Source organism: Rhizobium sp. AQ_MP, from assembly GCF_014237835.1.
Taxonomy (GTDB): domain Bacteria; phylum Pseudomonadota; class Alphaproteobacteria; order Rhizobiales; family Rhizobiaceae; genus Allorhizobium.
Map to the genome: position 1 here is coordinate 166,751 of NZ_JACJVI010000004.1, position 55,377 is coordinate 222,127.

59 protein-coding genes and 1 riboswitch (1 of these 60 running past the window's edge) are annotated in these 55,377 nt (G+C 61.7%); of the genes, 20 read left to right on the forward strand and 39 right to left on the reverse strand.

The genetic code is table 11. From position 1 onward, the window contains the following. Nucleotides 1-292: 292 nt before the first annotated feature. Complete coding sequence (locus H6M51_RS08835) at nt 293-2,203, forward strand: PhoX family phosphatase (protein WP_185809514.1); 1,911 nt, start codon at nt 293-295, stop codon at nt 2,201-2,203. A gap of 106 nt (nt 2,204-2,309) precedes the next feature. Here the strand turns inward: H6M51_RS08835 and minE are convergent, their stop codons facing one another. From minE to H6M51_RS08870, 7 genes are all read right to left on the reverse strand, one after another. After that, entirely contained in the window at nt 2,310-2,570 is a 261-nt protein-coding gene (minE, locus tag H6M51_RS08840) for a cell division topological specificity factor MinE (protein ID WP_113379454.1), read from the reverse strand. Then, nucleotides 2,567-3,382: a septum site-determining protein MinD gene (gene minD, locus H6M51_RS08845; protein ID WP_185809515.1), complete on the reverse strand. Its 816-nt coding sequence runs from the start codon at nt 3,380-3,382 to the stop codon at nt 2,567-2,569. Before minD ends, minE begins: the two co-directional genes overlap by 4 nt. Nucleotides 3,383-3,411: 29 nt before the next feature. Beyond that, nucleotides 3,412-4,182: a septum site-determining protein MinC gene (gene minC / locus H6M51_RS08850; RefSeq protein WP_185809516.1), complete on the reverse strand. Its 771-nt coding sequence runs from the start codon at nt 4,180-4,182 to the stop codon at nt 3,412-3,414. A 191-nt stretch (nt 4,183-4,373) separates the two neighbouring features. Beyond that, nucleotides 4,374-4,874, reverse strand: a complete 501-nt coding sequence (locus tag H6M51_RS08855) for a BA14K family protein (protein ID WP_185809517.1) — start codon at nt 4,872-4,874, stop codon at nt 4,374-4,376. 207 nt (nt 4,875-5,081) lie between these two features. Continuing rightward, nucleotides 5,082-5,501 (reverse strand): BA14K family protein, encoded by a 420-nt coding sequence (locus H6M51_RS08860; protein WP_185809518.1) that lies wholly within the window; start codon nt 5,499-5,501, stop codon nt 5,082-5,084. A 225-nt stretch (nt 5,502-5,726) separates the two neighbouring features. Continuing rightward, a complete protein-coding gene (locus tag H6M51_RS08865; protein WP_185809519.1) occupies nt 5,727-6,812 on the reverse strand; it encodes a hybrid-cluster NAD(P)-dependent oxidoreductase in 1,086 nt (361 codons plus the stop codon). Between the two features lie 2 nt (nt 6,813-6,814). Then, entirely contained in the window at nt 6,815-8,059 is a 1,245-nt protein-coding gene (locus H6M51_RS08870; RefSeq protein ID WP_185809520.1) for an aromatic ring-hydroxylating dioxygenase subunit alpha, read from the reverse strand. Nucleotides 8,060-8,159: 100 nt separating this feature from the next. After that, a riboswitch (cobalamin riboswitch) is annotated at nt 8,160-8,363 on the reverse strand. Between the two features lie 304 nt (nt 8,364-8,667). Between H6M51_RS08870 and H6M51_RS08875 the strand changes: the two genes are divergently transcribed. Then, the gene (locus H6M51_RS08875; protein ID WP_185809521.1) at nt 8,668-9,273 is read left to right on the forward strand and encodes a DUF6656 family protein; all 606 of its coding nucleotides are present in this window, start codon (nt 8,668-8,670) and stop codon (nt 9,271-9,273) included. Between the two features lie 13 nt (nt 9,274-9,286). Here the strand turns inward: H6M51_RS08875 and H6M51_RS08880 are convergent, their stop codons facing one another. After that, on the reverse strand, nt 9,287-10,366 hold the full coding sequence (locus tag H6M51_RS08880; RefSeq protein WP_185809522.1) for a GGDEF domain-containing protein: 1,080 nt from the start codon (nt 10,364-10,366) through the stop codon (nt 9,287-9,289). Nucleotides 10,367-10,585: 219 nt separating this feature from the next. On the opposite strand from H6M51_RS08880, the gene H6M51_RS08885 reads away from it, so the two are divergent. The 3 genes from H6M51_RS08885 to H6M51_RS08895 are packed head-to-tail and all read left to right on the forward strand — an operon-like array spanning nt 10,586 to nt 13,402. Beyond that, entirely contained in the window at nt 10,586-11,578 is a 993-nt protein-coding gene (locus tag H6M51_RS08885) for an L-threonylcarbamoyladenylate synthase (protein ID WP_185809523.1), read from the forward strand. After that, nucleotides 11,575-13,011 carry an FAD-binding oxidoreductase gene (locus H6M51_RS08890; protein ID WP_185809524.1) on the forward strand — a complete coding sequence of 479 codons (1,437 nt, stop codon included), beginning with the start codon at nt 11,575-11,577 and terminating at the stop codon, nt 13,009-13,011. Before H6M51_RS08885 ends, H6M51_RS08890 begins: the two co-directional genes overlap by 4 nt. A 4-nt stretch (nt 13,012-13,015) precedes the next feature. Then, nucleotides 13,016-13,402, forward strand: coding sequence for a winged helix-turn-helix domain-containing protein (locus H6M51_RS08895; RefSeq protein ID WP_185809525.1), 387 nt, complete (start codon nt 13,016-13,018; stop codon nt 13,400-13,402). A 4-nt stretch (nt 13,403-13,406) separates the two neighbouring features. On the opposite strand, the gene modC is transcribed toward H6M51_RS08895, so the two are convergent. The 4 genes from modC to H6M51_RS08915 form a co-directional block, all read right to left on the reverse strand. Then, a complete protein-coding gene (gene modC, locus H6M51_RS08900; protein ID WP_185809526.1) occupies nt 13,407-14,492 on the reverse strand; it encodes a molybdenum ABC transporter ATP-binding protein in 1,086 nt (361 codons plus the stop codon). Continuing rightward, complete coding sequence (gene modB, locus H6M51_RS08905) at nt 14,492-15,193, reverse strand: molybdate ABC transporter permease subunit (RefSeq protein ID WP_185809527.1); 702 nt, start codon at nt 15,191-15,193, stop codon at nt 14,492-14,494. Before modB ends, modC begins: the two co-directional genes overlap by 1 nt. A 23-nt stretch (nt 15,194-15,216) precedes the next feature. After that, complete coding sequence (modA, locus tag H6M51_RS08910) at nt 15,217-16,014, reverse strand: molybdate ABC transporter substrate-binding protein (RefSeq protein ID WP_185809528.1); 798 nt, start codon at nt 16,012-16,014, stop codon at nt 15,217-15,219. Between the two features lie 95 nt (nt 16,015-16,109). Then, entirely contained in the window at nt 16,110-18,293 is a 2,184-nt protein-coding gene (locus tag H6M51_RS08915) for a DUF1217 domain-containing protein (protein ID WP_185809529.1), read from the reverse strand. Nucleotides 18,294-18,646: 353 nt separating this feature from the next. Between H6M51_RS08915 and H6M51_RS08920 the strand changes: the two genes are divergently transcribed. After that, nucleotides 18,647-19,213: a DUF6101 family protein gene (locus tag H6M51_RS08920; RefSeq protein ID WP_185809658.1), complete on the forward strand. Its 567-nt coding sequence runs from the start codon at nt 18,647-18,649 to the stop codon at nt 19,211-19,213. Nucleotides 19,214-19,346: 133 nt separating this feature from the next. Here H6M51_RS08920 and ubiA read toward each other — a convergent pair whose 3' ends face one another. Next, nucleotides 19,347-20,300, reverse strand: coding sequence for a 4-hydroxybenzoate octaprenyltransferase (ubiA, locus tag H6M51_RS08925; RefSeq protein WP_185809530.1), 954 nt, complete (start codon nt 20,298-20,300; stop codon nt 19,347-19,349). An 81-nt stretch (nt 20,301-20,381) separates the two neighbouring features. Then, entirely contained in the window at nt 20,382-21,179 is a 798-nt protein-coding gene (locus tag H6M51_RS08930) for a MipA/OmpV family protein (protein WP_185809531.1), read from the reverse strand. 300 nt (nt 21,180-21,479) lie between these two features. Here H6M51_RS08930 and H6M51_RS08935 point away from each other — a divergent pair, with 300 nt between their 5' ends. The 3 genes from H6M51_RS08935 (at nt 21,480) to H6M51_RS08945 (ending at nt 25,100) form a co-directional block, all read left to right on the forward strand. After that, nucleotides 21,480-22,367, forward strand: coding sequence for a branched-chain amino acid aminotransferase (locus H6M51_RS08935; protein WP_185809532.1), 888 nt, complete (start codon nt 21,480-21,482; stop codon nt 22,365-22,367). Nucleotides 22,368-22,452: 85 nt separating this feature from the next. Then, on the forward strand, nt 22,453-24,561 hold the full coding sequence (locus H6M51_RS08940; RefSeq protein ID WP_185809533.1) for a S9 family peptidase: 2,109 nt from the start codon (nt 22,453-22,455) through the stop codon (nt 24,559-24,561). 221 nt (nt 24,562-24,782) lie between these two features. Beyond that, on the forward strand, nt 24,783-25,100 hold the full coding sequence (locus H6M51_RS08945; RefSeq protein WP_185809534.1) for a hypothetical protein: 318 nt from the start codon (nt 24,783-24,785) through the stop codon (nt 25,098-25,100). A gap of 67 nt (nt 25,101-25,167) precedes the next feature. On the opposite strand, the gene H6M51_RS08950 is transcribed toward H6M51_RS08945, so the two are convergent. After that, the gene (locus H6M51_RS08950; RefSeq protein ID WP_185809535.1) at nt 25,168-25,899 is read right to left on the reverse strand and encodes a cation transporter; all 732 of its coding nucleotides are present in this window, start codon (nt 25,897-25,899) and stop codon (nt 25,168-25,170) included. An 83-nt stretch (nt 25,900-25,982) separates the two neighbouring features. Between H6M51_RS08950 and H6M51_RS08955 the strand changes: the two genes are divergently transcribed. Both H6M51_RS08955 and H6M51_RS08960 read left to right on the forward strand, forming a co-directional pair. Next, on the forward strand, nt 25,983-26,396 hold the full coding sequence (locus H6M51_RS08955; RefSeq protein ID WP_185809536.1) for a helix-turn-helix domain-containing protein: 414 nt from the start codon (nt 25,983-25,985) through the stop codon (nt 26,394-26,396). A 10-nt stretch (nt 26,397-26,406) separates the two neighbouring features. Continuing rightward, nucleotides 26,407-26,865, forward strand: coding sequence for a cupin domain-containing protein (locus tag H6M51_RS08960; RefSeq protein WP_185809537.1), 459 nt, complete (start codon nt 26,407-26,409; stop codon nt 26,863-26,865). Nucleotides 26,866-26,873: 8 nt separating this feature from the next. Here H6M51_RS08960 and H6M51_RS08965 read toward each other — a convergent pair whose 3' ends face one another. Together H6M51_RS08965 and H6M51_RS08970 are read right to left on the reverse strand one after the other, a co-directional pair. Next, nucleotides 26,874-27,233: a transcriptional regulator gene (locus H6M51_RS08965; RefSeq protein WP_185809538.1), complete on the reverse strand. Its 360-nt coding sequence runs from the start codon at nt 27,231-27,233 to the stop codon at nt 26,874-26,876. Continuing rightward, complete coding sequence (locus H6M51_RS08970) at nt 27,214-27,513, reverse strand: DUF6516 family protein (RefSeq protein WP_185809539.1); 300 nt, start codon at nt 27,511-27,513, stop codon at nt 27,214-27,216. Before H6M51_RS08970 ends, H6M51_RS08965 begins: the two co-directional genes overlap by 20 nt. A gap of 260 nt (nt 27,514-27,773) precedes the next feature. Here H6M51_RS08970 and H6M51_RS08975 point away from each other — a divergent pair, with 260 nt between their 5' ends. Both H6M51_RS08975 and H6M51_RS08980 read left to right on the forward strand, forming a co-directional pair. After that, nucleotides 27,774-28,265, forward strand: a complete 492-nt coding sequence (locus tag H6M51_RS08975; RefSeq protein WP_185809540.1) for a GNAT family N-acetyltransferase — start codon at nt 27,774-27,776, stop codon at nt 28,263-28,265. A 30-nt stretch (nt 28,266-28,295) separates the two neighbouring features. Beyond that, nucleotides 28,296-28,865: a DJ-1/PfpI family protein gene (locus tag H6M51_RS08980; protein ID WP_185809541.1), complete on the forward strand. Its 570-nt coding sequence runs from the start codon at nt 28,296-28,298 to the stop codon at nt 28,863-28,865. Nucleotides 28,866-28,883: 18 nt separating this feature from the next. On the opposite strand, the gene H6M51_RS08985 is transcribed toward H6M51_RS08980, so the two are convergent. The 6 genes from H6M51_RS08985 to H6M51_RS09010 all read right to left on the reverse strand — a co-directional run bounded on the left by H6M51_RS08985 (nt 28,884) and on the right by H6M51_RS09010 (nt 33,835). Then, nucleotides 28,884-29,108, reverse strand: a complete 225-nt coding sequence (locus H6M51_RS08985; protein ID WP_113460664.1) for a hypothetical protein — start codon at nt 29,106-29,108, stop codon at nt 28,884-28,886. Between the two features lie 76 nt (nt 29,109-29,184). Further along, the gene (locus tag H6M51_RS08990) at nt 29,185-30,102 is read right to left on the reverse strand and encodes a cytochrome c (protein WP_185809542.1); all 918 of its coding nucleotides are present in this window, start codon (nt 30,100-30,102) and stop codon (nt 29,185-29,187) included. Between the two features lie 89 nt (nt 30,103-30,191). Next, complete coding sequence (locus H6M51_RS08995; protein ID WP_185809543.1) at nt 30,192-30,635, reverse strand: cytochrome c; 444 nt, start codon at nt 30,633-30,635, stop codon at nt 30,192-30,194. Between the two features lie 145 nt (nt 30,636-30,780). Next, on the reverse strand, nt 30,781-31,677 hold the full coding sequence (locus tag H6M51_RS09000) for a metallophosphoesterase (RefSeq protein WP_185809544.1): 897 nt from the start codon (nt 31,675-31,677) through the stop codon (nt 30,781-30,783). A 64-nt stretch (nt 31,678-31,741) separates the two neighbouring features. Continuing rightward, nucleotides 31,742-32,812, reverse strand: coding sequence for an AI-2E family transporter (locus H6M51_RS09005; RefSeq protein WP_210314781.1), 1,071 nt, complete (start codon nt 32,810-32,812; stop codon nt 31,742-31,744). 141 nt (nt 32,813-32,953) lie between these two features. After that, the gene (locus H6M51_RS09010) at nt 32,954-33,835 is read right to left on the reverse strand and encodes a VOC family protein (protein ID WP_185809546.1); all 882 of its coding nucleotides are present in this window, start codon (nt 33,833-33,835) and stop codon (nt 32,954-32,956) included. Between the two features lie 210 nt (nt 33,836-34,045). Between H6M51_RS09010 and H6M51_RS09015 the strand changes: the two genes are divergently transcribed. Then, the gene (locus H6M51_RS09015; RefSeq protein WP_162548219.1) at nt 34,046-34,456 is read left to right on the forward strand and encodes a universal stress protein; all 411 of its coding nucleotides are present in this window, start codon (nt 34,046-34,048) and stop codon (nt 34,454-34,456) included. Between the two features lie 25 nt (nt 34,457-34,481). Further along, nucleotides 34,482-34,802 carry a TraR/DksA family transcriptional regulator gene (locus tag H6M51_RS09020; protein WP_162548233.1) on the forward strand — a complete coding sequence of 107 codons (321 nt, stop codon included), beginning with the start codon at nt 34,482-34,484 and terminating at the stop codon, nt 34,800-34,802. Nucleotides 34,803-34,867: 65 nt separating this feature from the next. Here H6M51_RS09020 and H6M51_RS09025 read toward each other — a convergent pair whose 3' ends face one another. From H6M51_RS09025 to H6M51_RS09035, 3 genes are all read right to left on the reverse strand, one after another. Then, nucleotides 34,868-37,186, reverse strand: coding sequence for a Tex family protein (locus tag H6M51_RS09025; RefSeq protein ID WP_185809547.1), 2,319 nt, complete (start codon nt 37,184-37,186; stop codon nt 34,868-34,870). 129 nt (nt 37,187-37,315) lie between these two features. After that, on the reverse strand, nt 37,316-37,714 hold the full coding sequence (locus H6M51_RS09030; protein ID WP_185809548.1) for a type II toxin-antitoxin system HicB family antitoxin: 399 nt from the start codon (nt 37,712-37,714) through the stop codon (nt 37,316-37,318). Between the two features lie 23 nt (nt 37,715-37,737). After that, a complete protein-coding gene (locus H6M51_RS09035) occupies nt 37,738-37,932 on the reverse strand; it encodes a type II toxin-antitoxin system HicA family toxin (protein ID WP_138285298.1) in 195 nt (64 codons plus the stop codon). A gap of 150 nt (nt 37,933-38,082) precedes the next feature. On the opposite strand from H6M51_RS09035, the gene purD reads away from it, so the two are divergent. The 3 genes from purD to H6M51_RS09050 all read left to right on the forward strand — a co-directional run bounded on the left by purD (nt 38,083) and on the right by H6M51_RS09050 (nt 42,017). After that, entirely contained in the window at nt 38,083-39,354 is a 1,272-nt protein-coding gene (purD, locus tag H6M51_RS09040) for a phosphoribosylamine--glycine ligase (RefSeq protein ID WP_185809549.1), read from the forward strand. 125 nt (nt 39,355-39,479) lie between these two features. Then, the gene (locus H6M51_RS09045; RefSeq protein WP_185809550.1) at nt 39,480-39,929 is read left to right on the forward strand and encodes a plant virulence effector HPE1-like domain-containing protein; all 450 of its coding nucleotides are present in this window, start codon (nt 39,480-39,482) and stop codon (nt 39,927-39,929) included. A gap of 267 nt (nt 39,930-40,196) precedes the next feature. Then, nucleotides 40,197-42,017 (forward strand): methyl-accepting chemotaxis protein, encoded by a 1,821-nt coding sequence (locus H6M51_RS09050; protein ID WP_185809551.1) that lies wholly within the window; start codon nt 40,197-40,199, stop codon nt 42,015-42,017. A 59-nt stretch (nt 42,018-42,076) separates the two neighbouring features. On the opposite strand, the gene H6M51_RS09055 is transcribed toward H6M51_RS09050, so the two are convergent. The 10 genes from H6M51_RS09055 to H6M51_RS09100 form a co-directional block, all read right to left on the reverse strand. Continuing rightward, a complete protein-coding gene (locus tag H6M51_RS09055; RefSeq protein ID WP_185809659.1) occupies nt 42,077-42,580 on the reverse strand; it encodes a DUF523 domain-containing protein in 504 nt (167 codons plus the stop codon). Beyond that, complete coding sequence (locus tag H6M51_RS09060; protein ID WP_185809552.1) at nt 42,577-42,876, reverse strand: type II toxin-antitoxin system RelE/ParE family toxin; 300 nt, start codon at nt 42,874-42,876, stop codon at nt 42,577-42,579. Before H6M51_RS09060 ends, H6M51_RS09055 begins: the two co-directional genes overlap by 4 nt. Further along, a complete protein-coding gene (locus H6M51_RS09065) occupies nt 42,869-43,120 on the reverse strand; it encodes a type II toxin-antitoxin system ParD family antitoxin (RefSeq protein ID WP_185809553.1) in 252 nt (83 codons plus the stop codon). Before H6M51_RS09065 ends, H6M51_RS09060 begins: the two co-directional genes overlap by 8 nt. A gap of 67 nt (nt 43,121-43,187) precedes the next feature. Next, complete coding sequence (locus tag H6M51_RS09070) at nt 43,188-43,502, reverse strand: DNA-binding protein (protein ID WP_185809554.1); 315 nt, start codon at nt 43,500-43,502, stop codon at nt 43,188-43,190. Nucleotide 43,503: 1 nt separating this feature from the next. Further along, nucleotides 43,504-43,824 (reverse strand): type II toxin-antitoxin system RelE/ParE family toxin, encoded by a 321-nt coding sequence (locus H6M51_RS09075; RefSeq protein ID WP_185809660.1) that lies wholly within the window; start codon nt 43,822-43,824, stop codon nt 43,504-43,506. A gap of 70 nt (nt 43,825-43,894) precedes the next feature. Beyond that, a complete protein-coding gene (glyS, locus tag H6M51_RS09080) occupies nt 43,895-46,048 on the reverse strand; it encodes a glycine--tRNA ligase subunit beta (protein WP_185809555.1) in 2,154 nt (717 codons plus the stop codon). Between the two features lie 96 nt (nt 46,049-46,144). Next, complete coding sequence (locus H6M51_RS09085; RefSeq protein ID WP_185809556.1) at nt 46,145-46,450, reverse strand: HigA family addiction module antitoxin; 306 nt, start codon at nt 46,448-46,450, stop codon at nt 46,145-46,147. A 64-nt stretch (nt 46,451-46,514) separates the two neighbouring features. Beyond that, nucleotides 46,515-48,449, reverse strand: coding sequence for a DUF2207 domain-containing protein (locus H6M51_RS09090; RefSeq protein ID WP_407073568.1), 1,935 nt, complete (start codon nt 48,447-48,449; stop codon nt 46,515-46,517). Then, nucleotides 48,446-49,711 (reverse strand): 3-phosphoshikimate 1-carboxyvinyltransferase, encoded by a 1,266-nt coding sequence (locus H6M51_RS09095; RefSeq protein WP_185809557.1) that lies wholly within the window; start codon nt 49,709-49,711, stop codon nt 48,446-48,448. Before H6M51_RS09095 ends, H6M51_RS09090 begins: the two co-directional genes overlap by 4 nt. 36 nt (nt 49,712-49,747) lie before the next feature. Next, on the reverse strand, nt 49,748-50,299 hold the full coding sequence (locus H6M51_RS09100) for a LemA family protein (RefSeq protein WP_185809558.1): 552 nt from the start codon (nt 50,297-50,299) through the stop codon (nt 49,748-49,750). A gap of 184 nt (nt 50,300-50,483) precedes the next feature. Between H6M51_RS09100 and H6M51_RS09105 the strand changes: the two genes are divergently transcribed. Beyond that, complete coding sequence (locus H6M51_RS09105; RefSeq protein WP_185809559.1) at nt 50,484-52,496, forward strand: PAS-domain containing protein; 2,013 nt, start codon at nt 50,484-50,486, stop codon at nt 52,494-52,496. Nucleotides 52,497-52,523: 27 nt separating this feature from the next. Next, nucleotides 52,524-52,925, forward strand: coding sequence for a response regulator (locus H6M51_RS09110; RefSeq protein WP_162548207.1), 402 nt, complete (start codon nt 52,524-52,526; stop codon nt 52,923-52,925). A 9-nt stretch (nt 52,926-52,934) separates the two neighbouring features. Here H6M51_RS09110 and H6M51_RS09115 read toward each other — a convergent pair whose 3' ends face one another. From H6M51_RS09115 to H6M51_RS09125, 3 genes are all read right to left on the reverse strand, one after another. Beyond that, nucleotides 52,935-53,651 carry a DUF3800 domain-containing protein gene (locus H6M51_RS09115; protein WP_185809560.1) on the reverse strand — a complete coding sequence of 239 codons (717 nt, stop codon included), beginning with the start codon at nt 53,649-53,651 and terminating at the stop codon, nt 52,935-52,937. 115 nt (nt 53,652-53,766) lie between these two features. Next, nucleotides 53,767-54,699 carry a glycine--tRNA ligase subunit alpha gene (locus H6M51_RS09120; RefSeq protein ID WP_162548231.1) on the reverse strand — a complete coding sequence of 311 codons (933 nt, stop codon included), beginning with the start codon at nt 54,697-54,699 and terminating at the stop codon, nt 53,767-53,769. Nucleotides 54,700-54,839: 140 nt separating this feature from the next. Further along, on the reverse strand, nt 54,840-55,377 hold the final stretch of the coding sequence (locus H6M51_RS09125) for a sensor histidine kinase (RefSeq protein ID WP_185809561.1). It continues 602 nt past the right edge of the window; only the last 538 of its 1,140 coding nucleotides appear in the window; the start codon falls outside the window, past its right edge; it ends in the stop codon at nt 54,840-54,842.

A 55,377-nucleotide genomic window follows, 5' to 3' on the forward strand; every position in this document is an offset into this window, starting at 1 on the left:
CATGCGTCATGCCGTCCCGTCCACCGGCCTAAATCAGCGAAGAGACCCGGAGGGAAACGGCGATCCGAACAAAGATGTGTGAGCGCCGGCGATCCCATCCCATGGTCATCCGAGGCGGCCCCGGTCAAAGGCAAGGCGGGACAAGGGCTTAAAACGCCGCGCGGCCGAATGACGATTGGGAGGTTCTAATGCAGCCTTTTCACATCTGCCGGGCTGCCCGGATTTCGTCATATGACTGTTACCCGGGCTGACTAGTCGGGGGATGAACTTCAACCCAAAGGAGGCTCCCGCCATGACCGAGACCAATACCAATCACCTGTCCTGGGACGAATGGGATGAGCTGCACAATCCGCCGCCGGCCGTGACCGATTTCGACCGTGTCGTTGAACGCGCGGTGTCGCGCCGTGGTTTCCTCGGCGGCATCCTCGCCATGGGTTCGGCTGCTGCCGCCATGGGTACGCTCGGCAATCTGATGAGCTCCACCTCGGCCCAGGCCCAGGAAGCGGGCTCGCGCTTTGCCTTCAAGCCGATCCCGATCGCGACCGACAACACGGTGCATGTTCCGGAAGGCTATAGCTGGAAGCCGCTCGCCAAATGGGGCCAGCCGCTGTTCTCCACGGCCTCCGACATCGACCCGATGAAGGGCGTATCGCTCGAAAACTCCGACAAGGTCTTCGGTGAAAACACCGACGGCATGGAGCTCTTCGTGATCGGCGACGCCCAGGTCATCGCGGTCAACCACGAATACGTCAACAACGAAACCAACCTGCCGCATGCGCCGGAAGGCATGCCGCAGTCGCTCGATGATGTGAAGATCCTGCAGAACATGCAGGGCGTGACCGTCATGGAAGTGGCGGAAGGCGCCGATGGCTGGCAGATCGTTGTCGACAGCCCGTTCAACCGTCGTATCCACCACAACACACCGATGAAGCTCTCCGGCCCGGCCGCCGGCTCCGAACTGGTCAAGACGGCTGCAGATCCCGCCGGTGTCGACTGTCTCGGGACCTTCAACAATTGCGGCGCGGGCAAGACGCCGTGGGGCACCTATCTCACCTGCGAAGAGAACTTCAACGGCTACTTCGGCACCACCACTGCCGACTTCAAGATGCCTGACGACTACAAGCGCTACGGCATCGTGGCCGAGACCCGCTACGGCTACGAGAAGTTCGACGAGCGCTTCGATGTATCGAAGAACCCGAACGAGCCGCGTCGCGCCGGCTATGTCGTCGAGATCGATCCGTCGGATGCTTCTTCCACCCCGATCAAGCGCACCGCGCTTGGCCGCATCAAGCATGAAAACGCTGCGGTCGTCATCGCACGCGATGGTCGCGTGGTCGTCTATATGGGCGACGACGAGCGTGGCGAGTTCCTCTACAAGTATGTCTCCAACGGCATCTATGTGCCGGGCGGCGACACCTCCAAGCTGCTCGACGAAGGCACGCTCTATGTTGCCAAGTTCTCAGACGACGGCAATGGCGAGTGGCTGGCGCTCACCGAAGAGACGACCGGCATGAAGATCGACGAGATCTGCGTCTTCACCCGTCAGGCCGCCTCCAAGGTCGGCGCCACCACCATGGACCGTCCGGAGTGGGTTGCCACCAATCCGGTTGCCATCGAAGCCTATTGCGCGCTCACCAACAACTCGAACCGCGCCGTCATGAAGGACGGCAAGATGCGGACGAATGCCGGTGGCGACGTCATGGATGTCAATGCCGTCAACCCGCGTGCCGGCAACGAATACGGCCAGATCGTGCGCTGGTATCCGGCAAACGACGACCATGCCGACGGCAAGTTCACCTGGGACCTGTTCGTCATGGCCGGCAACCCGACCGTGCACAAGGATGCCTATGCCGGCTCGTCGAACATCAACGAAGGCAACATGTTCAACTCGCCCGACGGCATGATGTTCGATTCGACCGGCCTGCTCTGGATCCAGACCGATGGTGAAGATTCGAACGAAGGCGACTTCGTCGGCCAGGGCAACAACCAGATGCTGGCGGGCGATCCCGTCACCGGGCGCATCGAGCGCTTCCTGACGGCACCGAAGGGTTCGGAAGTGACCGGCCAGACCTGGTCGGCCGACAAGCGCACGCATTTCGTCGGCATCCAGCATCCCTCCGCCCCCTTCCCGGACGGCGAAGGCAAGCTGCCGCGTTCGACCATCGTTGCGATCAAGAAAGACGATAATTCTATGATCGGCTGATCGACGGGAGGCTGGGCGGCATATACCGCCCTGCCCTCTCCACCAACAGAAAAGGCCGCCGACCGGGATACCGGCGGCGGCCTTTGTCATTTCGGATGATGTCGGGTCAGGCGGCGAGGCGCTGGGCGTTGCGCGGGATCTCGACATCGATCTCCAGGATCGACACGTCCTCATCGCGGTCCATCTTGATCTGCACCTTGTCGCGGTCGAATTCGACATGCTTGGCGATCACGGCGAGGATTTCCTCGCGCAACACGGCCACCAGATCGCTTTCGAGCGAGGCCCGCTCATGGGCGAGCAGGACCTGCAGTCGCTCGCGCGCCATCGGGGCGGAACGCTGCTTGCGGAACAGGGAGAAAATGCTCATGCGGCCCTCCGCGCGAAGATCTTGTCGAGGAAGCCGCGCTTCTCGCCCGGAATGGTGATCGGAACATTCTCGCCAGCCAGGCGGCGGGCGGCGTCGAAATAGGCCATGGCGGGGGCGCTGCGGGCGTCAGCGAGCGTGACCGGTGCGCCGATGTTGGAGGCGCGCAGCACGTCCATGCTCTCCGGGATGATGCCGACCAGCGGGATCGAGAGGATCTCGAGCACGTCATCGACCTTCAGCATGTCGCCACGCTGGGCGCGGTTGGCGTCGTAGCGGGTCAAGAGAAGGTACTTTTCCATGCGCTCGCCGCGCTCGGCCTTCAGCGTCTTGGAATCGAGGAGACCGATGATGCGGTCCGAGTCGCGCACCGAGGACACTTCCGGATTTGTGACGACGACGGCCATGTCGGCATGGCGCATGGCAAGGGTCGCACCACGCTCGATGCCTGCGGGGCTGTCGCAGATGATCCAGTCGAAATACTTCTTCAGCTCGGTGATGACCTGCTCGACGCCTTCGGCGGTCAGGTTGTCCTTGTCGCGGGTCTGCGAGGCGGGCAGCAGGAAGAGCGTTTCCAGCCGCTTGTCGCGGATGAGCGCCTGCGGCAGCTTGGCGTCGCCCTGGATGACATTGACGAGATCGTAGACGACGCGGCGCTCGGCGCCCATCACCAGATCGAGATTGCGAAGGCCCACGTCGAAATCGACGACGACGACCTTTTCGTTGCGCTGCGCGAGCGCGGCGCCCAGAGCGGCTGTCGACGTGGTCTTGCCGACCCCGCCCTTGCCTGATGTCACAACAATCACCTTGCCCATGTTGTTCTCCTGTCTATCCCCGCTCAAGTTCACGTCATTCTTTCTGTCATGATCGCATCCCCCTCCAGCCACAGCTGGACGGGATGCCCCTTCAATTCTGGATCCATGTCGTCGGTCATCGCGTAGACGCCGTCGATGGCAACCAGCTCGGATTCGAACTTACGACAGAAGATCCTTGCGTCGGCATTGCCAACGCATCCGGCGAGCGCTCTGCCGCGCAGCGCGCCGTAGATATGGACGGAGCCGCCGGCGATCACTTCGGCGCCCGACTGGACCGAACCGATGACCGTCACATCACCCTGGGTGTAGATGACCGACTGGCCCGAGCGGACGGTTTCGCGCACGATCAGCGAGGGTGCGGCGACCGGGCTCTGCTGCACGACCACCTGCGGTGCCGCCTGTTCGGCAGGCTCAGCTTCGGCCTTTGCGCGGGGCTTTGACGCCGAGGCATCCGGCGCCTCTTCGCGGGGAACCTCGTAGTCGGCGGCCGGCTTGCCGCCCTTCAGCATCGGCGGCATGCCGGGCTCGACGAGGGAAGGACGACCACCCTCGATGCCCATGATCGACACGTTGCGGGACGCCAGTTCGGCAATCAAAGCCTTGAGCTGCGGGCGATCGATCTCGATCTCGGAGACGTCGAGGACCACGGGGCGACCGAGGAAGAAACCGGCCGAACGGGCTGCGAGATCGTCAAGCCGGACGAGCCAGTCGTCGAACGGCGGATCCGGCGTCAGGACGACGGCCAGGAAGGATCTTCCCTTGATGCGGATGGAGCGGGGTTCGGTTAGCACTTTGGTCATCTACGTAAACAAATCGTTGATGAGAGAAGTACCGCCGATTTGGTTAACAAATGGTTAACGCGGGGGATTTGCCGTTAGGAAACAGGCGGATCGCGACCATGAAAAAGCCGCCCGCGGCGGGGAACCGGGGCGGCTTGATGTTAACCCTTTTCGGCTCCACGCGGAAGCCGGATCACAGGGTGCGCTGCCGATCAATAATACGGCGACAGGCACTGTTGGCGGGGGCCGTTATACGGTTGGAAGGTGTTGGAGTACCTGTCATAGGACCGGTAGCGCGCGTGGCACCAGTCATAGTGGCGCGGGTTGAGGCCGGCTGCACGCGGCACCACCGGGGCCGGACGCGGCTGGGCAATCGCACCGCCGATGATAGCGCCTGCCGCAAAGGCTGCGAGCGGATACCAGTAACCATCGTGGTAACGATAGCCTGCGCGACGTTCGCGATAGCCACGATGACCGTTCCAGTAACGGGCGCGTTCATACCGGTCGTAGCGATCATAGCGATCGTAACGGTCGTAGCGACGCTCACGATAGATGCGGATCTGCCCGTCGACATACTGAACCTTGGTGGCATCGGTCGTGGTGGTGGCGGGCGCGACCGGGCGGATGACCTGTGCCTGGGCGGGGACCATGCCGGTGACCGCGAGGATCGATGCGAGAGCGGCGACAGCGGCGGTCTTCAATGCACTCTTCATGATGTTTCTCCCTGCATGTTTCTTTAGGTCATCAGGAGCGGGTGATTGCCCGGTCCTCGACCTTGCAAGAAAGGTTAACGGGGCCAGCCTGAACTCAAAATTAACGTCACGTTCATGGCTCGCGCTCCGCGCGTAACGGTTCCGTGACCGCTCCGGCGCGCAAGTGTCCGTCAACGCGGAAACACCGATCTTGTTCCGGAACCCGCCTCAGTAGTAAGGCGAATAGCACTGCTGACGCGGCCCGTGATAAGGCTGAAATGTATTGCTGCGCCAGTGGTAGGAGCGGTAGCGTTCTGCACACCAACTGTAGTGTCTCGGATGAATGCCGCCTACGTCATGCACGACATGTCGACGCGGGATAGGGCGGTCGACGATCACGCCGGCCCGCATCGAGCGTGGCGAGAACCAAAGACCATTGTGATACACGTAACCGGGACGATGCAGACGATAGCCGTGAGCCCGATGGCCATGATGGCGTGAATACACGGTCACTCGTTCGTAGTGCCTGTAGCTGGTGTGGCGTTCATAGATGCGGACTTCGATGCTGCCGGCATTCGCCGTGGTTCCGGTCATCATGATACCGGATATGGCAAGGCATGCAGCGGCGAGAGCAGAAACAAGCTTCATGCGTGATCCCCCTTCGGCAGAGCCAACCCTCGGCCGCACAGCCCTCATGGCTGATGCTCTGGCCTTGCCGCAGTACGGCCGGATAGCTCCATTCGGGGATGCTAATCGGGCCTGCATGCGCCGACAAGTGGCATGGATATCTCGGGAGGTGCGGCAAACGAAACGAGGGCGATTCCGACGCGGGATCGCCCTCTCTTCACGTGTAATTGATGGCCTTGCCGCGACTTATGCCTCGATTTCGATGTCGCCCTTCGGACGCGAACAGCAGGCGAGGATGTAGCCCTCCTCGATCTCGTCCTCGAGAATGCCGCCATTGTGGTCCATCTCGACGTCGCCGGAGAGCTTCATGACCTTGCAGGTGCCGCAGAGGCCGGACTCGCAGGCAGCGCCGATGCGCACACCGGCTGCACGGGCCGCCTGAAGAACCGTGTGACCCGGGGCGCAGAGACCGTCCTTGCCGGACATCGCGAAGGTGACCTTGGTCGCCTGCTCGCCATCGGCGTGATCGGCGACCACGACGAGCGGCTCGGGCTTGACCGGCTGGAAGGCTTCCTCGTGATACTGCTTCATGTCGAAGCCAGCACCTTCGAGCGCTTCGCGCACGGTCGCCATGAACGGCGCCGGGCCGCAGCAGAAGACGGTGCGCTCGAGGAAGTCGGGAGCCAGAAGCGCGATCTTTGCCTTGTCGATGCGCCCCTTCAGGCCCGACCAGAGCTGACCGCGCGAGACCTGCTCGACGATGAAGCCGAGTGTCAGATGCGGCATCTCGCGGGCCTTGGCCTCAAGTTCCCAGCGGAAGATGATGTCGTCGGGCGAGCGCGCGCAGTTCAGGAAGGTGATGTCGCTGTCTGGGGCCCGGTCGCTCATGTCGCGGGTCATCGACATCATCGGCGTGATGCCTGAGCCGGCGGAAATGAAGAGGTACTTCTTGCCCGGATACTTGGCATAGGAGAAATCGCCGAGCGGGCCAAAAGCCTTCAGCGCCATGCCAGGCTTCAGGTTGTCGAACATCCAGCGGGTGCCGATACTGTCCTTCTGCGCCTTGACCGTCACGGCGACCGTGTAGGGCCGCGAGGGGCTCGATGAGAGCGTATAGGTGCGCATGACCGGCTCAGGCCCGACGGGGATCTCGAGCGTGACGAACTGCCCGGGCATGTAGCGGAACCACAGGTTCGGCTTGTTGGGCCTGAAGGTGAAGGTCATCACGTCGGCGGCTTCCGGCGTGACGGCGACGCATTCCAAGAGATGCTCCCGGTCGGACCAGGGGCGCATCTCGTCGACATGGCGATACTGGGTGACAGCAATATTCATGATCAAGCCACCGCAGACAGGCGAGCCTTGTCGCCCTGCAGGCGGCTCACCATGAAGTTGGAATACCATTCGACGAACTGCATGACGCCACCTTCGTGATCGACGGAATAGGGACCGGGCTCATAGGCCGGCGAGCGGATGCCGAAGGCGTTTTCCTCGACGATTGAGCGGTCCTGATCGTTGGTCATGTTCCAGACATGGGTCAACTCTTCGAGGTCGTAGTCGACGCCCTCAACGGCATCCTTGTTGACCAACCAGGTGGTGGTGACTGCGGTCTCTTCGGCGGAAAGCGGCAGGACGCGGAAGGAGATCGCGTGGTCGCCGAGGATGTGGTTCCAGGTCGTCGGGTAGTGGAAGAGCAGCATGGTGCCGATATGGCTGATCGGAACGTCGGCGGAGAGCGGCTTCCTGACGGCGCGCTTGCCGGACATGGTGTAGCTCTCGGCATCCTGGATCAGCGGCATGCGGGCGGTGCGGAACTGGCCGGACGGGTCCATCTTGAACTCGGACGGCAGGCCGGCGGCTTCACAGCGGGCCCAATGCTCCGCAATGAACGGGTCATCCTTGGCGCCCTGGACGCCGGTTGCCGTCGGGGCTTCCGGATAGGTGCGGCAAAGCTCCGGATGGTTGCCGGCGCAGTGGTAGCATTCGCGGTTGTTTTCCCAGACGAGCTTCCAGTTGCCCTTCTCGATGATCGTGTTCTTGTGGGCGACCTTGGCTTCCCACAGGCGATGCGGCGCAAGGTAGGGCTCGATCGAAGCGCGCATCGGGGCAAAGTCGGGCGCTTCGTTGGCGAGGCAGACGAAGATATAGCCGCCAACGCTCTCGCAATGCACGGTCTTCAGGCCGAACTCGGCCCTGTCGAAATTCTCGCCCATCTGGCGGGCGAAGACCAGCGAGCCGTCGAGATCGTAGGTCCACTGGTGATAAGGGCAGACGAGCTTGGCGGAGGCACCCTTGTCCTGGGTGCAGACACGGTGGCCGCGATGGCGACAGGTGTTGTGGAAGGCACGGATCACCTGATCCTTGCCGCGCACGATGACGACCGGATAGTCGCCGATCTGGGCGGTGAAATAGTTGCCGGCGCGCGGGATCTCGCAGTCATGGCCGATGAACAGCCAGTCGCGATACCAGATCTGCTCCATGTCGAGCTTGAAGTAGTCCTGGTCGATATAGAAGGGCTGCTCCAGGGAGAAACCTTCGCGGCGGTTCTTCAGCTGCCGCAAGACCGTATTGTGCAAGTCCATCTCGTCCTCGTTCTTCCAAATCCAGGCGAGAGAAGAGCGCAGCCGAAGGACACCCCGGGAGCGGGTGCACATGGCTTTGTCCGGTCGCCCGCCGCAACCTCAAATGTCCGTATGCCAAGGCTGGTTTCCGGGCTCAGGAGTGGTCCATTCGCGGACCGCGCCGGCGCCTTCCCAGGGTCGCCCCCAGTGGCTTTTTGCCGAAACGCATTCTCCACCACCGTTGCGGGGGCAGCGCCGGATTTTGACCGGCTTCCCGATTTCCCGCCCTCCCTAGAGGAGCGGCACCTCGAGCTTGGGTTTCATCTAATCACAGGGCGGCGTTTGGCGCTGCACTGCGGAACGACACGGGCGAAATCGTTTGCGACATCGCACAAGCGACACCTTGAAACGAGCCATTTACGAATTTCCCATTGTTTTCCGATGGCTGCGGCAAAGCTCAAGATGTCGCACGCAAAAACATGGCGCAAACGAGCGACCGAAATCAATTGTCTGGATTTGCGCCGCCGCAAGCCTCGCGAAATGTCACGGGTGCAGAATATCATCAAATCATGATTAACCATGCTGCGCTAAGCTCAAGCAATCAGTCCGGGTACCGTCAGAGCGTCAAGATGCAGAAACTGAGATACTACGCGGCTCCCAAAGCGGAAGCGAAGGCGCCGCCCCCATCAAAGGCCGCCCATTCCGAGTTCCTCAGAACCGGTCGGATCTCGCGCAACCGCGAGGACTGGCTGCCCGATGAGCGGCGTTATCTCACTTATGAGGAAGTGGCTGCCCGCACGGGTCGCAGGCTCGAAAGGGCCGCGGAGACCACGCATGAGCGGATCAACGGGTTTCATCAGTCGATCAGGTTTCCAAAGCTGATCTTTCACCGCACTCTGAACAACAGCCCGCATCTCGGCTATTGCCACGTCACGGCGGCGCGGACCAATTTCGCGCAATATGCCGATGTGAAATGGGCCTTCTACATCGCCAACTTCTTTGCCGAGTTGGGTGGAGAACAAGTGTTCTTCGAGCAGATCAAGCAGAACTACGGTCGGATGTATTTTGCCGTGGCGATCAAGCCGGAGGCTGAGGCAAAATCGATGACCATCGACCGGTCGATCCGCGACAATGGCCTGCTGTTCAGGACCGTCGATCCGAAGGAGGCGCTGCGCAACGTGCTGATGCTCGGCGCACGGGACGCCGAGCTTCGCAAGATCATCGCCAAGCTTTGAGAGGACGCGGCGCTCAGGCGCCGAAGCCACCGACCGGCTTCTTCTTGTAGAGGAGCCAATCCTTCGAGACGTAATCGTTGGCGCCATAGATCGTGACGGTGTCGCCACCGGCTGCCTTCGAGGTGGCGAGCGCCTTCTCGGCGAAATTGGTGAAGTCGAAGGCGTTCGGGGCCTGCTCGGAGAAGCAGATGCCGAAGGACATCCCCAACTGCCCAACCCGTGCGCCAGTCGAAGAACCGACGAAATTGGTGGCCTTGAGCTTTGCGCGAACGAGTTCGACCACGCGGCTCACCTCTTCCTGGTCGGAGGTGTAGAGAAGCAGGCCGAAGCGACCGGCATCGAAGCGGCAGGCGAGATCGCCGCCACCCGAGACGGCCTCGAGCACCTTGGCGACCTGCATCAGGAAACGCTCGGCAACCGCCGGGCCCATCTGTTCCTGGATGCGGGCGTAGTCGTCAATCTCGCCGATCGCGACACCGCAAAGCACCGGCATTTCCGGGTTGGCATAGATCTTGGCCACGGCCTTGTTGAAGGCACGGCGGGATGCAAGGCGGGTGACCGGGTCGACGAATTTCGCAGCTTCGGCTTCCTCGGCCTCCCGCTGGAGATCGGCCAGGGCTGCGGTCTTGTCGACAACCGCGCGCACGACATTGCTGTTCTGGTGAGCGCGCTTCTCAGTCGCTGCCTTCAGCATCTTGATCGACTGACCGAGCGGTGTGCCCTCAAGATCGGCTTCCGTCAGGATTGTCTTGGAGGCATGGCCAATGACGCGGCCGTAATCGGTGAGGGAAATCTTCTCCTCGTTGAGGAGCGAGATGAAGTTGCTCATCTCGGCACGGACCTGTCCGTTCTGGCGGCTCAGCAGACCGTCTTCGTGGTGATGGGGCAGATATTTGCGGCCAAGTTCGTCGAGCGCTTCCTGGGTCTTTGCCTTGCCAAGTGCAATGAATTCCCGCACCAGTTCGGGATTGCTGCCGGAATAGGCCTCGTAGACCAGCTCGTAATTGCGCGGCAGGCCGTCAATGCCCATCTGATGCATGGCGGTCGCGACGCGAAGCGCAATGCTGGCGGCCGGATTCTTCACTTGCTGCATCTGTCCATTTCCCCGAATGAGGCTTTCCGTCTCTTGTTCCCGACGATAGCCGAACAGTTCTTTCTTTCAGTTACGTCGGTAGATAAAATTCGAACGATTTCGCCTCCCCCTGTAAAAATTAGGGTGGAAACTGCCCCTGGCTGCGCTGAAAAAAGAGGTTTGCCGCCTTCCTCCGCACGCGATAAGGACGATCGACGGCAGACTGGAAGGCTCTCGAAAATGGCGCGGATCATCCCGATCGCTCACGACACGGACAAAACGGAGGCCATTGCGGCGGCAACCGAGGTGCTGCTGCGCCACCTTCCGGTGGCGATCCCGACCGAGACCGTCTACGGGCTCGCAGCCGACGCGACCCATCCGGCTGCTATTACCTCGATTTACGAGACCAAGGGCCGTCCGCGTTTCAACCCGCTGATCTGCCATATGGCGGATCTCGCCATGGCCGAAGGCTATGCCGTGTTCGACCCGATCTCACGGCAACTGGCCGAGGCCTTCTGGCCGGGGCCTCTCACTCTCGTTCTGCCGCTCAAGGAAAATTCCGGCATTCATCCGCTTGCGACCGCGGGACTTGATACCGTCGGAATACGCGTTCCCGTCGGCTTCACAGCGGAGCTTATCCGCAGTCTCGGCAGACCGCTTGCGGCTCCAAGCGCCAATTCCTCAGGGCGGATCAGCCCGACGACGGCAGAGCATGTGGAGGCCGATCTCGGCCAGAGGATCGAGGTGATCGTCGATGGCGGCCCCTGCCCTGTCGGCGTGGAATCGACGATCGTGAAGGTGGAAGACGGCGAGATCCGGTTGTTGCGACCCGGCGGCGTCGCCGTCGAGGCGATCGAATCCGTCACTGGCAAGCCGGTCATTCGTCCCAAGGTGTCGGGTACAGCAGCGATCGAAGCGCCGGGCATGCTCGCTTCGCATTATGCGCCGAATGCTGCCGTGCGGCTGAATGCGACAGAGGTGTCCACTCGGGAAGCCTTGATCGCCTTTGGTCCCGACGACATATCGGGCGCGGCGGCCGCGCATGCCGTTTTCAATCTGAGCCCCAAGTCGGACCTCACTGAAGCGGCCAGCAATCTGTTCGACTACCTGAAGCGCGCGGATGCAAGCGGGGCTGCGGGCATTGCCGTGGCGCGGATCCCGGACGAGGGCCTGGGTGAGGCGATCAATGACCGGCTGATGCGGGCAGCAGCACCCCGTGGCACGAAGGAATGACAGTGATGAATGTGACCATGAGCCTTGCGGACCGTCTGCGCGCCTTCGTCGATATCGTCGGCGAGGCCAATGCGCTGACCTCGACCGCTGATATCAAACCCTATCTGACGGAGAACCGCGGCCTCTATCACGGCGCCTCGCCGCTGGTGTTGAAGCCGGGTTCGACGGCGGAGGTCTCTGCCATCCTGAAGCTCGCCTCGGAGACCGGTACGGCAATCGTGCCGGTCAGCGGTCGCACCGGGCTTGTCGGCGGCCAGGTGCCGCGTGAGGAAAGCCAGGACGTGCTGCTCTCGCTCGAACGCATGAACAAAATCCGGGAGGTCGATCCCGTCGCCGACGTGATCGTTGCCGATGGCGGGGCCATCCTCGCCGATGTGCAGAAGGCGGCGGAGGCACATGACCGGCTCTTTCCGCTGTCGCTCGGCTCGGAAGGCTCCTGCCGGATCGGCGGCAATCTCGCCACCAATGCCGGCGGCACGGCCGTGCTCGCCTATGGCAATATGCGTCAGCTCTGCCTTGGGCTCGAAGTGGTGCTGCCGACCGGAGAGATCTGGGACGGGCTGCGGCGTCTCAAGAAGGACAATAGCGGCTATGATCTGCGCGACCTTTTCATCGGCGCGGAGGGAACGCTTGGCGTGATTACCGGGGCGGTTTTGAAGATGGTTCCGCGTCCGCGCGGAAAGCAGGTCGCCTATGTCGGGCTCTCCTCGCCGGCAGCCGCGCTTCAGCTGTTCGAAAAGGCCTCGCAACGCTGCGGCTCGGCGCTCACAGGCTTCGAGCTGATGCCGCGGATCGGCATCGAATTCACGACCAAGCATATCCCGGGCGTGCGTGATCCGCTGGCGTCGGTGCATCCCTGGTATGCGCTGGTCGATATCTCGACCTCGGATTCGGCCGAGACGGCTGATACGATGATGCAGGAGCTGCTGGCGGAGGCCTTCGAGGCCGGGCTCGTTTCGGATGCGGCAATCGCTGCCTCGCTCGCCCAGCAGGATGCCTTCTGGCATCTGCGCGAGAGCATGTCCGAAGCGCAGAAGCCTGAGGGCGGATCGATCAAGCATGACGTCTCGGTGCCGGTCTCGCGCATCCCGGCCTTCCTTTCGGAGGCAGACGCTGCCGTGCATGCGCTGATGCCGGATGCACGGATCTGCGCCTTCGGCCATCTCGGCGACGGCAATATCCACTACAACATCAGCCAGCCTGTGGGTGCCGATAAGGCGGCGTTCATCGCCCGCTGGCGCGAGGTCAATGCCGTCGTGCATGCGGTCGTACACCGGCACACGGGTTCGATATCGGCCGAGCATGGCGTCGGCCAGCTGAAGCGCGACGAACTGGCCGCGAGCCGTCCGGCGATCGAGACCGAGCTGATGCGGCGGATCAAGCAGGCCTTCGACCCCGCCGGGATCATGAACCCCGGCAAGGTGATCGGCTGATCCGATGACCGACGCCCCTCGCCTCTCGCTCCGGATCGATCTTTCCAACGGTGCGCGGCTGGGTCCGGGCAAGGCGCAACTGCTGGCACTGATCGAGGAACATGGATCGATCCGGGCAGCGGGCGCCGCGATGGGCATGTCCTACAGACGGGCCTGGCTTTTGGCCGACGAGATCAACCGGATGTTCAAGGAGCCGTCGATCTTCACCCGTCACGGGGGGAAAAGCGGCGGTGGCGCGGGTCTGACGCCGTTCGGCGAGACGCTGCTCGAGGCGTGCCGGCGGATGGATGCGGAGAGCCGCAAGGCTCTCTCGACGGATCTCGACTGGCTTCAGAGCATGCAGGCTGCGGATTTTGTGGCCGAAGGGCGGAAGGCCGACGACGAAGGCTGACGGCTCAGCCTTTGGCCTGGCGAAACAGACCTTCCGAAGCGATCGACACCGTCTTGAAGAGCAGGTGCACCGGTTTGCCGGGGGAAAGCGCCAACTGGCGCAGCGATCGTCGGGTGACTTCGGCGACAAGCGTCTGGCCCTGGCAGTCGACGGTGACGGTCGCGCTGGCGCCCGTGCCCTCCCCGATCTCGACGACTTGACCGGAGAGGCGATTGAGCGCCGAGAGGCCGGCTCCTGCCTCCGTCGCGATGACGATATCGGAGACGGGCACGAAAACGCGGACGCGGGTGCCTGTTGGCAAATGGGTTTGTCGCAGCAGGATCGGGCCGGCTTGCGACAGGGCTTCCGTCAGGCCGTCGTCTTCGTGGTGGGCGGTGATCTCTGCCTCGATGAAATTGCCGGCCGGCAGGTCGCCGGATGCACGGGCTACGGTCGCCAGGGCTTCGTCGGGACGACCGACGGCGCGGGCTTTCCCATGGTCGAAGGTGACCACCGCATTGGCGAGGCGCGCGACCTCCTCGACGGAATGGCTGACATAGAGGATCGGCACGCCGAACTCGTCGCGGATACGCTCGATATAGGGCAGGATCTGCGCCTTCAGCGCAGCGTCGAGGGCCGAAAGCGGTTCGTCCATCAAAAGCAGCTTCGGGCTTGCCATCAGGGCACGGCCGAGCGCGACGCGCTGCTTTTCGCCGCCGGAGAGATGGGAGGGCCGGCGGGCGAGCAGATCGGTGATGCCCAGCAGCGAGGAGATGCGCGTCAGATCTTCGCGGCGCTCGGCTCTCGGCAGCAGGCGTTCGCCGTAGCGGAGGTTTTGCAGCACAGTCAGGTGCGGGAAGAGGCGGCCCTCCTGAAAGACGTAACCGATGCGGCGGCGATGCGGCGGCAGGAAGGTCGAGGCGTCACTCCAGGTCTCGCCGTTGAAGGCAATGCGCCCTTCCTCAGGCCGGATCAGACCGGCAACCGCGTTGATCAGCGTCGTCTTGCCGGAGCCCGAGGCGCCGAAGAGGGCGGTCAGCCCCTCGCCGAGCGTGAGATCGGCTTGAAGCGTGAAGTCACCCTGACGATGGCGGATGGCGAGTTCCAGCATCAGGCAGCTCCCATGCGAGCCGCGATACGGCGCGACAGGAATTCGGAAGCGATCAGGGCGCCGAGCGAGAGGACGATGGAAATCAGCGTCAGGCGCATGGCGGCGACATCTCCGCCGGGCACCTGGGTATAGGTGTAGATCGCCGAGGCGAGCGTCTGGGTTTCGCCCGGGATGTTGGAGACGAAGGTAATCGTCGCGCCGAACTCGCCCATCGACTTGGCGAAGGCGAGGATCGCGCCGGCGGCAATGCCGGGCAGGATGAGCGGCAGGGTGACGGTGAAGAAGACGTAAGGCGGTGGGGCGCCGAGTGTGGCCGCGGCCGCCTCCAGCTTTCGATCCACGGCATCGAGCGACAGGCGGATGGAGCGGACGAGCAGTGGAAAGCCCATGACGGCTGCGGCAAGCGCGGCACCCGTCCAGCGGAAGGAGAAGACAAGGCCGAAGGTCTCGTCCAGGAAAGCGCCGACCGTGCCCCGCCTGCCGAAGGTGATCAAAAGCAGGTAGCCGGTGACGACAGGCGGCAGGATCAGCGGCAGGTGGACAAGGCCGTTCAGAAGCGACTTGCCCCAGAATTCCTTGCGCGAGAGCAGCCAGGCGACCAGCAGTCCCAACGGCAGCGAGAAGGCCACGGCTACAGCCGCGACCTTCAGGCTCAAGAGCATCGCGGTCCATTCTTCGGCCGTCAGGGTCAAAACGGGCATCCCGGATGCAAATTGGGGCAGGTTCAGTTGGTCTTGGCCAGCACGGTAAAGCCGGCGGCGGTGAAGATGGCATGGGCATCGGCACCCTGCAAGTAAGCCAGGAATTCCGCCGCGCGCGGGTTCTTGCCGTCCGTGGTCAGGGCGACGGGATAGACGATGGCGGGATGGCTCGCCTCCGGAAACGTATCGACGACCTTGACCGAGGGATCAACCCTGGCATCGGTCTCGTAGACAATGCCGAGCGGTGCCTCGCCACGGGAGACGAGCAGCAGGGCGGCGCGGACATTTTCCGCCTGTGCGACCTTGTCCTTGACGCTTTCCCAGACGCCGAGGTTTGTCAGCGCCGCCTTGCCATATGTGCCGGCCGGGACCGCATCGACATTCGCCATGGCGAGGCGCTCATCGCCAAGCAGGGTTGCCAGCGGGAAGTTTGGCGCGATGGCCGTCGTAACGGCCGAGTCCTTCGGAGCGACCAGCACAATCCGGTTGCCGAGCAGATTGACGCGGGTGTCCGTCTTCACCTTGCCGGCCTTGTCCAGATGATCCATCCACTTGAGATCCGCCGAGATGAAGACATCGGCCGGGGCGCCCTCCTCGATCTGTTTGGCAAGCGCCGAACTGCCGGCAAAGGAGAAGGTGACGTCCGCGCCGCCTGCGGCCTTCCAGGCGGCGGCAATCTTCTCGGCGCTCTCCTTCAGGCTGGCGGCGGCGAAAACGGTCACCGGCTCTTCGGCACGGGCGGCGGAGGAAAACGAACCACCGACTGTGAGCGCCACGAGTGCGGCAAGAGCAAGGGTGGCATTTCTCAAGGTGCGGTCCATGTTTCTCTCCCCTTCGATATATCCCGATGGATATATCGATAGCCAAAAACAAACCCGCCGACAAGATGCCGGCGGGTTGGTCGACGTCCTCTCGATCAGGCCTTGAGCTGCGAGAGGCTGAACAGCAGGTCGGCGGAGATGCCGCCGCGACCACCGCTCAGAATGGTGGACGCCGGGGAACTGGCAACACTGTTCTGTGTGTCGTACATGGCGGTGTAACGCTGCAGGAGGCGCTCCAATTTCTTTGGATCGCGCAAATCGGCAAGATTGAGTTTTTCCTTAATGATGCGCGCCTGCTGGTCGACATTCATCTTGGAGAAATCGTCAGTGAAGCCGAAGGTCGTTCGGAAGACGGCCATCAGAGCATCGTCGGCGATCATGCCGAAGGCATCGGTGATGGTGGGTGCCGTGCGCTGGAAGTAGAGCGCCAGGCGGACGGCCTGGTTGCTCGCGCCTTCTGACTCTTCGAGCGTCTGGCGGAGGTATTTGTTGACGGTTTCAATGGTTTCGCCGCGCTGCTGGATCGTGCCCATAGTCTGGCGGGTCAGGTTTCCCTTGGCATCGAAATTGAAGGAAGCGACAAGCTCGGCCCAACGACTGTCGGCCTGCTGATTGACGAAGCTCTTGCGGTCGGAGAGATCCGATGCGAAGGCCTTCTTGAGGAAATCGTCATTCACGGTCTTCGGATCAAGGCCATAGGCGCTGATGACGACGTCGAGAACCTTGCGGTCGGCCAGGAGTTCCTTGACCGTGGTGATCGACTGGATGCGCTGCTGATAGACCTCCGCCTTCTTGGTGGCGGCTTCCTGGGCGGCCTTCTTCTCGTTGGCACCAAGGAAGCGAACCTCGTTGATGACGAACTGCTTGGCGATCATCGTCGCCGTCAGCGTGTTGTGCGGGGCAAGCGGCACGGCGGCATTGCCTTTGCTGTCGAAGTTGAAGAGCTTCGACATTTCGATCAGACGGCTGTCCTTCGACTTGTTTGCAAAGCTGTTGGGATCGGTGAAATCGCTGGTCAGAGCGCGCTTCAAGTCACGGTCCGAGAATTCGTTTGCCTCAAAGCCAAAAGTACGCTGGAGCACGAGCCGCGTCGTGACGTCGGACAGGAGGTCATCGACTTTCTTGACCTCGTTCATCCGCGTCTTGAAGAGATTGATCAGATTGGTCTTCTGCTCCTGGTCCGCATCGTCATAGTAGGTCGCAAAGCCGGAATTCGTGGAGGCGAGCTGGGTGGATCCCTGCGCGGTCATGCCGGACTTAACGGAGCCGTCACTGGCGAAGTTGAACTGGCCAGCAAGCGCTACCCATGCGTTGCCACCATTTGTGGCAGCATAGCTGGACGGATCGGAGGTATCGCTGGTGACGATCTGCTTGAAGGTGCTCGCGGCCATGAAGCCCAGCTGGTAAGCGGTCTTCACATATTTGAACAGCCGCTCGTCACTGGTCAGCTGGTCGACGCTGGTGATCGACCCGATCTTGGACTCGTAATAGGCGCGCTCGCGCTGGCGATAAAAATCGGTGGCGTAGGTCTGCTCTTCCTCGACATACAGCGAGACCGTCGCCTCCTTCTGCGCGGCCGTCTGGGCGGTGGCACCGGACAGCGTCCCATCTGCATTGAAGTCGAAGGCTTGAGCAAGCTTCAGGAAACTCGCGGCACCGGCAGAGCCATTGGCCACAAGTTGATTGACATAGCTGTTCGGATCCGCGGTGTCGCTGGTCAAGACCTTCGTGAGATGATCCTTGGTGTAACGGTTGCCATCGATGCCGTAGGCGTCGGACAGGAAACTCATCAGGCGGCTGTTGTTCACCAGATCATTGACATTGGTCACCTTGTCGATGACCGCCTCGTAGTAGAACGCTTCCGTCTGAAGGGATTCGTTCTTTCCCGCGAGCGAGGTTGCATATTGTTTCAGCAGTTTGTCCTGCTGCGCATCGGTTTGCAGGTCGGCCTTCCCGGCCGTAAACTGGAACGAGGCGGCGAATTTGCGATAGCGCTCGTCACTCAACCGGTTGGCAAAGCTCTTTTCGTCCGAAAGATCGCTCTCCAGCACCTTCTTCATGAAGGCCTTCGCATAGGTGAACTCTTCCAGACCATGCGCCTTCATGGCGTATGAATAGAGCTGGTAGTTGTTGAGAAACTCGTCGACCGTTTTGACCTTGCCGATGTTCTCTTTGAAATAGGCCGTCTGGCGCGTGACGATGGGATCCGAGGCCGCGCGATTGAGGCTGGCCTTGATGTCACGATTGACAAGATTGTAGCTCAAATAGGTCGAGACCATGAGAAATTCCTGAAAAACGGATCGCGCGCGAATCACACTATGATGCACAATCCTTGCCTTAAGCTTTATGAAATCGTGAAGAAGCCGAAGGTCTAAACGCAGCCCCGGACTGCTCAGGGCCCCTCTTGAAGCGCTTCACGTATCAGGCCGGAACAGAAGCATCACGGTTTTCACTTTTTCGAAACCGTGACCGGTACGACAAAACTAACCATTTGACCGCGCAAGGTTTTCTTTACCGCATCTTTTAAGCTGTCTCCAACAGGCCGCTGCCTATGTTGCCCTCACAGAGGACGAAAAGTCCCAAACAGACGAGCACATGACGCGCTCTCGGGTAAAACAAGGGTAGCATGAAGATGACGAACACGGTTTTGAAGCCAGCCTGGGCCGGCGCCACTCTGCGTCTGGATCCCTCGCGGTTCCCCCAGCAGGTTACGTATGCTTTGCGCGGCGCTCTGGGCGACGTCACAATCACGATTGACGAGCGCGGCGCCGTTCTGCGCAAGATCCTTCCCGGCAGCGGCCTGCCGCTTTCCTTCGCGCTTCCGACCCGCGCCTTCAAGGGTGTTGCCGCCCGTGCCATCGATCATGGCGACGGCGAGGTTACCGTTACGCTTGAACTGCATCACGAAGATCCGGATCTGTGCATTCCGCTGCTCGTCGCACATGATCTTTGCGACATCGCCGCCGACTGGCGCGGCTGGGCCGATGCCTTCCGCATTCCGATGCTGATGGTCGAAGCCGACGGCGTTGCCCGCCCGCTCGAGGAGCATCTCGGCGAGGTCCGTACCCGCGAGACGCAGCCGCGTCGCCGCCACTCCTATTTCGCCGAGCGTCGCCCCCGTTTCCTCGTGCGCCGCACGACAGGCAAGCTCGGTGTAACCATGAAGATTTCCGGAAAGGAAATCATCGCACGCAACTGATTTCGTCCCAGGACTGAACATGCAGAAGGCCCGGAAGTCGACTTCCGGGCCTTTTGTTTTTGGGGGATATCGGCCGGCAACGTCTCGAAATGAAACGAAATCGGCGCCCGGTTTAGGTTGACCTAAGCGAAGTTCAGGCGAAGGGAATAGCAGCGACCAGGCCCAGGAAGATGATCAGGCCGACACGATTGTTCGACTTGAACAACTTCAGGCATTGGGCGCCGTCATCGATATCGAGAACCTTTATCTGCCAGGCGAAGAGGCCGGCTGCCATCAACAGACCGATCACGGCCGGGAAGGCGGCACCGCCTGCAAGGAAGGCCGACAGCAGGAGGACGAGCGTCAGTCCGTACAGTCCCGTCAGCCAGATCTTGGTGTCCTGACCGAAAAGGCGGGCGGTAGAGCGGACGCCGACAAGAGCATCGTCCTCGCGGTCCTGATGGGCATAGATCGTGTCATAGCCGATCGTCCATGCGACAGCGCCGATGTAGAGCAGGACCGCTGCGAGCGAAAGATTGCCATGCAGTCCTGCCCAGCCCATCAGGCCGCCCCAGGAAAATGCGAGGCCCAGGAAGAATTGCGGCCAGTCGGTGAAGCGTTTGGCAAAGGGATAGATCGCGACAACCGCGAGCGAGAGGATGCCGAGCACGATCGAGAAGGTGTTGAAGCAGAGAAGGACAGCAAGCCCGACCAGCGACTGGATGACCATGAAGATCTTGGCGTCGCGGCGGCTGATGCGACCTGACGGCAGGGGTCGCGAGCGGGTTCGGGCGACCTGATTGTCGATGTCGTGGTCGACGAGATCATTGTAGGTGCAGCCGGCGCCGCGCATAGCGACCGAGCCGATGAAGAAAAGCACGAGGTGGAAGACGAACAGGCCAACGCTCAGACGGTCTTCTGCGGCCAGCGCATTGGCCCCGAGCGCCGAAGACCAGAAGCAAGGCCACATCAAGAGTTGCCAACCGATGGGCCGGTCCCAGCGGGCAAGCTGGGCATGGGGCCAAAGCCATCGCGGCAGGATGCGATAGACGAAGTTGTCGGAGGGCGCGTCAATGACGCGATCGATGTTCGGCTCGGTGGTGCTCATGGGCAAACTGATAGAGCATGGGCGGTTGCAAGAAAACCGCCCGCCGTCGTTCGCCCGTTAAAATCGGCTGCGGCCTTTTCGTCAGTCGAAGCTGACGCCGAACCTGTAGCTCGCGGAGACACCGACCAGCAGCTGGTTTTCGCTGCCTTTCTGGCGGACCAGGCTTGAATCGGCTGCGGGACCCGCCAGCCGCTTGTATTCGGTGAAGGCGCTCATGGTGATCTTTTCGGTGGCGTTCCAGGTGATCGCACCGCCTGCACCATAGGAGGTGACGCCGCCGTCCGGACTATACTGGCTGAGGCCCGATGCGGCGGATTCGGCTGCGTCGACGCCGTAATAGGTCGTGGTATAGCCGCTGGTGGCAAAGGTCATCCGGGGACCGGCCGAGACCCTGAGGTCAGGGGCGATGTCGGCAAAGGCATCGACCGCGACATCGGCAACGAGGCCGTCATGGGCGCGGATGCCCTGACGGACTTCACCTCGGGCGCGCATCCAGTCGGTGACATAGACATCGGCGAAGCCGCCGAGCTCTGCCCCCCACTTCACCTCGGACAGACCGCGCAGCGCATCATCCGTCCCGGCATCCCGTGGACGCACGAACTTGCCGACGACGCCGGCGCGGAGCACGTCGGTGTCGTAGATCGCGACGGACGGATTGTCATTGCGGGAGGAGAAGCGCGGCGCGCCCCCACGACCAACGGAGATGATCGGCTGGAAGAACAGCTTGCGGTCCTTGGACCCTTCGAAGGTGGGTGCCGAAATCCCCGAGCCGCCCAGTGTGATGTACCAGTTGCCGGAAAAGAAGCCGTCGGCAAGCGCTGGCGAAGACCAAAGCGCCGACGATGCGGCAATAACAGCAGCAATACGCAGCCCGTTCATGAAGACCCCCAAGAAAACGCAGAACGAAAGACCCGAAGGCCGTGACTTCATCTTCGCTCAATATTTCAGGAATCGGTTACGGGACCTTTAACCACGTCACCATTGCCGTCGCCCCGCATCGCGGCCCATCAGCGACGCTGATCGATCCATCAGTCAAGCTTCTGGAATCACGGCGAAATCAGACAATCCTGGCGACACGTCGGCTATCGGGAGCAGATTTGTGTTTCGGGCGCGTGTTTCGCCTTGACCTTGCCCTCGTCGGCGACTTTCCTGCGGTGCAACGAGAACAGGAGACCCGCCATGGCTGTCGATACATCCGCCCGCACCCCCACCTTCACCTATGTCGACGGCGAGTGGTTTTCCGGCAATCCGCCGCTAATCGGACCGGTGTCGCATGCGATGTGGCTGGGCTCGACGGTGTTTGACGGCGCCCGCTGGTTCGACGGCATAGCGCCGGATCTCGACCTGCATTGCCAGCGCGTCAATCGCTCGGCCGAGAACATGGGCATGAAGGCGGTCATCGCGGCCGAAGAAATCGAACGCCTCGCCTGGGAGGGAATCGCCAAGTTCGACGGCAAGACGGCGATCTACATCAAGCCGATGTATTGGGCCGAACATGGCCAGATGGGCTCGGTCGTCGCGGCCGATCCGGAATCGACCCGGTTTGCGCTTTGCCTGTTCGAGGCGCCGATGCACACCGCCAAGCCCTCGTCGCTGACGCTCTCTCCCTTCCGCCGCCCGACGCCGGAATGTGCGATGACGGATGCCAAAACCGGTAGCCTTTACCCGAACTCCGGCCGCATGATCATCGATGCGCGCAAGCGCGGCTTCGACAATGCCCTGGTGCGCGACATGAACGGCAATGTGGTGGAGACCGCCTCCTCCAACGTCTTCATGGTCAAGGACGGGATCGTCTACACACCGGCTGCCAACCGCACCTTCCTTGCCGGGATCACGCGGGCCCGCGTCATGGGGCTGCTGCGCGAGGCGGGCTTCGAGGTGCGCGAGGCGACGCTATCAGTCGAAGACTTCATGAATGCCGACGAGATCTTCCAGACCGGCAATTATTCCAAGGTGGTCCCGGTGACGCGGCTCGATGACGCGCAGTTCCAGGAAGGTCCGGTAACGCGCAAGGCGCTGGAGCTTTACATGGACTGGGCAAAGTCGACCGCTGGTACCGACGGCTGATCTCCGGCCGGCGGCGCTTGATCGCGCAGCACCCTGTCTCTATCTCTCGGTCAGACCGCTGTTCCATTTCCCGGAAGGAAATCCCTTGTCCGTCTTCAAGAACCTGCCCTCCCCGCCCGCTGCCGCCAAGAAGCGCGTCACGGATACCCGCCACGGGATCACCCGCACGGATGATTATGCCTGGCTGCGCGCCGACAACTGGCAGGCGATGTTCAAGGATACCTCCATCCTCGATCCGGAAATCCGCTCCTATCTGGAGGCAGAAAACGCCTATATGGAAGCGGCGATGGCCGACACGAAAGAACTGCAGGGCCAGCTCTTTGCCGAGATGAAGGGCCGTATCAAGGAAGACGATTCGTCGATCCCGATGAAGGACGGTCCGTTTGCTTACGGGTCTGCCTTCGTTACCGGCGGCGAGCAGCCGCGCTATTTCCGCATTCCGCGCGACGGCAATCCGAAGGACGAGGCGATCCGCGACCTGCTGCTCGACGGCGACAAGGAGGCAACGGGCAAGGACTATTTCCGCCTGTCCGGCATCGACCACACGACTGACCACGCCTTCGGCATCTGGGGTTACGACGACAAGGGCTCGGAATACTACACGCTGCGGATCCGCGATCTCGCCACCAAGCAGGATCTCGATGACATCCTGGAAAATACCGCCGGTGGCGGGGTCTGGGCGCCCGACGGCAAGAGCTTCTTCTATACGCTGCAGGACGAGAACCACCGTCCGTCCAAGGTCTTCCACCATATCGTCGGCCAGCCGCAGGCCTCCGACCGGCTCGTCTACGAGGAGAAGGACCCCGGCTTCTTCATGGGCGTCGGCGGCTCGCTGCTCGACGATTTCATCTTCATCGACATCCACGACCACGAGACCTCGGAATATCGCCTGCTCTCGACCAAGGACCTGATGGCGGAGCCTGTGCTCGTCGCCGAACGCGAGGAAGGGGTCGAGTATTCGATGACGGAGGGCGGCGACGTCTTCTACATCCTGACCAATGCGGACGGCGCGAAAGACTTCAAGATTGTCGAGGCACCGGTGACGGCTCCTGGTAAGGAGAACTGGAAAGAGGTGGTGCCGCACGAGCCGGGCCGGCTGATCCTCAACCACATGGCCTTCGCTCGCCATCTCGTCTGGCTGGAGCGTCGCGAGGGCCTGCCGGTGATCATGATCCGTGACCGCAAGTCGGGCGAAGAGCATTCGATCGCCTTTGCCGAGGAAGCCTATTCGCTGGGGCTGCAGGGGGCTGCGGAATACGACACCGATGTCATCCGCTTCTCCTATTCGTCGATGACGACGCCCTCGCAGTTGTTCGACTACAACATGGCGACGCGCGAGCGTACGCTTCTGAAGACCCAGGAAGTGCCGTCGGGCCACAACCCCGGGGACTACGTTACCCGCCGGGTGTTTGCCGAGGCGCATGACGGCGAGAAGGTGCCGGTCACCCTGCTCTATCGCAAGGATACGAAGCTCGACGGTTCGGCGCCCTGCCTGCTCTATGGCTACGGCGCCTATGGCATCACCATTCCCGCCGGCTTCAACACCAATTGCCTGTCGCTCGCCGATCGCGGCTTCGTCTATGCGATTGCCCATATCCGCGGCGGCAAGGACAAGGGCTTCTCCTGGTATGAAGACGGCAAGATGGAAAAGAAGGTCAACACCTTCAAGGACTTCATCTCGGCCGCCGACCACCTGGTGAAGCAAGGCTTCACCGCTTACGACCGGATCATCGCCGAAGGCGGGTCTGCTGGCGGCATGCTGATGGGGGCGGTCGCCAACATGGCGCCGGAAAAATTCGCCGGCATCATCGCCGCCGTGCCCTTTGTCGATGTGCTGAACACCATGCTCGACGACACCCTGCCGCTCACCCCGCCGGAATGGCCCGAATGGGGCAATCCGATCGAGTCGGAAGAGGAATATCGCTGGATCGCTGCCTATAGCCCCTACGACAATGTCGAGAAAAAGCCTTACCCGCCGATCATCGCGCTTTCGGGCCTGACCGATCCGCGCGTGACCTATTGGGAGCCGACCAAGTGGATCGCGCGGCTACGCGCCACCGCGCCGGAGGCCGGTCCCTTCCTGCTCAAAACCAACATGGCCGCCGGCCATGGCGGCAAGTCGGGACGTTTCCAGCGGCTGGAAGAGATCGCGTTCGAATATGCCTATGCGATCAAGGTGGCGGGTAAGATGTGAGGCGGTGACCCCAGTCACATTCCGCAAGCATTGATGGGTGTGTTTTGGGCATTGCTTCGGCAATGCCTGAAATTGTCTTCGCTAAAATTCGCGATTCGTCGCGCCTACTTTCAGACGTTTCGTTTCGCAAGGCCCAATCGTCATAATGCGCCGCAGCACGCAAGCTTCGCGCAAGGTTGAATGGTTAACAAAAGGTTAATTCTTCAACCGGGGTGTCCGCCATGAGGATTGAAAGCGGCCTGAGCAGCTACTCGTATCAAAGCCGGCACGTGCCGAACACGGTCGGCACGGAGGATGCTGCACCCGAAACGGCAAACACCAATACGCCCCGCGCCAGCGGTGCCAGCACGTTTTCGAGCACGCTTCTCTCCAACCAGCTGGCCTCGGCTCTGTGGACCGTCGAAGGCTCGCGCAAGGCGATCGTTGATATCGGCAACAGCCAGAACCGGGATCGCCAGCCTGCGGATTCGCGGGTTCAGATGGTGGAAGCGGCCTATCGCGAATACGAAATCCCTCCTTCGCCCTATCAGGAATTCTGATCCGACGATGCGGTCAAGAAGGCCGGCCGGCATGAAGCCTGGCCGGCCTTCTTGCATCTGGAATCCTTCAGGAGTGTCGATGCGCGTGATCAGCACCGTGTCCGTGCTGAGCGTGACCATGGTCATGCCCCGCTTCGCAGGAAGCCTTTTCCGCCCCACAGCAGGACGATGACAAGGTGATCGCCTCGCCCGCCCTCCACTCGCTGTAACTCTGGCTGAGGATCTGGAAGGAAGAATTCAGAAAAAGGCCCGCCATGATGCCGGCGACGATCAGGTCGGGCCAGGCGGTGGCCGTCCCCCAGACGCCCAGTGCCGCGATCATGACGATGACATTGCCGATCGCATCATTACGCGAGCAGAGCCAGACCGAGCGGACATTGGCATCGCCATCCTTGTAGGACATCAGAAGCAGAACGCTGGCGATATTGGCGGCGAGCGCGAGGAAGCCAACGGACCCCATAACAGGCGCCTCGGGTACCCCACCCTGAAAGACCCGCCAAATGGTAGAGCCAAAAACCCAGAGCCCCATCAGGAAGAGGCTTCCCCCCTTGGCAGCGGCCGCCAAGCTGCGGGTTTTGAGCGATGCTCCGATCACGGCGAGCGAAATGCCATAGGTCACGGCATCGGCGAAGAAATCCAGGGCATCGGCCTGCAGCGCCTGGGAACGGGCCATCTGTCCGGCGGTCATCTCGACGGCGAACATGGCGGCATTGATGGCAATCACCATCCAGAGCCGGCGTTTGTAGGTTTCGGACATGCCGTCGAAAGGGGCATGGTCATGGCCGCAGGCTGCACTCATTTCTCATTTCCTTCAGGTCTTGATGTGGTCACGCATCGACCTTAGGATCTCTAGTAACTAGAGGTTCAAGAGGTTTTTTTTCCATGTTTTCGATCGGAGATCTGTCGCGGCGCGCCGGGGTGAAGGTGCCGACCATCCGCTACTACGAGCAGATGGGGCTGATCTCGGCACCTGACCGCACCGAGGGCAACCAGCGCCGCTACGAGAAGACCGATCTCGAGCGGCTGACCTTCATCCGCCATGCGCGGGATCTCGGCTTTCCGATCGAGGCGATCCGGGAGCTCCTGACGCTCAGCCGCCACCCGGAAGAACCCTGTGAGAGGGCCGACCAGATTGCCCGGGAACAGCTGGAGGAGGTGCGCGAGAAGATCGTACGGCTGAAAAAGCTGGAGGCGGAACTCGCCCGCATCGTCTCGCATGCCGATTGTCATACGGTGGGCGATTGTTATGTGATCCGGGCGCTCTCCGATCACGGTCTTTGCGAACACGAGCATTGAGGAGCGCACCATGCCTGTCATCCGTCCGCAAGATGCGCCACTCGAAGAGGGCAAGGGCGAAGGATTGAATGACGAACTCGGACCCTATTCCGCTCGGCTGCTGTCCGATGCCGGTGGACTGACGCAATTCGGCGCCTTTCTCGAAACGCTGCCGCCGGGCTCCTTTTCCTCGCACAAACACTGGCATGAGCAGGAGGACGAGTTCGTATATGTGCTCTCGGGAAGGGTGATGCTGAACGAGGGTGATGCCCTGACCGAGATGCGGCCTGGCGCTGCAGCCACCTTCAAGGCGGGTGTCGCGGTCGGCCATCGGCTGGAGAACCGCTCGGACGAGCCGGCGACCTATCTGGTGGTGGGCACGCGATCGCCTGACGATGTGGTCCATTACGCAGACAAGGATCTGCTGCTGACCAAGGTGGGGTTCGAGAAGCGGCTGACGACGAAGACGGGGGTTAAGGTCGAGCGGTGAGCCGGCGCTTAGGCCGCCGACTCGATTTCGAACTCGAAGTGTATCCTGTCGTAGGGAAAAACCACGCCGTCATCTACCCTATCGATAACACCGCTCTTCAAGAGGGTGTCAAGATCGGCATGAACCGCCTTGAAGTCGCGACCGGCACGCCGCGCAACCTCCCGCATGGTCAACGGCCCCTGTCCTGTCATCAACTTAACGATCTCAAGCCTCTTGGGGGTCAAAATCCCATGCATCGCTTCCCAAGAGGGGAAACTCAGGCTGAACTCGCCGCGGGGAGCCGCCTGACCGGTAGCAGCCTTCATGGCATCGGCGAGCGCCTCCATCGTCTGCTCCAGACTTTCGATCTTAACCTTGAGCGTTGTCATCCAGCCATCCTTTCACGTCTGCAAGAAAATCCGCGGTCAACTGGTCGATGCCAATGAACGCGTAAGGAGCTTCAATGGCTCCGACATGCCGGTGATCGCCCTTCCCGGCCTCATTGTCATAACGCAGCACACATACGCCTTCTGAAACGAGGGCGAGGCTATATTTGAACTCATGAAGGCTACCCCGCACGGCAACCGGAACATGCCATATCAGTATCTCGACGAACACACCGTCGCACACAAAGCTGCGCATCCTCCGGATCAACGTCGCCTTCGCCATCCATCACCTCACGGCCGGTGATGGACATTACTCCATCAGCGGCTGTCCGAAAAGATCGCCGTTGACAATCGATCCAATCTGGCGCATCACAGCCGCCATGATCGACATTCGCGCAAACATCGCCTGCACGTATTTTTGGGCCTACCGGTAACCGGCGGCCCGACAAGATCACATTGTCAACAGGCCGCCGTCAGGCGGCCTTGTTGTTTTCCGGACGACTTTCCCCCTGACGGCACGAAACGAGACCAAGGGAAAGTGACATGACCGAAGATACAGATCTCACCCTGCCCCGCCCGCCGATCGTGGCGATCCGCCATGCCAAGCCGCGCGACCTGCCGCAGCTCAACGAGATGATTGCAGCTCTCTCGATGCATCTCGGTGACGCCTCGGCCATGACGCCGGAAGCGCTGGAGCGGGATCTTTTCGGCCCCATGCCATGGATTCAGGCCCTTGTTGCCGACAGTGGTGAAGACGGCCTGATCGGCTACGCCATCCTGGTGCCGCTCTACAAGGCGCAAGAAGGCAAGCGTGGCATGGAATTGCATCACCTCTTCGTCCGTGACGGCCAGCGCGGCAACGGCATCGGCCAGCATCTCGTCGACCGCGCCAAACAGATCGCGCGTGCATCGGGCTGCGACTTCCTCTCGGTTTCGGCTGCCACCGGCAATTTCGCCGCCCATCGCTTCTACGAGAACATGGACTTCGTTCCCCGACCGGTCACCGGCATGCGCTACCTGCAGACGCTGAGCTGATCCCAGCCTTCAAGCACGAGGAGACATCGGATGACCCGTATCGCGATTGCGCTTCAGAACGACTATGCCGACTGGGAGCCAGCCCTCCTGATGGCGGCCACCCGCTATTGGCTGGACTGCGAGGTTGTGACGGCGAGCCCGTATGGCAAACCGGTAACATCCATGGGCGGCCTGAAGGTGACGCCCGACATCGGCTTCGACGCGATTGATGCGGAGCGGTTCGACGCACTGATCATTCCCGGCGGCTATGCCTGGGAAAAAGGCGTGGCGTTCGACTTCACCGCGCTGGCGACGGCGTTTCGCGACGGAGGCAAGGTGCTTGGCGGGATCTGCGCGGCGGCGAGCGCTCTCGCTGCGACAGGCGTGCTGGATGGCGTGGCGCATACCGGAAACTCGCTCGCCTCGCACATGAAGTATCCCGGCTATCGCGGGGAGGCCCATTACGTGGACCAGCCCCAGGCCATTCGCGATACAAAGATCGTTACCGCAGCCGGCTCCGCGCCGGATACCTTTACGATCGAAGTGCTCAAGGCGCTTGATCTCTACGGGCCCGAAGCCGAGGAAGAACTCGCGATCTTCGCCGCCGAGCACCGGCGATAGGATGGAAATCTGAAAGCGTCAGTGCCTGACAGGCGGATTTTCCGACCATTTCTGCAGGGTCGTCTTGATCAAAATGAGTGCCGCCTGCTGGGCGTGGTCGCGTTCCCGCGGATCGACAATGGCAGAGAGGCGCTTTTCGAAAGCACGGACCGTTTCGTCCACCCAGCGATGCAGGGCCGGATCGGGATAGTTGTCGAGCAAGGACCGGAGCGCATTCTCCATTCGCCGGCGTTCGATGCTCATGTCCCCTCCGAAGTCATTTCGACGATGGGAAGATGACAGGCAAGGCTTGCGCGATGCTGAACAGGCCAGTGCGGTGTTACTGAACGGCGGGGATGGCCTTGAGATAGGCGGCGATCGCCTCACGATCGGCGGCTGTCAGTTCCGCCATGTTCTTCTGCACCTCGACCATGGAGCCACCGACGCTGTCGTAATCTGGCGTGAAACCAGTTGCGAGATAGGTGACGATGTCGCCTTCGCTCCAGGAGCCCATGCTCTTGGAGCCCGGCGTGATGTTGGGGATTGTCCCCTCGCCTTCCGGATTGGGTCCGCCGGCAAGCCACTGGCCGGCAAGGAAGCCGCCAAAGGCGTTGCGAGGCGTATGGCATTCGCCGCAGTGACCGGGACCCTCGACGAGATACTGCCCGCGCTTGACCATGTCGGAGGCATCTGCGAGCTCGACCCTCGGCGCGTCGTTGACGAACAGAAATTTCCAGCCGCCGAGCAGCACCCGCTGACTGAAGGGGAAACCGAGCTCATGCGACGGAGCCACGGCGTCGCTGGCCGGCAGGGTCTTCATGAAGCCATAGAGATCGTTGATGTCTTTAGGCGTCATCCGCGCATAGGAGCCATAGGGGAAGGACGGGTAAAGATGTTCGCCCTCACGTCCGACGCCGCGGGTCATGGCATCGCCGAACTCGGCCAGCGTCCAGGCACCGATACCCGCTTCGGGATGGGATGAAATGTTGGGAGCGTGGAACGTACCGAAATCGCTCTTGAGCGGTGCTCCACCGGACAGGACTAGACGCGCATCGCCCGTGGCACCTGCCGGCGCATGGCAGCTGGCACAGCCTCCGGCGAAGAAGACTTCCCGGCCATGGGTCAAATCGGGTTCGCCGAGATTGGCCCAAACCGAAGGGTCCTGGCGGGTCGGTGCGGTGATGAACAGGAAGGCGCCGAAACCGGCTGCTCCGAGCGCGACGAGGCCACCCAGCCCCTTGACCCAAGTCGATGCCATTTCCGGCCTCCGTTGATATTCTGTTTCCAACTTGAGGAAACGGAGTGGCGGGCGCGGCGGATCAGCCGATCTGCGCCCGCCGGGAAGCCTTAATTCTTCAGGCGGTAGGTCTGGTGACAGTCACCACAGGTGCTGCCAATGGCCTGCATGGCTGCGCCGACGCCAGCCTGGTCGGCCGGAAGGGCTGCGAGTTGCGCTTCGGCAGCGGCGGTAAGTTTGGCGGACTTTGCCTTGAAGTCGTCCATGTTCTGCCAGATCGCCGGTGCGGCCTCGCTGTCCATGCCTGTTTCGCTGCCGGCAGGGAAGTGATCCGGGAAGGTCTTGCTGACTTCAACCAGCGTGGTGAGTGCGGCCTTTACGGCTTCCGCGTCATAGGGTTTTTCACCCTTGGCAATGCCGCCGAGCGTGCCCATGGCACCACCGACCTTCTTCATCTCCTCCTGACGGACCACCTGCGGTTCGCCCGCAGCGATGGCTGCGGACACGCCAAGACAGATCGCCGCCGCAGCGGACAGAACGACTTTCAACTTCATCAGCTTTTCTCCAGAGTTCGGCCGGGCGCACCGGCGATCAGTTGCGGGCAATGCATGTTTGCAGGCTTGAGACAGACGATTGAAGTCACAAAGGAGTGATAAGTCCTACCCCAATCAACTTTCGGATATCTATGACGAATTCACGTCAGGCATCTGTCAGCGAATTGTCAGGGAAGCCGGCCGTTCGCTGCTTTTGCGGCGATAGATCAAGCCACCGATCGGGTTCGCGACCATGTCCGGCGATCTCGATCCGATCCTCGAACAGCGTGAGGACCGCGAAGGCATTGTCATGCTCCGTATCGACCATGCCGCAGAAGTTGACGAAATGCACACCATCCCGTTCGGCGTGTCCACCCGCATGATGATGGCCGCAAAGATAGGCTATGGCTGAAGACGACGAGACGACTGAGGTCGCCAGTTCTTCTGCACCCCACAACATGTGATCGGAGGAAGGATAGATCGGATAATGACCGAGAAGGATCACCTGCTCACCGGCGGATTCGGCTGCGGACAGACGCTCGGTGATCCAGGCTGCCTGGGCGGCGGAAATGCCGGCGTTCCACTCATAAGCGTTTTGCGCCCCGCTCGCTTTCAGTGCCTGCAGTCGCATCTCGGCTTCCTGCCGCCTTGGGTCTTCCGGCGCCGTGGAGAATAGCGAGATCTCGGTGCCGTCGGTGACGAGGAGGCGCAGGCCGTCGAAAACCAGTTCGTGATAGGGCGACGGCATCGAGAGCAATTTGTGGACCTGCGTCAAACGGTCTGGCTCGACCAGGAAGTCGTGATTGCCCGGCAGCAGGATGCGCGGCGCGTGGAGGGTGCCGAGGATATCGAGTGCAGCGGCGAAGTTTTCCCATCCCCGATCAATCAGATCACCCAGCACCACGACTGCATCGAGAGGCTGGCCGTTGAAGTGCTCCACTGCCTGGTGGAGCTTGTCGCGGGAGCGACAAAAATGCCGGTCCATCGTCAGGTCCGGTTCGAGATCTGCGTATTGGGGATCGGCAATGATGCCGAGCCGCAAGCGTGGGCGAGTCTGAGTCATGAATTCACCGCTTCCAATCTGGGCGGTGCATAGGGCCAGGCGATGACGGATGGATGACAGCCGCTCAGTCGGGCAGATTGGGCTGTATCCGGGTCTGCGGCATGATCCCCGCGTAAAGCGTCAGGCAGATCAGTGTCAGCGGCACGGCGAGCATGGCGCCGACGGCACCCCAGAGCCAGGTCCAGAAAACAATGGCGCCGAACAGCATGAAGGCATTCATCTGCAGCCGCTTGCCCATCACGGCTGGGATCAGCAGGTTTTCCAGCAGCCCGTTGAGCATGAAAAAGACGAAGGCGGGCATCAGCCCGAACAGCAGGCTTTCATGGGCCAGCAGGCCGCCAATGGCCATCGAAAGGGTCACCATGGCAATACCGAGAAACGGGATGAAGCTCAGGAGAAATGTCGCAACACCCCAGAGCAATGGTGTCCCAAGACCGCCGATCCAGGCAACCAGAGCCGCGACAACGCCGAAGAGGCCATAGACGATGACCGCCGTGGCGAAATAGTAGCCCAGCGCTTCCTCCACCTCGTTGAACAGGCGGATAGCCTTCAGCCGACGGGCGCGGTCGGAAAAGGCGCGGATCAGTTCCCGACGCAATGCCAGTCGGCAGGACAGGAAAAGCAGCAAGCCGGCGATGAAGATGAAAAGCTGGAGCAGGGCCGGCGTAACACCGGACGCGATGGTCGAGAGAATGGTACCGGAATTCTGCATCATCGCCTCCATGGAATCGGGGCCACGCGAAAGGATTGCCAGCGGGCGTTCCATCCACGCAATGCCTTCGAGATATTTGATTGCCCGGTTGACCATGTCGGGACCGCTTTCAATCAGCATGTTGACCGGAGTCCAGATGATGCTGATCAGCAGGAGAAGCAGGACGAGGAAGAGGCTCGAAAGGACAATGGCTGTCACCGTCGGGGGCATGCCGAGCTTGCCGAGACGATCCGCGGCGATACCCAGGATAAGCCCGACCACGATCGCCATGGTCAATGGGATCAGGATGAAGGAGGCCAGGTGCAGCGCAATCAGCGCGAAAATCACGAAAAGACCGATCACCGACCATGACACGACATAGTCGAGACCGGTCTTCTTGAAGCGCACCTTGCGGGAGGCGCTATGGCGGTGGCTGACTTGCATGTTCACCGGAGCAACTCCGATGCCACAGATGTTTGGACTTTCGCTGCTGACATGGCCTTGATCCCCGTGCGACATCTTTCAACGTACGGGAACAATTTCCGTTCCACAGGGGAACGGGGAGTCCAGCATCTCGGCTTCGCCTCAGGCCTGCGGCGCGACGAGCGTCAGGCCGATGCCCCAGGGATCGGCGAGGCTGAAGCCCCGGACAGTCCGGTCGACCTTGATCTCCAGACCCTCCAGCGTGGCCAGCACGCGATCAAGAGCCGCCTGATCGGTGAAGGCGAGTTCGTAGTCCTGCAGTCCGGTCATGGCCGCAGTGCGCGCCGGAGCATTTCTGCTGTTCCAGACATTCGCGGCCACGTGATGATGGTAGCTGCCGGAGGCGTAGAAGCTTGCGCCCGGATAGCTCGCCATCTTCTTCAGGCCGAGCACGCCTTCATAGAAGCGGTCGGCTTCCGGCACATTGCCGACCTGAAGGTGGATGTGGCCAAGCGCTGCGTCCGGCGACATGCCAGCCCAAGGCGTCTTTGCCGCGCTGTCATAGAGGGCCTGGAGATCGAGACGCCGGGTGTCCATTTCGACCGTGCCATCGGGATGGTAGGTCCATTCCTGAGGCTTGCGGTCGCGATACACCTCGATGCCATTGCCTTCGGGGTCGGACAGATAGATGGCTTCGCTCACCAGATGATCGCTTGCGCCGTCGAACTGCAGGCCGAGATGGGCCGCATGGGCCAGCCAATGGGCAAGCTCGGCGCGATCCGGCATCAGGAAGGCGTTGTGAAAAAGCCCGGCGGCGTTCCGCGGTGCGGGAGCCGCGGAATTGTTTGTCGTGAGTGTCAGCAGGACACGGTTGCCAGCGCCGAGTTCGACGCCGCTTGCGCTGGTCTCAAGCCGCTTCAGCCCCAGCGCTCGCTCGTAGAAGCCCGCCATCGTGTCGAGATCGCGGACGACCAGATGCGCTCGGCCGACATGCACCGGGCGGCTGAGGGCAAAGGAGGCGGTTTCGTCTTGGGCGGTTGTCATCGTGGTTCTCCTGCTGCCTTCGGCTGGGCTCCGACCAGAAATGGCGCAAAACCTTTGTTCACATAAGACGGAATTTTCTCGAAAGATCGTTCAATGAAAGTTGACGACATCACGCCTCAAAGTTGATCCTGATCAATGCGAGGTAGCATCGCCGGACGCATTCTGCCGCCATGAAGAGGAAACACCCGGCGGGTGACAAAGGAGAGCAAGATGTACAAGAAGATCATCGTCCCGGTTGATCCAGCTGCCACTGCAATTGGTGAGAAGATCCTGACCAAGGCCAAGTCGCTGCTCGATGCGGGTGGTGAAATCGTGCTGTTGACCATCATCGAGGACATCCCCGGCTATCTGGCCATCGACGTACCGGTTGATCTGATCGAAGGCGCGATCACCGACGCCAAGGCCAAGCTCGTGACACTCAAGGAAAAGACGGGTGCCAGCGCGCATATCGAAATCCGCTCCGGTGCGCCGGCTCGAGAAATCCTCGCGGCAGCCGAAGAGCATAAGGCGGACCTGATCATCGTCGGGTCGCATGTGCCCGACTTCTCCAACTATTTCATCGGCGCGACGGCCGACCGGGTCGTACGCCATTCGAAGATCTCCGTTCTGGTCGACAGGTGAGACGATGGACAATCCCGCACAAGCCATGGACACGGCGCATTTCGAGCGCATTCTCCTCGCCCGCAAGGACGAGATCGAGCGGCGGCTGAAGAAGATCGACACGGATCTCGGCACGCTGAAAAGCGCCGACAGCGCCGAGCGCGCCACCGAGGCGGAGAACGACGAAGTGCTGGAGGAATTCGGCCAGGTCGGCGAAGAGGAACTCAGGGCGATCGATGCGGCGCTGGACCGGATCGCCAAGGGGCGTTATGGTCAGTGCACCAAATGCGGCGAGCCGATCTCCATGGAACGGCTGAAGGCGGTGCCGCACACACCATTCTGCAAGGATTGCGCAACCTCGCATTGAGAGGCGCCTTTTGAGGGGCGATGGGCAGGCCGGAGTGATGAGCTCCGGCCTGTTTCTTTTTGGTTTCACTTCTTGCGCATGGCCTCGGCGAGCGCGGCACCCAGGCCGCCCATGGAGGACTGCTCGGTTTTCGGCGGGCGTGCGTTGGCGTTCTTCATCGCATTGGCATTACCGCGCGCATCGCCGCGCATCGAGGGCTGTTGTGCCTCGCCGCCGTCCTTGCGCATCGTCAGCGCGATGCGCTTGCGCTTGACGTCGACCTCGACGACGCGGACCTTCACCACATCGCCAGCCTTCACCACCTCATGCGGATCCTTGACGAAACGATCGGCAAGCTGGGAAACGTGGACCAGGCCATCCTGATGCACACCGATATCCACGAAGGCACCGAAGGCGGCGACATTGGTGACGGTGCCTTCGAGCGTCATTCCGACCTTGAGGTCGGTGATTTCCTCGACGCCTTCGGCAAAGGTCGCGGTCTTGAAGGACGGGCGCGGGTCGCGGCCGGGCTTTTCGAGTTCGGCAAGGATGTCCTTGACGGTCGGCAGGCCGAACTGTTCGTCGATGAAGCGCTTGGGGTCGAGGCTCTTCAGCGTCGCGCTATCGCCCATCAGCGAGCGCAGGTCGCGGCCGCAGGCGGCGACGATCTTCTTCGCTACGCCATAGGCTTCCGGGTGGACGGAGGAGGCATCGAGCGGCTCCTTGCCGTTCGGGATACGCAGGAAGCCGGCGCATTGCTCAAAGGTGCGGGCGCCGAGGCGCGGGACTTTGAGGAGATCCTTGCGGCTTTCGAAGGCGCCGGTCGCGTCGCGATGGGCAACGATGGCTTCCGCCGTCGTCTTGCCGAGACCGGAAACGCGCGCGAGCAGCGGGGCGGATGCCGTGTTGAGATCGACGCCGACGGCGTTCACCGCATCTTCGACGACGGCATCGAGCGAGCGGCCGAGTTTGCCCTGGTCGACATCGTGCTGGTATTGGCCGACGCCGATCGACTTCGGCTCGATCTTGACGAGTTCGGCCAGCGGATCCTGCAGGCGCCGCGCAATCGAGACGGCGCCGCGCAGCGAAACGTCGAGATTGGGGAATTCCTTGGCGGCGGTTTCGGAGGCCGAATAGACCGAGGCACCGGCTTCCGAGACGATGACCTTGGTCGGCTTCGGTGCAGTCGACGGGAACTGCGCGAGCATGTCGGCCACCAGCTTTTCCGTCTCGCGGCTGCCCGTGCCATTGCCGATCGAGATCAGCTCGACCTTGTGCTTGCGGATGAGCGAGGCGAGTTCCGTCTGGGTGCCGCGGATGTCGTTCTTCGGCGGGAAGGGATAAACGGTCGTCGTTTCCACCACCTTGCCCGTGCCATCGACCACGGCGACCTTGACGCCCGTGCGGATGCCGGGGTCGAGGCCCATGGTCGGGCGCGAGCCGGCGGGGGCTGCCAGCAGCAGATCCTTCAGATTGCGGGCGAAGACGTGGATGGCTTCTTCCTCGGCCCGCTCGCGCAGTTCGCGCATCAGGTCGAGCGAGAGCGAGACGGACAGCTTGACGCGCCAGGTCCAGCCGGCGACCTCGAGCAGCCATTGGTCGGCGGGGCCTTTGCCGGCGACCTGATAGGCGGCGGCGATCATGCGCTGGCTCGGCTTCACCGGGGCCGTGTCATCGCGGTCGACTTCGATCGACAGTGACAGGAATTCCTCGTTCCAGCCGCGCAGCATCGCAAGCGCCCGGTGACCGGGGACGGTTGCCCAGCGTTCTGAATGGTCGAAATAGTCGGCGAACTTGGCGCCCGCCTCCGCCTTGCCGTCGACGAGCTTCGAATAGAGTATGGCGCGATCCTTCATGTCGTTGCGCAGGCGCCCGATGAGATCGGCGTTTTCCGAGATCTGCTCGGCAATGATGTCGCGGGCGCCTTCGAGCGCCGTCTTCACGTCCGGCACATCTTCGGTGATGTAACCGGCTGCGAGCTGCTGCGGGTCGCTCGTGCGGTCGGCAAGGATCGCGTCGGCGAGCGGCTGCAGACCCTTTTCGCGGGCGATCTCGGCGCGCGTGCGGCGCTTCGGCTTGTAGGGCAGATAGAGATCTTCGAGCTCGGCCTTGGTGGTGACCGAGGCGATCTTGCGGGCGAGCTCGTCGGTCATCTTGCCCTGGCCGTCGATGCTCTCAAAAATCGACTTCCGGCGGGCGGCGAGCTCGCGCAGATAGATCAGCCGCTCGGACAGATTGCGCAGCTGCGTGTCGTCAAGACCGCCGGTCACTTCCTTGCGGTAGCGGGCGATGAAGGGAACCGTGGCACCCTCGTCCAGAAGACCGACAGCGGCCGTCACCTGATCGGGACGGGCGTTGATCTCGGTGGCGATGAGGGCGGCAATGCTCTTGATGTCGTCGGCCATGGGTCTTCCGTCTTGTGCCAAGAAGGCTTTGTCTTTTCTCAGGTTCTCATCGCAATCCGCAGAACACGTTTGCGGAACCTGCCGAGTGGAGGCGGACCATAGCGAGGGAATGCGGCAAGGCAAGCCTCGTCAGCCTGCCAGTTTGCGCCTCACGGCCTCGGCGATGAAGCCGGATCGGGTATATCCCTGACGCGCGGCCGCCTTGTTGAGCCTCATTAGCAGGTGCTCTTCCATCGTGATGGTCACCTTCACGGCACGACCTGGAATATCCACAGGCAGAAGTGTCACGAGTTCCGCTGTCGCGAAGTCCTCAGTGAATTCCGGTTCGGCACGCAATGCGTCGAGGCTGCGGAATTCGGGGAGCGGTTCACCGTCCTGCATCATCATTTCCACATGCAGATCGAGTGCTTCCTTGCCGTCGAGCAACAACTCGTCGAGCGACGTTGCAGCGGAGATGCAGCCGGGGAGATCCGGAAAGGATATGCCGTAGCTGTCACTGTCCTTGTGGACCAAGGCGACGATCTGCATGTCAACGCTCTCTCTTTTCCCGTTCACTTGGGTGGCCAGTTCCAGCCGGCCTGTCGCCATATCGAACGCAGTGTCCCAACCGGAATATCGCGCTTTGGATGGGGAACCGTTACGCGTCCGGGCTTGGAGGGGTGCCGGTAGTGCTTGTGACTGCCTTTCTGCCCGACCTCGAACCAGCCCTCGGCAAGCAGCCTGCGCAGCACCTCATGGCTCGTCACAAACGCCTCCCTTATACGTATTTATAGGTATAGCACCTGATCGACGCAAGCTCATCCCTGAATTCCCAGGGGCGAAGGTGCGAAACGCTTGACCTTTCGCTTCCCTCCCCTTAACCGCCGGGCATTCCCTTGTGGCACTGGAGGCTGGCGATGAAGGTTTTGTTGATCGGGTCGGGTGGACGCGAGCATGCGCTGGCCTGGAAGATCGCCCAGTCGCCACTTCTGACCAAGCTTTATGCCGCCCCCGGCAATCCCGGCATCGCCGAAGAGGCGGAGCTTGTTACCCTCGACACGGATGATCACGCTGCTGTCGTCGCATTCTGCAAGGACAAGGGCATCGACTTCGTCGTCGTCGGGCCGGAAGCACCGCTGGTCGCCGGCATTGCCGACCGTCTGCGCGAGGCCGGTATCGCGGTCTTCGGACCATCGGCGGCGGCTGCTCAGCTCGAGGGCTCCAAGGGCTTCACCAAGGATGTCTGCGCCCGCTTCAACATTCCGACCGGGGCGTACCAGCGTTTCAACAATGCGCCGAAGGCCAAGGCCTATGTGCGCGAACAGGGTGCGCCGATCGTCATCAAGGCCGATGGCCTTGCCGCCGGCAAGGGTGTCACCGTTGCGATGACGCTGGATGAGGCGCTCAGCGCGATCGACGACTGCTTCGAGGGCGCCTTTGGGGCAGCCGGTGCGGAAGTCGTGGTCGAAGCCTTCCTCGATGGCGAGGAAGCGAGCTTCTTCTGCCTGTCCGATGGCAAGTCACTTCTGCCGCTTGCCACCGCCCAGGACCACAAGCGCGTTGGCGACGGCGATACCGGCCCGAATACCGGCGGCATGGGCGCCTATTCGCCGGCGCCGGTCATGACGCCTGAGATGGTCGAGCGGACGATGAAGGAGATCATCGAGCCGACCATGCGCGGCATGGCCGAGATGGGGCACCCCTTCCAGGGCGTGTTCTTCGCCGGGCTGATGATCACGGAGAAGGGTCCGGAACTCATTGAATTCAACGTCCGCTTCGGCGATCCTGAATGCCAGGTTCTGATGATGCGGCTGAAGAGCGATCTCCTGCCCATCCTCTATGCCTCGGCCACCGGCACACTGGACCAGGTTTCGGCCGAATGGAGCGCAGACCCAGCGCTGACGGTGGTGCTGGCCTCCAAGGGCTATCCCGGCGCATACGACAAGGCTACGCCGATTGCCTCGCTTCCCGAGGCTGGGGACGGCGCGAAGGTCTTCCATGCGGGCACGGCGCTCAAGAACGGCCAGCTGACTGCGACCGGCGGGCGCGTGCTCAACGCGACGGCGCGTGGGGCGACGGTTGCGGAGGCGCAGGCTGCCGCTTACCGGCTCGTGGATGCGGTGGAGTGGTCCAACGGCTTTTGCCGCCGTGACATCGGCTGGCGGGCAATTGCGCGCGAGAAGTCCTGATTTCCGGCAGATCGCGCTGGATTTCAGGTGGAAATCCGCCCTTTCGTTCAAATTTTATCAAAGCTTCTGACCGGATCGAAAGAAACGATCGCTAATGTTCTTCCCAACAATCGGGGAATAAGGTGATGCGTCTCATCCTTTCGACATCCATGGTTCTGGCAGTATCGACACTGGCCTCGCCGGTTCTGGCCGGCTCGATCTCGACCGTGAGCGGTCTTGCGCCGACCCAGCCGAGCATCGTGCAGGTCGATTGCAGCGAATGCCCGCCGCCGGCTCCGCGGATTGACGGAAAGGCCTACCAGGTCCCGACCGTGCCGTCGGGCAGCCAGACGGCGGAAGTCGTCGAAATCGATGGCGAGAAGAAGCTGAAGCGGGTTGAGAGCTGGCTCGGTGGTTCGCCCGTGGTGGTCTACACCTCGGCCCATGGTTGGGCAACGAATGGCTCCGCCATCGTTGCAGGCGCGCTGCCCACCGGCGATGAAGTCGACCATGACGCGACCACTGCTGCCGTCGACGCCTCTGTCGGTGCACAGAAGACGCCTGCCCTGGCTGGCTTCGAACTCCGTCTTAACTAATCCCCATCCGCCGGCCTTACGATCCGGGCGCGGCGGTCTCTCGTGGTAGACACGGACATAACGCCCGGTCCAGTCCCGGGCGTTATGCCGTTGTCTCCCCCATATTTCGCCCCTACATTCTTGTAGTGAAATATCGCGATAAGCTTAAAACCATGTCAACATTTCGCGACGAGACTGACGACAGTCTCGGGACATGAAGTGCCGATCCGTTCGACTGATCCTCCCACCGGCGCCCGAACCGCACTTCAGACGAAAGCTTTCCCAGGCATGAAAAATCTCAAGATTTCCCTCCAGCTGATCGTGCTGATCGGCGGACTTATGGCGGCCTTTGCCGCTGCCACCTATTTCCAGGTCAGATCGTCCACCGCGACCATCTACCAGCAGCGCTACGAGTTGCTGCGCACGCAGGTCGAAACGGCGCTATCAGTCCTCAAGGATTTCAATGATCGCGCAGTGGCCGGCGAGTTTTCCGTCGAAGAAGCCAAGACACGCGCTTACGACATGCTCAACAAGATGCGCTTCGAGCCGGATGGCTACTTCTTCGGCTATGACTATGACGTGGTGATGGTCTTCCATCCGACTTCGAAGGACGTGGGCAAGAGCAACAAGGGCAAGCCGGATGCCAATGGTTTTGCCTATCGCGACGAGCTGGTTCGCCTCGGCCAGCAGGGCGGCGGCTTCGTCGAATTCATCGGCCCGAAGCCGGGCAAGGATCCGGAAGACCGCTCCTATCCCAAGGCTTCCTACGGCAAGGCCTTCGAGCCCTGGAAGGTCGTCATCGTCACCGGCCTGTACACGGACGACCTGAAGGCCGAAATCCGCTCCAGCGTGATCAAGACCATCGCTTGGTCTGCAGGCATCTTCATCCTCGCGTTGGTCGCCGCCTATTTCGTCATCCGCAACATTACCGGCCCGCTCAAGGCCATCCATGATGCGCTTGAGGCCGTCGCCGACGAGAATGTAAGCATCGCCATCCCGCATACGGACATGGCCAACGAAATCGGTCTGATGGCCAAGGCCACCAAGAGCCTGCAGGACAAGGTGCGCGAGCGTCACGCGCTTGCAGCCCGGCAGGAAGAGCAGCAGCGCGAGCTTGACAGCGAGCGCAGCCAGAATGCCGAAGCACAGGTTACCGAAGCACGCCAGCAGGCGCATGTCGTCTCGACCATCGGCCAGTCACTGGAACAGCTCGCCCATGGCGATCTCACCGTTCGCTGCGCGGATCTCGGCCCGAAATATGCCGGCCTGCGCGACAACTTCAATGATGCACTCGCCCGTCTCGAAGAGGCCATGGCACGTGTCAACCTGAAGGGCAACGACATTGCGGTCTCCAAGGAAGAGATCCGCCGTGCCTCCGGCGAGCTTGCCACCCGCACCGAGCGCCAGGCTGCGAACCTCGAAGAGACGTCGGCCGCGCTTGACGAACTGACCGTTGCGGTTCGTCAGACGGCGGACGGCGCCCGCGAAGCCGCAAACCGCGTGAGTGCGGTGAGTGGCGAGGCCAAGCAGAGCGACGAGATCGTTACCCGTGCGATCAACGCGATGAGCGGCATCGAGCAGTCGTCGGCGGAGATCACCAAGATCATCGGCGTGATCGACGAGATCGCCTTCCAGACCAACCTTCTCGCCCTGAATGCCGGCGTCGAAGCAGCACGCGCCGGAGAAAGCGGCAAGGGCTTTGCCGTCGTTGCCCAGGAAGTTCGCGAGCTTGCGCAACGCTCGGCAGCTGCCGCCAAGGAGATCAAGGATCAGATCGCCCGTTCGTCCGCTCAGGTCGAACAGGGCGTGCAGCTGGTCGGTCAGACTGGCGAGGCGCTGAAGCGCATCTCCGACCAGATCGCCAGCGCCAACGACATCGTGTCGAAGATCTCGCACAGCGCCCAGGAGCAGGACACGACCCTGCGCTCGATCTCCGCCTCGATGAACCAGCTCGACCAGGCGACCCAGCAGAATGCCGCCATGGCCGAGGAAACCACGGCCTCTGCCGAGGTTCTCGCGAACGACACCGGTGACCTCCTGAACCTGATCCGAAGCTTCAAGACGAGCCAGGCGGGTGCCGGCCAGCAGCAGTATCGCATGGCAAGCTGAGGCCCGGACTGTCTTCGAGAACACAGAGGCCGCGGGAGCGATCCGGCGGCCTTTTCGTTTCAGCCCCTGGCTTCGATATGCGCCGCGAGCTGATCGAGTTCGCGATCGGAAAAGACTTCGATGCCCGCCTGCCGCATCAAGGCTGCCGTGACGCCCAAGCCGGGGTGGCGGGCGCCGGAAAACGAGCCGTCATAGATGAAGCTGGAACCGCAGGAGGGGCTGCCATCGATGAGGAGTGCGACGTCGCATCCCTGCTCGCGGGCAAAGGCAACCGCCTTCTTGCCACCCTCGACGAATGCCTCCGTCACGTCGCCGCCCGTCACTTCCAGGACCCGTGCCCGACCGGCCAACACATCCTCACCATTCATGCCGCCTTCGATTTCGGCGGGCGGACGCGGCGTCGGCAGGCCGCCGGCCTGTTCGGGACAGTAACCGACGAGGCAACCCTCGGCCTTCCAGCGCTCGATCAAGGGATCTGCGAGCAGCTTGCCCTTGCCGTCATAACGGACGGGGCGGCCGAGCAGGCAGGCGCTGATGAGGATTTTGGGGGGCATGAAGGTCAGTCGTCCAGTTTACCCACATGGTCGGCTCGCTCGTGAATGATGCGAACGACTTCCACCATGCCATCCTCCAGAATGACATAGAAAATCAGATGTGAGCCGCACCGCCGGCGACGGTAACCAGGCCGCAACGAAGGTACCTCGCTGCCTGAAAACGGATAGGTTCCGATTTCCGCTATCATCGCAAGGATCTGCCTAAGGTAACGTTCGGCTTGAGCCTCCGACCATCGATCCCGCGTGTAGTCACCGATCTCAAGAAAATCCTGGCGTGCGGCGGGACTAAGCCGGATCTCAACCACGGCTCTTCCATCTTTCTCGGACAGAGCCCATCAGATCTTCGGGATCGAACGGCACAGAAGGCCCGCTGTTCTCACCCTCGATCAGCGCATTCCGCAGCCATTCGATCCGGGCCTGCTCTTCTTTCAGCAGCTGAAGGCCGGCTTCGACCACTTCTTGCGCCGACTTGAACTGGCCGCTCTCGAGCTGGGCGTCGATGAAGCTGTCATAGGGGTCGGCAATGGTGACCTGAACGGGCTTGTTCATGGGGATGGCGTCCTCGGCAATTCCAAGAACAAGACTTTATCACCAATGTGCGCTCAGCCAAAGATGCTTACGCAGCCTTCACTGCGATCTGCACGCCGGTTTCGTCCTGCAGCAGGCGGATAACGGCAAACAGATTGTCGGCACGCGGGTTTCCGGACGGGCCGAACATGCGCATCAGGCTTTTAGGCGGCAGGCCGGACTTCTGGGCGAGTTCCTGAAAACCGATCGTGGCGTTGATGTAATCGCGCAAAAGAGCCCGACCGGTTTCGACGTCACCCGAAAGCAGGAGCTCGATCGCCTCGCTCAGCAGTGCGGCGCGAAAAGTTGGATCCGATTGCGCTCGATCGCGAACGGTTTCCTTGAAGTCTCTCGTCAAAGCCATGTTAGCTTGCCTTCCGCTTCTTGTATTCTGCCCAACGGGCCTGCGCCGTCTTGATATCTGCCTGCTGTCGCTTCTTGGTTCCGCCGGCGACCAGAATGACGAGTCTATCGCCGTCTCTACCGAAATAGATGCGGTAACCGGGTCCATAATCGATGCGATACTCCAGAACACCTTCGCCCACACCCTTGGCATTGGAGAAGTTGCCTAGCGACATGCGGGTGATGGCCGTCGTAACCTTGACCGCAGCCATGGAGTCCAGCCCTTCGAACCAGAGCCCGAAGGGACTGCGCCCTTGATCGTCGAGGAACTCACGGATCTCTATGGCTAAATGGTAACATATAGGCCACCATTATCAACTGAGAAAGACCCCGCCGAAGCAGGGTCTCACATCATCAGCCGGTGATCTTGGAGAAATCGGCGACTGTGCCGGTTGCCTCGCGGATGGCCTTCAAGAGCGCAAGGCGGTTGGCGCGGATGGCCGCGTCCTCGTCGTTGACCAAGACATCCTCGAAGAACTTGTCGACCGGGCCGCGCAGGGTCGAGAGCGCCTGCATGGCGGAGCGGAAGTCTTCCGATGCCACGGCTTCGGCTGCCGATTGCGAGGCTGACTGGATGGCGGCGAAGAGTGCCTTTTCGGCATCGAGCTTGAGTAGTGCTTCCGACACGCCATCGGCGACGACGGTGCCCTTCTTCTCTTCGGCGGCCAGCAGCTGGGTGGCACGCTTGGTGCCGGCCAAGAGATTCAGGCCGTCTTCCGAGGTGATGAAGGCGGTGAGCGCCTCGGCCTTGCGGGCGACCACAAGCAAGTCGTCGGCTTCGGGCGTCAGCACGGCGTCGATGATGTCATGGCGGGCGCCCTGATCGCGCAGATAGACCTTTAGGCGGTCGTGGAAGAAGGAGAGGAGGTCGGCATCCTTGGCGACCGATGCGATGGGCAGCCGGATGCCCTTCTCCAGGATCATGCGCACAACACCCAGCGCTGCGCGGCGCAGGGCATAGGGATCTTTCGAACCCGTCGGCTTTTCGTCAATCGCCCAGAAGCCCACGAGCGTGTCGAGTTTGTCGGCGAGCGCGACGGTGAGGCCGACCTTGTCTTCCGGCAGGCGGTCCGACGGGCCGTTCGGCTTCCAGTGGTCTTCGATGGCGGCAGCGACAGAGGTGTTCTCGCCCTGCAGCAGCGCGTATTTCCGCCCCATGGCGCCCTGAAGTTCGGGGAATTCGCCGACGGCTTCGGTGCGAAGGTCAGCCTTTGCCAGCACCACAGCGCGGTCAACGAGGGCCAGATCGGCACCAACGATCGGGGCCAGCACTTTGGCAAGTTCGCGGATGCGCGCGACGCGTTCCCCTTGCGTGCCCAGCTTGGCATGGAAAGTCACGTTCAGCGCATCGAGCTTGGCCATGCGCTGGTCGAGCGGCTTCTTCAGGTCCAGATCGAACTTGGCGGCAGAGGCCTTCAGCGTATCGAGGTCCGGCAGGTCGCCCTGGTCGCGCTTCCAGAAATGCAGCGCATCCGACAGGCGCGCGCGCACGACCTTGCCATTGCCATGCATGATCTCGCGGCCGCCGTCGGTGGCCTGGATGTTGGAGATCAGGATGAAATGGTTGGAGAGCTTGTCCGTCGCACCCTGCGGACGCACGACGAAGCACTTCTGGTTGGTCTTGATCGTCAGGCGGATGATCTCGGCCGGGATCGAGAGGTAATCCTCCTCGAACGTGCCGAGCAGAACCTGCGGCCATTCGACGAGGCCGGAGACTTCCTCCAGCAGGCCTTCGTCCTCGACCAGTTCCAGCCCATTGGCAAAGGCGATGTCGCGGGCGTCATGCAGGATCATGTCCTTGCGGCGCTCGGCATCGAGGATGACCTTGGCGCGTTCCAGATTGGTGACGTAATCGTCGAAGCGCTTGACGGTGATGGCATCGGGCGCGTGGAAGCGGTGGCCGTAGGTGACGTTGCCCGCCACGATGCCGTCGATCTCGAAGGGGATGACCTGGACTTCGTCATGCTCGGGGCCGAAGGTGCAGACGATGGACTGCAGCGGGCGCACCCAGCGCAGGCTTTCCATGCCCTTGCCCTCGATGCCGCCATAGCCGGAGCCCTTGGGCATGGAGGCAAAACCGGAGCGCATCGACTTCGGCCAGGGGAATGTGCGGATGATGCCCGGCATCACATCGGCTATGATCTCTTCCGCCGCACGGCCGGGCTTTTCCAGATAGGCGACGTAGAAATCACCCTTCTTCGGATCGGTCTTGACGATGGCCTGGTCGATCGAAGTCAGGCCCGCGCCGCGCAGGAAGCCATCGATTGCTCCTTGAGGCGCTGAAACGCTCGGGCCCTTCTTCTCTTCCTTGATGTCTGCAGAGCGCGCGGTAAGGCCGCGGATATCCAGCGTAAGGCGGCGCGGCGTCCAGTATTCGCGCGCACCCTCATAGGTGAGACCCACATCGACAAGCGCATCGGTGACCATCTTCTTCAGATCGCCAGCCGCCTTGCGCTGCATGCGGGCGGGGATTTCTTCGGAGCGGAGTTCGAGCAGGAGATCGGGCATCGATTGAGACTTTTTCGCTTGTTGCAGAAGGCTGCGGCGGACTTAGCAAGCCGCGCGGCAAAAGTCATCCATGGATCGGTGCAAAATGGCGGTGCATCAGGCAGCGGTCAGATCGGTTCGTACCGGAATGGCAGCCAGCTCTGCAGCTTTTGCCGTCGCTTCCGTCTTCAGGTCATAGCTCGTCTGGAGGTTCATCCAGAACTGCGGCGACATATCGAAATACCGAGCGAGGCGAAGCGCCGTATTGGGCGTCAGTGACGTCTGCTCTGCGACCAGACGCTCGATCCGGGTGCGTGGTACGTTCAAGAGGCGCGCCAGCGCTCCGGCGCTCAGGCCCATGGGTTCCAGAAACTCATCGCGCAGAATTCCACCTGGATGGACGGGCGGCAGGACGGTTGTCATGGCATGTCTCACCGAACAACTAAGCAGCTGAGATGAGGAATGTACCATGCCTCAAGGGAGAGACCTACCACCCTCCCCCGCCACCGCCGCCACCGCCGCCGCCCGACGAGCCGCCGGAGAAGCCTGAGGAGGATGAGGAGCTGGAGGGCGGTGGGGTTGGGATGGTGGAGGCAATGGTCGAGGCCATGGAGGAGGAGAAGCCGCCGATGCGACCGCCGAAGCCGCCGGGATTGCTGCCGTGATACCAGCCGGGGCTATAGTTGTCGGCAGCGGCACCGGCTGCGGCGGTGGCAAGCCAGGTCTGGAAGGTCTCGGACCACGGCTTTTCGACGCCCAGCGCCACAGCATAGGGCAGAAGCTTTTCGAAATGGCTGGGAGACATGGTCGGCGCGCCGGCCGTGTTCATGCGGTCTTCTTCCGCAAGCGTCAGATAGGTGCGCAGGCCCTCGATGCCGTCCATCAGCTTGCGGCCGAGCGGGGTCGGCGCGCCCATGATGTAGAAGAAGAGCAGGTTCACCAGGAGGATACCGCCGAAGGCGACGAGGACCGGGAACTGGTGGGTCGCTTCGAGGTCGATCCACATCGAGATCAGCATCAGCGCCAGGGTCGACAGCGCGACGAAGCCGATGAGGGCCAGCGCCAAGACGATCATGATCCTGCTGAACAGCGAGCGGCCGCGCCTGAAGGAATTCACCAGCCCGATGGTGAAGGTACCGAAGAACACCGAGAAGAAAGTCGGCACGAAGATGAGTGCGTAGACGTCTTCGGAGAGATCGCCGAAGATGAAGAGGCAAGCGACGACCGCGATGGACAGGCCGATGCCGAACGAGGTGTAGCCGGCATTGCCCTTGTAATATCTGTTGCGGTGTTCCTTTTCGATGGCTTGGCGGAAACGGTTTCCGACGGACTTGACCCGTTCACCATTGGCCTTGTCGATGACGATTGCCTTGCCGGCCGTGGGGATCTCGGCGATCAGCGCCGCCTCGCCGGATTGCAGCTTGCCTTCCACACGCTTCTCCGTGCGGCGGATCGTGATGCTGCTGTCGAGGTCGTCGAGTTCGACGTAGCCCTTCACCGCCAAATCGAGAGCGGAGGCGGACAGCGCAGTCCAACCGGCACCGGAAAAGCCCTTGTTGTCGATGTAGTTGACCAATGCGGGCGAGATGCCTTCGGGCGCATCCCAGCGCGGGACGATGACCCCCTTGGAGGGATCACGGCCGACGACCACCCAGGAACGGAGGTAGTAGAGGAAGATGACGGCAAGGCCGCCAAAGCCGATGATGGTGTTGAGGTTGTCGCGGATGAACCACCAGGTGGTATCCTCTGAAGAGGGCGCGGCGACCAGCCCCTTGTCGAAGGCGAGTACGATGGTCAGGCCCTCGTTCGGGCCGAGGGGGGCTGTAGTCTGAAATTCCAGACCGTTCGATCCCGGGATTTCACGCGCATTTTGCTCCTGAGAGCCTGATGGACCGGTGTAGAAGGTAGTCTTGGTCGGGAGAGCATTCTCGGGCAGCGTGACCGTCGCACCGGCGCGATCGATCGGGAAGAGCCAGCCATTGCCGGTCACGTTCCAGTAGAGCTCGTCGTGATCGTCGAAATAACGGATCTGGCGGCCGGTGCGGTAGGTGATGGTATAGGTGTATTCACCAGGACGCAGGAAGACGTCTGCAGAGCCGGTATAGATCCGGATGCCGCCTGTGACGTTTTCGGTATGATAGTCTTCGGGCTGGCCGTCCCGCTCCACCGAGATCAGGTCGAAATCGACCTTCTGGCGGAACCCGCGCGCATCCTGCGCATAGAGCGGAAAGTCCCGAAAAATGCCGCGCTTGATGTCATTGCCTTCGGCATTGACGGTGATCGTCTCCGTCACCTCGAGCGTTGCGTCGGGAAAGACGGTGATGGCGGCGTGGTAGTCGCGGATGACTTCCTCAGCCTGCGCGCCGCATGCCATCCAGAGAAGGAGAAGGAAGGCGGAGCACAGGCGAAGGAGCATGGTCATTTCGGATCGTTCCTGACGAGCTCGACGCCGAGCGAGGCGAGCGCATCCCAGTAGCCGGGATAGGTCTTGGCCACGCAGCCGGGGTCGAGAATGGTGATGTCGCGGATCTTGAGGCCCGCGAGCGCAAAGCTCATGGCGATGCGGTGATCGGCAAAGGTGTCGATCTCGGCCGGCAGGGACTGGCCGACAAGAGATGGGTCGGAGAAGACGAGCAGGTCGTCGCCCTCTTCTTTCGCCAGGCCTTCGCGAATGTTGTTGAGGCCGGTCGAGACGGCGCGGATGCGGTCGCATTCCTTGACGCGCAGGTTCTCGATGCCGACGAAGCGGACCGGGGTCTCGTTGAAGGCGGCGAGCACGGCAATCGTCGGGATGGCATCCTGCATCTGGCTGCCGTCGATCACGGCGGGCATGTTGGGGAACTGCGCGATCACGTCATAGGCCTTGGCATCCGGCTGGGTGAAAGCCTCGGACGGCGTGCCGATATCGATCTGGCCCTTGGTCAGAACTTCAGCACCCCAGAGATAAGTGGCAGCGGAGGCATCGGGCTCGATGTGGAAATCGGTCGCGGTATAGCCCGTCGGCTGGATGACCCAGGACGATGGTGTCGGCTGCTCCACCTTGGCACCGAAGGCGCGCATGGCCGACATTGTCAGGTCGATATAACCACGGGCGCCGATATCGGCACCGGCAAGCTCGATGGTGAACGGCTCAGAACCGCAGGCTGCGGCCATCTGGAGAGCGGAGACATATTGGCTGGAAAGCCCGGCATCGATCACGACATGGTTCTTCTCGAAACGGCCGGTGGCATCGATCGTGACAGGCGGGCAGCCGGTGGGGCTTTCGATGGTGACACCGAGCGACTTCAGAGCTTCGACCAGCGGCTTGATCGGGCGCTTGCGCATATGCTCGTCGCCATCGACGACATAGCGGCCATGGCCAAGCGCCAGCGCAGCAGTGAGGAAGCGGGTCGCGGTGCCGGCATTGCCGAGGAAGAGCGGGGCTAACGGGGCCTTGAGCTGACCGGAGCTGGTGACGACGAAGGTGGTGGCATCCGGCTCCTCGACGCTCACGCCCATCTGGCGCAGCGCTTCGGCCATGTAACGGGTGTCGTCGCTTTTCAGCGCGCCGGTCAGGCGGCTCGTGCCCTTCGCCAGACCTGCCAGGAGAAGCGCGCGGTTGGTGATGGATTTCGAACCCGGAGGGCTCACCTTGCCGGTCAGGGCATGGGCGGGCGGAAGGATGGTCACACTGTCAGTCGTCATGGATCCCAGTCTCAATGCATCGTCCGGAGAAGGACGTCAGAACTTGACCGTCGGTACCGCACGGTCGGCCTCGTTGGCAATCTCGAAATAGGGTTTCTTCGAGAAGCCGAACTGGCCGGCGACGAAGTTGTTGGGGAAGCTCTCGACCTTGACGTTCAGATCGCGGGCCGCACCGTTGTAGTAACGGCGCGACATCTGGATCTCGCCCTCGACGGTTTCGAGCGACTTCTGCAGCTCGAGGAAGTTTTCGTTGGCCTTCAGGTCCGGATAGGCTTCGGCAAGCGCGATGATCTTGCCGAGCGCTGCGCCGAGAAGCCCCTCGGCTGCCGCACGGCCGGCGACATCCCCTGCGGGGACCGCCTGCGCCTTGTTGCGCAGTTCCACGACGCTTTCCAGCGTATCCTTTTCGTGGCCGGCATACCCCTTCACGGTCTCGATCAGGTTCGGGATCAGATCAGCACGGCGCTTCAGCTGCACATCAATGCCGGACCAGGCTTCCTCGGCCATCTGCCGGGCCTTCACGAGGCCGTTGTAGATGAAGACGAGATAGAGGCCGATGGCGGCAAGGATGGCAAGGGTCGTGAACATGATGCGGAAGGCTCCCAGCTGAATGCACGGCACGTTAGCCGGTCGTCACGGGAAAGTCATGACCGAAGTTCCAGAGCGCAACTGCCGGGGCGATCGGTCAAATTGATGGCAATCGCGCACCGATCCATTAATCCGGCATCACTAATATGGCAGCTCAAGAGGTGTTTTGCGGCGGGGCAATCGCATGCAAGTAACGACCTGGACCAATCAGCCCATCTGGGCCCTTCAGGCAAGCCGCGAAATTCTGAAAGCGGCCATTCTCGATCGCCGGCTTGGCGAGACACTGAAGGAGATCCTGTCCATCATTACTGCGCTACCGCAACTCGAACTGTCCGAGATGGCGGCCATCTACATCCGGGACGCGGTACAGGACCGTCAGCGATTGCTGCATCACAACACTGCCGACCAGCTGGACCTGCCGATCGACCTGCCTCCCGGTGCGCGCATGCCGGAATGTATTGCCGACCGGGACGATCTCATCCCCTACTGGATCCCGATCAGCATGCCCGGCGATCCCGATTTCGGCATCGGCGTGTTCTTCAGCCGCAGTGAAAAACCGATTTCATTGGAAGGTCTCTCTGCCCTGCGACTGCTGGTGCAGGAGATCGGGCCGGTGATACAGCAGCGCAATGGCTGCACGTCATCCCTTCTGGACCTGGTCGAACTCTCAACCGACGAGATCTATATCTTCGAGCATCAGCGCTTCACGATCAGTCGGACAAACGCGACGGCGAGTGTCCGCACCGGCTATAGCCCTGAAGCGCTTGCGGGCATGACGCCCGCCTCCTTGAAGGTCGGCATCTCCGAGCTCGATTATCGCGCCAAGCTCATGCCACTCGTCGCGGGCGGAGCGCAAAGCGTGACATTCGACGCAATCCAGCGGCGGCGGAACGGGACGGTCTATCCGGTGAAGGTGCATGTGTGGCGCATCCGGGGTCCCTCTTCCGACCTTTTTGCGGAAGTCGCGATCGCCAAAGCCGACCAGCGCAAAGCCTTCGGCTTGCTGGAACAGGTGTTCGATGCGATCCCGGGTGGCATCGGCGTTTTCGACAATCGCTCACGCCTCTTGATGGCCAACCGGCGGCTCTACGATCTGATGAACATACCGCCGGAGCTTTTTCCGCCGGGTTCCACATTCGAGGATATCCTGCGCTACAACGCCAGTCGTGGCGAATGGGGTGATGGTGATCCTGAAGCCATGGTGCGCGAGCGGGTGGAACAGGCTGCGCTCGGCCTGCCCTACAGCTTCGAGCGCGAACGCAAGAGCGGCAAGGTTCTGGCGGTGCGCTCGGAGCCGCTTTCGAATGGCGGCTATGTGCTGAGCTATACGGACATCACGCTGCGCAAACGTGCGGAGAAAGAACTGATCCGCAACCGCGACGAACTGGAGAAGACCGTACGCCACCGTACGGCTGAAATTGCCGCCCAGGCGGCGGCACTTGAGGAAGCCCTTCAGCAGGAAAAGAACATCAATGCGATGCAGCGACAGTTCGTGGCGATGACCAGCCACGAATTTCGCACCCCACTCGCCATCATCGATGGGGCCGCCCAACGCATCCAACGCAAGAAGGGCGAGATGGAAGCCGCCTTTCTGGCCGAGAAGACGCAGCAGGTTCGCTCGGCCGTCGCCCGCATGGTTGAGCTGATGGAAAGCTTCCTGTCCGCAGGGCGCATCGACACCGGCAAGATCGAGCTCTCGCTGGTGGACTGCTCGCTGCACAAGCTCATCGAGCAGGCCATCAAGCGGCAGAAGCTGTCCTCCCAGCATCACCGCTTCGACGCCGACTATCAGACACTGCCACCCGTGATCCGGTGCGATGCGCTGGCGATCTCGCAAGTGCTGACCAATCTTCTGTCCAACGCCGTCAAATACGCGCCCCGTGCGCCCGACATCACCATCAGGGGCTGGGAAGAGGACGGCTTCGTCTTCCTCTCCGTCAAGGACGAGGGCGTGGGCATCGATGCGGAGGACGTGCCGAAACTCTTCCAGCCCTACTTCCGTGCCCGCACCTCGACCGGCATCGCCGGGACAGGCATCGGCCTGTCGCTCGTCAAGCAGATCGTCACTCTGCACGACGGCGACATCTTCGTCGAAAGCGAACGCGGCAAGGGAACCTGCTTCACCCTCGTCCTGCCGGTCCAGGGGCCGGCGGCGAAGGATACTGCCGAAACGGCGCCGGAGGTGAGCGCTGCCTGACCCCTGGGAGCCTGAAAGGAAGATGACATGATCACCGTGCTTTGCGTCGAAGACGAAAGAGACGTCCGTGAACTGATCGTCGAGGAGTTGGAGGAGGCCGGCATTCGCGTGCTGCAGGCGGAAAACGGCAAAGAGGGGCTCGACAAGATCCTGACCCAACGCCCGGATATCGTTATCTCCGACATCACTATGCCGGAAATGGACGGGATCTCGATGCTTGGAGAATTGCAGATCAACCACCCGCAATTCTCCAACATGCCCTTCCTGTTCCTGACCGCGCTCGCCGACCGGGAAAAGATGATCGAGGGCCTAGGCGCCGGCGCAGAGAGCTATCTCACCAAACCGATCGACTTCGACGTGCTGATGGCGAAGATCCACGGACTGGTGGTCCGGATCGAAAACCGGGTGGCGGCGGGGCTGGAGTTTTAGGGAAGCTCTTCAGGCTTGTCCGGCGCGGGGTAGACTTAAGATATGCAAGCCGTGAACCACTTCTCCGGCTCGATCGAATCTGGGCTTGATTACATCGAGGAACTGCTGATCACCATGCTCATAGGCACGCCATAGGGGGTAAGCCACCATGTCCGCATACTGGACGAGGCGGGTCGCCTTGGAGTTGACGAAGAATGGCACGTCGACGAGGTTGCGTAGCTTACCCCAGCGATGGCCGTGCCGGCGAAAATTGATGGCCAGTTCCTGCAAGCGTGTTTCTTTGGTCGATTCATCCATGATGATGATACCGCGCTGGGTATTGCTGCGCCTATGCATGCGTGCCAGAAACTGGTCAAAGCGGCTGCAAAGATGCTCGAAACAATAGTCCATCACATCCTCATCCGGCATGGCCGCTTTCTCGACAACGATGCCGAAAAGTGCCCACTCTCTCTTCAACTGTTCAGTGGTTTTCAACGCCTCGCAAAGACATTCGCGGCGCACTTCCCTGCTCCCCAGACGACGCCAGCGGTTGCGGCCCGACTGCATTTCATTGGCATGAAACTCCAGCCTGTGCGGCTCCTCCGCTACGATGTTTCGCGCCAACTCATCTAGCAAAAGATCAAGGTGATAAACCTGCCGCTCGAACACGGCTATGCCCGCCAGAACGAAGTGCCTCTCGTTCTTGTTCGGTATCGAACCCGCATCATCGACATAGAGCAGATACATGAAGGCGGCCGAGTGAAACCAGAGTTTCAGTTAACTGCAAAGGCAGCTCTCTCGACCGCGCTCTACATATAGTAGAAATTCGCACGAAAGTCAATTTCACGCAATGCGTGCAGATTTAAGCCGCCCGACCGAAATTCGCCCCACCGGCATCCGTCAGCAGAAATGCCTCGCCGCAGCTCTTCGCCAGCGCGCGGACGCGGCCGATATAGGCCTGGCGTTCGGTCACGGAAATCACGCCGCGGGCGTCGAGCAGGTTGAAGATGTGGGAGGCCTTAATGCACTGGTCATAGGCCGGGAAGACGCATTTGTGCAGGCGCTGGTTTTCCGAGTCGGAAGGCGCGCCGGCGGCGAGCAGCGCCTGGCATTCCTTTTCGGCATCGATGAAATGGCGATGCAGCATCTCGGTATTGGCAAATTCGAAGTTATGACGGGAATACTCCTGCTCTGCCTGCAGGAAGACGTCGCCGTAAGAGATCTTCTCTTCGCCTTCGCGGCCGTTGAAGTTGAGATCATAGACGTTGTCGACGCCCTGGACATACATGGCCAGGCGCTCGAGACCGTAGGTCAGTTCGCCCGAGACCGGCGAGCAGTCGATGCCGCAGACGGCCTGAAAGTAAGTGAACTGCGAAACTTCCATGCCGTCGCACCAGCATTCCCAGCCGAGACCCCAGGCACCGAGCGTGGGGCTTTCCCAGTCGTCCTCGACAAAGCGGATGTCATGCAGCAGAGGATCGAGGCCGATCGCCTTCAGTGAGCCGAGATAGAGCTCCTGCAGGTTGGACGGGTTCGGCTTCAGGATGACCTGATACTGGTAATAATGCTGCAGGCGGTTCGGGTTTTCGCCGTAGCGGCCGTCGGAGGGGCGGCGCGAGGGCTGAACGTAAGCGGCACGCCAGGGCTTGGGGCCGAGTGCGCGCAGCGTCGTTGCCGGATGAAAGGTGCCGGCCCCGACTTCCATGTCGTAGGGCTGGAGCACCGCGCAACCCTTGTCCGCCCAATAGGCATGCAGCGTCAGGATCAGCGCCTGAAAGGAGCGCTTGGGGTCCATGTGCGGGGCAAGGGGCGTGTTCATCAGGCTATCCATCGGGTTGGCTCAAGTTGCGGCCCGTCTGGTGCCATGAGCGGGCGGAAGGGTCAAGCGTTTCGGCCTTCAGAGCCGCCAGCCGCGTTGTCTCGGCCGATTGGACGTCAGCCGTCGAGTTCGTCTGCCCGCTGAAGCTTGCCGACGAGCGAGAAGGAAACGCCGGAAGGCTCAAAGCGGATTGCGGCCTGTCCCTGGAAGAGGTCGGAGACGACGCGTTCGGTGAGGCGCGAGCCGAAGCCGCGGCGCGTCGGCTCGGTCACCGGCGGACCGCCGCTTTCCTGCCAGTCGAAGGTAAAGCTGTTATCCTCGCCCTTGTGCCAGCGAATGCTGATGCGGCCCTCGGGACGCGAGAGCGCGCCATATTTGGTGGCATTGGTGGCAAGCTCGTGGATCGCGAGCGACAGGCCAAGCGCCTGCTGGGCGGAGAGATAGGCTTGCGGCCCAAAGATCGAGATGCGCTCGTCGCCATCGACATGCGGAGCCACGGCCGTACGGGCGATGGCGCTGATTTCGGCGGCGGTGACGCTCATGCCGGTCAGCACGTCCTGGGCCTTTGCCAACGTCTGGATGCGCCCGCCTATGGTGGTGGCCGCGTCCGTGATGGAGGTTGCGCCGCGCAGGCTCTGGCTGACGATGGACTGG

Coding starts and splice junctions, on each gene's coding strand:
- H6M51_RS08835 (WP_185809514.1), top strand. CDS start 293: ATGACCGAGACCAATACCAATCACCTGTCCTGGGACGAATGGGATGAG.
- minE (WP_113379454.1), bottom strand. CDS start 2,570: ATGAGCATTTTCTCCCTGTTCCGCAAGCAGCGTTCCGCCCCGATGGCG.
- minD (WP_185809515.1), bottom strand. CDS start 3,382: ATGGGCAAGGTGATTGTTGTGACATCAGGCAAGGGCGGGGTCGGCAAG.
- minC (WP_185809516.1), bottom strand. CDS start 4,182: ATGACCAAAGTGCTAACCGAACCCCGCTCCATCCGCATCAAGGGAAGA.
- H6M51_RS08855 (WP_185809517.1), bottom strand. CDS start 4,874: ATGAAGAGTGCATTGAAGACCGCCGCTGTCGCCGCTCTCGCATCGATC.
- H6M51_RS08860 (WP_185809518.1), bottom strand. CDS start 5,501: ATGAAGCTTGTTTCTGCTCTCGCCGCTGCATGCCTTGCCATATCCGGT.
- H6M51_RS08865 (WP_185809519.1), bottom strand. CDS start 6,812: ATGAATATTGCTGTCACCCAGTATCGCCATGTCGACGAGATGCGCCCC.
- H6M51_RS08870 (WP_185809520.1), bottom strand. CDS start 8,059: ATGGACTTGCACAATACGGTCTTGCGGCAGCTGAAGAACCGCCGCGAA.
- H6M51_RS08875 (WP_185809521.1), top strand. CDS start 8,668: ATGCAGAAACTGAGATACTACGCGGCTCCCAAAGCGGAAGCGAAGGCG.
- H6M51_RS08880 (WP_185809522.1), bottom strand. CDS start 10,366: ATGCAGCAAGTGAAGAATCCGGCCGCCAGCATTGCGCTTCGCGTCGCG.
- H6M51_RS08885 (WP_185809523.1), top strand. CDS start 10,586: ATGGCGCGGATCATCCCGATCGCTCACGACACGGACAAAACGGAGGCC.
- H6M51_RS08890 (WP_185809524.1), top strand. CDS start 11,575: ATGACAGTGATGAATGTGACCATGAGCCTTGCGGACCGTCTGCGCGCC.
- H6M51_RS08895 (WP_185809525.1), top strand. CDS start 13,016: ATGACCGACGCCCCTCGCCTCTCGCTCCGGATCGATCTTTCCAACGGT.
- modC (WP_185809526.1), bottom strand. CDS start 14,492: ATGCTGGAACTCGCCATCCGCCATCGTCAGGGTGACTTCACGCTTCAA.
- modB (WP_185809527.1), bottom strand. CDS start 15,193: ATGCCCGTTTTGACCCTGACGGCCGAAGAATGGACCGCGATGCTCTTG.
- modA (WP_185809528.1), bottom strand. CDS start 16,014: ATGGACCGCACCTTGAGAAATGCCACCCTTGCTCTTGCCGCACTCGTG.
- H6M51_RS08915 (WP_185809529.1), bottom strand. CDS start 18,293: ATGGTCTCGACCTATTTGAGCTACAATCTTGTCAATCGTGACATCAAG.
- H6M51_RS08920 (WP_185809658.1), top strand. CDS start 18,647: ATGACGAACACGGTTTTGAAGCCAGCCTGGGCCGGCGCCACTCTGCGT.
- ubiA (WP_185809530.1), bottom strand. CDS start 20,300: ATGAGCACCACCGAGCCGAACATCGATCGCGTCATTGACGCGCCCTCC.
- H6M51_RS08930 (WP_185809531.1), bottom strand. CDS start 21,179: ATGAACGGGCTGCGTATTGCTGCTGTTATTGCCGCATCGTCGGCGCTT.
- H6M51_RS08935 (WP_185809532.1), top strand. CDS start 21,480: ATGGCTGTCGATACATCCGCCCGCACCCCCACCTTCACCTATGTCGAC.
- H6M51_RS08945 (WP_185809534.1), top strand. CDS start 24,783: ATGAGGATTGAAAGCGGCCTGAGCAGCTACTCGTATCAAAGCCGGCAC.
- H6M51_RS08950 (WP_185809535.1), bottom strand. CDS start 25,899: ATGAGTGCAGCCTGCGGCCATGACCATGCCCCTTTCGACGGCATGTCC.
- H6M51_RS08955 (WP_185809536.1), top strand. CDS start 25,983: ATGTTTTCGATCGGAGATCTGTCGCGGCGCGCCGGGGTGAAGGTGCCG.
- H6M51_RS08960 (WP_185809537.1), top strand. CDS start 26,407: ATGCCTGTCATCCGTCCGCAAGATGCGCCACTCGAAGAGGGCAAGGGC.
- H6M51_RS08965 (WP_185809538.1), bottom strand. CDS start 27,233: ATGACAACGCTCAAGGTTAAGATCGAAAGTCTGGAGCAGACGATGGAG.
- H6M51_RS08970 (WP_185809539.1), bottom strand. CDS start 27,513: ATGGCGAAGGCGACGTTGATCCGGAGGATGCGCAGCTTTGTGTGCGAC.
- H6M51_RS08975 (WP_185809540.1), top strand. CDS start 27,774: ATGACCGAAGATACAGATCTCACCCTGCCCCGCCCGCCGATCGTGGCG.
- H6M51_RS08980 (WP_185809541.1), top strand. CDS start 28,296: ATGACCCGTATCGCGATTGCGCTTCAGAACGACTATGCCGACTGGGAG.
- H6M51_RS08985 (WP_113460664.1), bottom strand. CDS start 29,108: ATGAGCATCGAACGCCGGCGAATGGAGAATGCGCTCCGGTCCTTGCTC.
- H6M51_RS08990 (WP_185809542.1), bottom strand. CDS start 30,102: ATGGCATCGACTTGGGTCAAGGGGCTGGGTGGCCTCGTCGCGCTCGGA.
- H6M51_RS08995 (WP_185809543.1), bottom strand. CDS start 30,635: ATGAAGTTGAAAGTCGTTCTGTCCGCTGCGGCGGCGATCTGTCTTGGC.
- H6M51_RS09000 (WP_185809544.1), bottom strand. CDS start 31,677: ATGACTCAGACTCGCCCACGCTTGCGGCTCGGCATCATTGCCGATCCC.
- H6M51_RS09005 (WP_210314781.1), bottom strand. CDS start 32,812: ATGCAAGTCAGCCACCGCCATAGCGCCTCCCGCAAGGTGCGCTTCAAG.
- H6M51_RS09010 (WP_185809546.1), bottom strand. CDS start 33,835: ATGACAACCGCCCAAGACGAAACCGCCTCCTTTGCCCTCAGCCGCCCG.
- H6M51_RS09015 (WP_162548219.1), top strand. CDS start 34,046: ATGTACAAGAAGATCATCGTCCCGGTTGATCCAGCTGCCACTGCAATT.
- H6M51_RS09020 (WP_162548233.1), top strand. CDS start 34,482: ATGGACACGGCGCATTTCGAGCGCATTCTCCTCGCCCGCAAGGACGAG.
- H6M51_RS09025 (WP_185809547.1), bottom strand. CDS start 37,186: ATGGCCGACGACATCAAGAGCATTGCCGCCCTCATCGCCACCGAGATC.
- H6M51_RS09030 (WP_185809548.1), bottom strand. CDS start 37,714: ATGCAGATCGTCGCCTTGGTCCACAAGGACAGTGACAGCTACGGCATA.
- purD (WP_185809549.1), top strand. CDS start 38,083: ATGAAGGTTTTGTTGATCGGGTCGGGTGGACGCGAGCATGCGCTGGCC.
- H6M51_RS09045 (WP_185809550.1), top strand. CDS start 39,480: ATGCGTCTCATCCTTTCGACATCCATGGTTCTGGCAGTATCGACACTG.
- H6M51_RS09050 (WP_185809551.1), top strand. CDS start 40,197: ATGAAAAATCTCAAGATTTCCCTCCAGCTGATCGTGCTGATCGGCGGA.
- H6M51_RS09065 (WP_185809553.1), bottom strand. CDS start 43,120: ATGAACAAGCCCGTTCAGGTCACCATTGCCGACCCCTATGACAGCTTC.
- H6M51_RS09070 (WP_185809554.1), bottom strand. CDS start 43,502: ATGGCTTTGACGAGAGACTTCAAGGAAACCGTTCGCGATCGAGCGCAA.
- glyS (WP_185809555.1), bottom strand. CDS start 46,048: ATGCCCGATCTCCTGCTCGAACTCCGCTCCGAAGAAATCCCCGCCCGC.
- H6M51_RS09085 (WP_185809556.1), bottom strand. CDS start 46,450: ATGACAACCGTCCTGCCGCCCGTCCATCCAGGTGGAATTCTGCGCGAT.
- H6M51_RS09090 (WP_407073568.1), bottom strand. CDS start 48,449: ATGACCATGCTCCTTCGCCTGTGCTCCGCCTTCCTTCTCCTTCTCTGG.
- H6M51_RS09095 (WP_185809557.1), bottom strand. CDS start 49,711: ATGACGACTGACAGTGTGACCATCCTTCCGCCCGCCCATGCCCTGACC.
- H6M51_RS09100 (WP_185809558.1), bottom strand. CDS start 50,299: ATGTTCACGACCCTTGCCATCCTTGCCGCCATCGGCCTCTATCTCGTC.
- H6M51_RS09105 (WP_185809559.1), top strand. CDS start 50,484: ATGCAAGTAACGACCTGGACCAATCAGCCCATCTGGGCCCTTCAGGCA.
- H6M51_RS09110 (WP_162548207.1), top strand. CDS start 52,524: ATGATCACCGTGCTTTGCGTCGAAGACGAAAGAGACGTCCGTGAACTG.
- H6M51_RS09115 (WP_185809560.1), bottom strand. CDS start 53,651: ATGTATCTGCTCTATGTCGATGATGCGGGTTCGATACCGAACAAGAAC.
- H6M51_RS09120 (WP_162548231.1), bottom strand. CDS start 54,699: ATGGACCCCAAGCGCTCCTTTCAGGCGCTGATCCTGACGCTGCATGCC.